Source organism: Rubrivivax gelatinosus (assembly GCF_004340905.1).
GTDB lineage: Bacteria > Pseudomonadota > Gammaproteobacteria > Burkholderiales > Burkholderiaceae_C > Rubrivivax > Rubrivivax gelatinosus.
The window spans coordinates 1-45,649 of record NZ_SLXD01000021.1 but is presented as its reverse complement, the minus strand read 5'-3'; the positions used below and the strand labels follow the sequence as shown (position 1 = coordinate 45,649).

Annotated in this window: 40 protein-coding genes and 1 riboswitch; of the genes, 22 read left to right on the top strand and 18 right to left on the bottom strand. The window is 72.4% G+C overall.

Annotation, left to right across the window (positions count from 1 at the left end):
• The first annotated feature begins 1 nt into the window (after nt 1).
• Together EV684_RS24710 and EV684_RS22830 are read left to right on the top strand one after the other, a co-directional pair.
• On the top strand, nt 2-97 hold the full coding sequence (locus tag EV684_RS24710; protein WP_132649649.1) for an IS3 family transposase: 96 nt from the start codon (nt 2-4) through the stop codon (nt 95-97).
• 542 nt (nt 98-639) lie between these two features.
• Nucleotides 640-1,143, top strand: coding sequence for an excalibur calcium-binding domain-containing protein (locus EV684_RS22830; protein WP_132649648.1), 504 nt, complete (start codon nt 640-642; stop codon nt 1,141-1,143).
• Between the two features lie 326 nt (nt 1,144-1,469).
• Here EV684_RS22830 and EV684_RS22825 read toward each other — a convergent pair whose 3' ends face one another.
• Nucleotides 1,470-3,830: a phosphocholine-specific phospholipase C gene (locus EV684_RS22825; RefSeq protein WP_132649647.1), complete on the bottom strand. Its 2,361-nt coding sequence runs from the start codon at nt 3,828-3,830 to the stop codon at nt 1,470-1,472.
• A 257-nt stretch (nt 3,831-4,087) separates the two neighbouring features.
• On the opposite strand from EV684_RS22825, the gene EV684_RS22820 reads away from it, so the two are divergent.
• From EV684_RS22820 to ccmI, 13 genes are all read left to right on the top strand, one after another.
• Complete coding sequence (locus EV684_RS22820; protein WP_132649646.1) at nt 4,088-5,071, top strand: DnaJ C-terminal domain-containing protein; 984 nt, start codon at nt 4,088-4,090, stop codon at nt 5,069-5,071.
• A complete protein-coding gene (locus EV684_RS22815) occupies nt 5,068-5,352 on the top strand; it encodes a chaperone modulator CbpM (RefSeq protein ID WP_132649645.1) in 285 nt (94 codons plus the stop codon). The genes EV684_RS22820 and EV684_RS22815 overlap by 4 nt, the downstream gene beginning before the upstream one ends.
• Before the next feature lie 67 nt (nt 5,353-5,419).
• Complete coding sequence (gene ccmA, locus EV684_RS22810; protein ID WP_165908574.1) at nt 5,420-6,109, top strand: cytochrome c biogenesis heme-transporting ATPase CcmA; 690 nt, start codon at nt 5,420-5,422, stop codon at nt 6,107-6,109.
• A 137-nt stretch (nt 6,110-6,246) separates the two neighbouring features.
• Complete coding sequence (locus EV684_RS22805; RefSeq protein WP_243651279.1) at nt 6,247-6,588, top strand: c-type cytochrome; 342 nt, start codon at nt 6,247-6,249, stop codon at nt 6,586-6,588.
• Between the two features lie 12 nt (nt 6,589-6,600).
• A complete protein-coding gene (locus EV684_RS22800) occupies nt 6,601-7,197 on the top strand; it encodes a NapC/NirT family cytochrome c (protein WP_132649643.1) in 597 nt (198 codons plus the stop codon).
• A gap of 92 nt (nt 7,198-7,289) precedes the next feature.
• The gene (gene ccmB, locus EV684_RS22795; RefSeq protein WP_132649642.1) at nt 7,290-7,958 is read left to right on the top strand and encodes a heme exporter protein CcmB; all 669 of its coding nucleotides are present in this window, start codon (nt 7,290-7,292) and stop codon (nt 7,956-7,958) included.
• A gap of 11 nt (nt 7,959-7,969) precedes the next feature.
• Nucleotides 7,970-8,713, top strand: coding sequence for a heme ABC transporter permease CcmC (ccmC, locus tag EV684_RS22790; RefSeq protein ID WP_132649641.1), 744 nt, complete (start codon nt 7,970-7,972; stop codon nt 8,711-8,713).
• A 10-nt stretch (nt 8,714-8,723) separates the two neighbouring features.
• Nucleotides 8,724-8,888: a heme exporter protein CcmD gene (gene ccmD, locus EV684_RS22785; RefSeq protein ID WP_132649640.1), complete on the top strand. Its 165-nt coding sequence runs from the start codon at nt 8,724-8,726 to the stop codon at nt 8,886-8,888.
• Entirely contained in the window at nt 8,885-9,346 is a 462-nt protein-coding gene (gene ccmE, locus EV684_RS22780) for a cytochrome c maturation protein CcmE (protein WP_132649639.1), read from the top strand. The genes ccmD and ccmE overlap by 4 nt, the downstream gene beginning before the upstream one ends.
• Complete coding sequence (locus EV684_RS22775) at nt 9,343-11,331, top strand: heme lyase CcmF/NrfE family subunit (RefSeq protein WP_132649638.1); 1,989 nt, start codon at nt 9,343-9,345, stop codon at nt 11,329-11,331. The genes ccmE and EV684_RS22775 overlap by 4 nt, the downstream gene beginning before the upstream one ends.
• Entirely contained in the window at nt 11,328-11,852 is a 525-nt protein-coding gene (locus EV684_RS22770; RefSeq protein WP_132649637.1) for a DsbE family thiol:disulfide interchange protein, read from the top strand. The genes EV684_RS22775 and EV684_RS22770 overlap by 4 nt, the downstream gene beginning before the upstream one ends.
• Nucleotides 11,845-12,318 carry a cytochrome c-type biogenesis protein gene (locus EV684_RS22765; RefSeq protein WP_132649636.1) on the top strand — a complete coding sequence of 158 codons (474 nt, stop codon included), beginning with the start codon at nt 11,845-11,847 and terminating at the stop codon, nt 12,316-12,318. Before EV684_RS22770 ends, EV684_RS22765 begins: the two co-directional genes overlap by 8 nt.
• The gene (gene ccmI, locus EV684_RS22760) at nt 12,290-13,507 is read left to right on the top strand and encodes a c-type cytochrome biogenesis protein CcmI (protein WP_132649635.1); all 1,218 of its coding nucleotides are present in this window, start codon (nt 12,290-12,292) and stop codon (nt 13,505-13,507) included. The genes EV684_RS22765 and ccmI overlap by 29 nt, the downstream gene beginning before the upstream one ends.
• A 63-nt stretch (nt 13,508-13,570) precedes the next feature.
• Here ccmI and EV684_RS22755 read toward each other — a convergent pair whose 3' ends face one another.
• The 4 genes from EV684_RS22755 to EV684_RS22740 form a co-directional block, all read right to left on the bottom strand.
• Entirely contained in the window at nt 13,571-14,512 is a 942-nt protein-coding gene (locus EV684_RS22755; protein ID WP_132649634.1) for an alpha/beta fold hydrolase, read from the bottom strand.
• An 82-nt stretch (nt 14,513-14,594) separates the two neighbouring features.
• Nucleotides 14,595-15,278, bottom strand: coding sequence for a mechanosensitive ion channel family protein (locus tag EV684_RS22750; RefSeq protein ID WP_132649633.1), 684 nt, complete (start codon nt 15,276-15,278; stop codon nt 14,595-14,597).
• 12 nt (nt 15,279-15,290) lie between these two features.
• Complete coding sequence (treS, locus tag EV684_RS22745; RefSeq protein WP_132649632.1) at nt 15,291-18,659, bottom strand: maltose alpha-D-glucosyltransferase; 3,369 nt, start codon at nt 18,657-18,659, stop codon at nt 15,291-15,293.
• Between the two features lie 108 nt (nt 18,660-18,767).
• Nucleotides 18,768-19,454 (bottom strand): extensin-like domain-containing protein, encoded by a 687-nt coding sequence (locus EV684_RS22740; RefSeq protein ID WP_132649631.1) that lies wholly within the window; start codon nt 19,452-19,454, stop codon nt 18,768-18,770.
• Between the two features lie 67 nt (nt 19,455-19,521).
• Between EV684_RS22740 and EV684_RS22735 the strand changes: the two genes are divergently transcribed.
• The gene (locus EV684_RS22735) at nt 19,522-20,136 is read left to right on the top strand and encodes an HAD-IA family hydrolase (protein WP_165908573.1); all 615 of its coding nucleotides are present in this window, start codon (nt 19,522-19,524) and stop codon (nt 20,134-20,136) included.
• 1 nt (nt 20,137) lies between these two features.
• Here the strand turns inward: EV684_RS22735 and EV684_RS22730 are convergent, their stop codons facing one another.
• From EV684_RS22730 to EV684_RS22695, 8 genes are all read right to left on the bottom strand, one after another.
• Nucleotides 20,138-21,502 carry a 4Fe-4S binding protein gene (locus tag EV684_RS22730; protein ID WP_132649652.1) on the bottom strand — a complete coding sequence of 455 codons (1,365 nt, stop codon included), beginning with the start codon at nt 21,500-21,502 and terminating at the stop codon, nt 20,138-20,140.
• A gap of 37 nt (nt 21,503-21,539) precedes the next feature.
• Nucleotides 21,540-22,352: an FTR1 family iron permease gene (locus EV684_RS22725; protein ID WP_132649629.1), complete on the bottom strand. Its 813-nt coding sequence runs from the start codon at nt 22,350-22,352 to the stop codon at nt 21,540-21,542.
• A 28-nt stretch (nt 22,353-22,380) separates the two neighbouring features.
• Entirely contained in the window at nt 22,381-22,722 is a 342-nt protein-coding gene (locus tag EV684_RS22720; protein ID WP_132649628.1) for a cupredoxin domain-containing protein, read from the bottom strand.
• A 5-nt stretch (nt 22,723-22,727) separates the two neighbouring features.
• The gene (locus EV684_RS22715; RefSeq protein WP_165908572.1) at nt 22,728-24,263 is read right to left on the bottom strand and encodes a carbohydrate porin; all 1,536 of its coding nucleotides are present in this window, start codon (nt 24,261-24,263) and stop codon (nt 22,728-22,730) included.
• A gap of 3 nt (nt 24,264-24,266) precedes the next feature.
• Entirely contained in the window at nt 24,267-24,824 is a 558-nt protein-coding gene (locus tag EV684_RS22710) for an iron transporter (RefSeq protein WP_132649627.1), read from the bottom strand.
• Nucleotides 24,825-25,123: 299 nt separating this feature from the next.
• Nucleotides 25,124-25,474 (bottom strand): hypothetical protein, encoded by a 351-nt coding sequence (locus EV684_RS22705; protein WP_132649626.1) that lies wholly within the window; start codon nt 25,472-25,474, stop codon nt 25,124-25,126.
• Nucleotides 25,475-25,621: 147 nt separating this feature from the next.
• On the bottom strand, nt 25,622-29,743 hold the full coding sequence (locus EV684_RS22700; protein WP_132649625.1) for a translocation/assembly module TamB domain-containing protein: 4,122 nt from the start codon (nt 29,741-29,743) through the stop codon (nt 25,622-25,624).
• 3 nt (nt 29,744-29,746) lie between these two features.
• Nucleotides 29,747-31,576, bottom strand: coding sequence for an autotransporter assembly complex protein TamA (locus EV684_RS22695; protein ID WP_165908571.1), 1,830 nt, complete (start codon nt 31,574-31,576; stop codon nt 29,747-29,749).
• Nucleotides 31,577-31,804: 228 nt separating this feature from the next.
• Between EV684_RS22695 and EV684_RS22690 the strand changes: the two genes are divergently transcribed.
• From EV684_RS22690 to EV684_RS22680, 3 genes are all read left to right on the top strand, one after another.
• Nucleotides 31,805-32,731, top strand: a complete 927-nt coding sequence (locus tag EV684_RS22690) for a mechanosensitive ion channel family protein (protein WP_132649624.1) — start codon at nt 31,805-31,807, stop codon at nt 32,729-32,731.
• Between the two features lie 12 nt (nt 32,732-32,743).
• Nucleotides 32,744-33,304, top strand: a complete 561-nt coding sequence (locus EV684_RS22685) for an NADPH-dependent FMN reductase (RefSeq protein WP_132649623.1) — start codon at nt 32,744-32,746, stop codon at nt 33,302-33,304.
• A 155-nt stretch (nt 33,305-33,459) separates the two neighbouring features.
• Nucleotides 33,460-33,546, top strand: a riboswitch (cyclic di-GMP riboswitch).
• Nucleotides 33,547-33,607: 61 nt separating this feature from the next.
• Entirely contained in the window at nt 33,608-36,592 is a 2,985-nt protein-coding gene (locus EV684_RS22680) for a S8 family serine peptidase (protein WP_207184670.1), read from the top strand.
• Between the two features lie 211 nt (nt 36,593-36,803).
• On the opposite strand, the gene treZ is transcribed toward EV684_RS22680, so the two are convergent.
• From treZ to EV684_RS22655, 5 genes are all read right to left on the bottom strand, one after another.
• Nucleotides 36,804-38,552, bottom strand: coding sequence for a malto-oligosyltrehalose trehalohydrolase (gene treZ, locus EV684_RS22675; protein WP_132649622.1), 1,749 nt, complete (start codon nt 38,550-38,552; stop codon nt 36,804-36,806).
• 11 nt (nt 38,553-38,563) lie between these two features.
• On the bottom strand, nt 38,564-40,057 hold the full coding sequence (gene malQ, locus EV684_RS22670) for a 4-alpha-glucanotransferase (RefSeq protein WP_132649621.1): 1,494 nt from the start codon (nt 40,055-40,057) through the stop codon (nt 38,564-38,566).
• Between the two features lie 11 nt (nt 40,058-40,068).
• Entirely contained in the window at nt 40,069-41,709 is a 1,641-nt protein-coding gene (locus tag EV684_RS22665; protein WP_132649620.1) for an alpha-D-glucose phosphate-specific phosphoglucomutase, read from the bottom strand.
• Between the two features lie 105 nt (nt 41,710-41,814).
• Nucleotides 41,815-42,030, bottom strand: a complete 216-nt coding sequence (locus EV684_RS22660; RefSeq protein ID WP_132649619.1) for a hypothetical protein — start codon at nt 42,028-42,030, stop codon at nt 41,815-41,817.
• Between the two features lie 13 nt (nt 42,031-42,043).
• Nucleotides 42,044-42,958, bottom strand: a complete 915-nt coding sequence (locus EV684_RS22655) for an SPFH domain-containing protein (protein WP_132649618.1) — start codon at nt 42,956-42,958, stop codon at nt 42,044-42,046.
• A gap of 241 nt (nt 42,959-43,199) precedes the next feature.
• On the opposite strand from EV684_RS22655, the gene EV684_RS22650 reads away from it, so the two are divergent.
• The 3 genes from EV684_RS22650 to EV684_RS22640 all read left to right on the top strand — a co-directional run bounded on the left by EV684_RS22650 (nt 43,200) and on the right by EV684_RS22640 (nt 45,394).
• Nucleotides 43,200-43,508, top strand: coding sequence for a hypothetical protein (locus EV684_RS22650; RefSeq protein WP_132649617.1), 309 nt, complete (start codon nt 43,200-43,202; stop codon nt 43,506-43,508).
• Nucleotides 43,509-43,632: 124 nt separating this feature from the next.
• Nucleotides 43,633-44,997: a dicarboxylate/amino acid:cation symporter gene (locus EV684_RS22645; protein WP_132649616.1), complete on the top strand. Its 1,365-nt coding sequence runs from the start codon at nt 43,633-43,635 to the stop codon at nt 44,995-44,997.
• 37 nt (nt 44,998-45,034) lie between these two features.
• The gene (locus EV684_RS22640) at nt 45,035-45,394 is read left to right on the top strand and encodes a hypothetical protein (protein WP_132649615.1); all 360 of its coding nucleotides are present in this window, start codon (nt 45,035-45,037) and stop codon (nt 45,392-45,394) included.
• Nucleotides 45,395-45,649 lie beyond the last annotated feature (255 nt).

Here is a 45,649-nt window from a genome sequence, read left to right as displayed (position 1 = left end):
GCTGCTCAGCTACATCCAGTTCTACAACCAGCAGCGGCTACATTCGTCGATCGGATACCTGTCGCCTGCAGGCTTCGAGCGGAGCCTTGTTTCATAATGGTGTGTCCACTTTTGAGAAACAAGATCCTCGCTAGGTTCGACCCAATCATCTATAGGGGCTTCCACCGAGTCAACGCGCGATGGCTCCGGTAAATCGTCTTCCAGCCGAGGCGTGCGCCGCGCGGCTGCGTCGGGACAGAGAACGGACTGCACATCTACAGGCGGCCTTGTTGTACGGCCTGGCCGTGCGGGCCAAGATACGCTCGGCAGGGATCCGTTCGCTCTTCGTCGTCGCCTGTGGCGCGGCATGGGATTAGTCGAGCTTGCCCGCCGCCGGTCTGACCTTGTGTGATGCATCTTCTGCCGCACGCCTGGCGGAGGTCGGTGAGTTCGGGGATGGCTCTGTCACCAGGCTGCGGCGATCGCGCCGCCGGGTTTGCCACTGGCGTGGTCGGGATCGACGCGCTGGCCCTTGGCGAGTACCGCCCAGAGGACATGACCACGACGGCCTTCCGCCAGCCCACGCGCGCGTAGACTTTGACCAACCGCTTGAGTTGGACGCGAAGCGCAGTTCGAACCCTATATGGACGGGTTTCTTCCATGAGCATGAACGTGCAAACCGGGCTCGCGAGCGCAGGGTGGATCGACAGGGTGCTCGGGTGCTGGGACGAGCGGAGCCGACAGCTTCGTGCGCGCGTCGCGTCGCCGTCGTTGCTTTGCATCGTCGTCGCTGCAGTGACGCTCGTCCTGGCCGCCGCCGGGGCCGACGCGGCGTCAATGAACAAGTGCGTTATCAACGGCACCGTCACCTACCAACAAGCGCGGTGTCCTTCGACGCAGCCGCGCAAGGACCCGACGCTCGAGGAACTGAACGCCGCGGAGAAGGCTCGCCGTGCGGCGGCGGCTTCTGCGGCGGCTGCCAGCCGCAGAGAGACGGCGCCCGTGCCGGCCGCCACGTCGTCCCGATTCAGTTGCGACGGCCGCACGCGGTGCACGCAGATGCGCTCGTGCGAGGAGGCGAAGTTCTTCCTCGACCACTGTCCCGGCGTGCAGATGGACGGCGACCACGACGGCATTCCCTGCGAGCAGCAGTGGTGCCACTGACGCGCCGAACGAGGCGCGCCGCAACCTGCAAGCGCCCCTCCACCGCACCGGAGCCGGTCGCCGGGGCGTGTCCCGCAGTGAAGTATTAGGAGGAGGGCGGGCGCAGCCCGCCCGGGGGACATGAACGGAGGGACACGCCCCGGTGGCCGGCTCTCGCGCCGATGCCGGCATGTCGCAGCAAGCGAAACCGGCAGCGCGCGAAACACGACCAGAACGAAGAGGGCCGCCCCGCCCAACCAGAGCAGCAGCGACCCAAGAACCTCAAATCAAGGCGCCGGAGCGACGAGACGCGAAAGCCCCGCAACCCCCGGCGCCCCAGCCACCGATCAGAAGCTGTCCACCAGCCCCATCCCCGGATCGCTGACCGAGTGCCGGCCGGTCTCCATGCGCCCCGCCAGGCGGCGCAGGAAGCTCGGGTCCTGGTCGCTGGTGACGATGAAGTCGTACCACCAGCCGGTGGCGTCCAGGTTCCAGTACAGGGCCTGCTCGCCGCGGCCGCTGAACTTCAGCTCCCAGGCCGTGCCGCTGCCGCCGGCGGCGCCGCCGGTGCCGGTGGCCGTCAGGCTGCCGTAGACCTTGTTGGAGCGCACGCGCAGCGTCACCGGGCCGGTGCCGTCGTTGCGCGCTTCCAGCCGCAGGCCGCCGTTGCGCGGGTCGTAGCTCAGCTGCACCTCGGGCGACGGCGCCACGCGCGGGCGCAGAGCCGTCAGGTCGCCCTTGAAGCGGCGGTGGAAGCCGTTCGGGCCCAGCACCCAGAAGTCGTAGCGGCCGGCGTTGTCGGTCTGCACGTTCCACACGTCGTCCAGCAGGCGGCGCGGCTGCACCATGTAGCGGTGCGGCACCGGGTACTGCTGGTCGCGGAAGGCCAGCAGCGCGGCCGCGTCCGTCGGGATCGGCTGGCGGCTCGGCATCGCGTCGAGCTTGAGCTTGTCGTAGACGTGGAACACCGCCGCGGCGCGGCCGCTGTTGCGGAAGACGAGGCGCAGCTTGCCCGTGCGCTCCTGCACCTGCGCCACCACGTTCAGCTCGTAGGGCAGGGCGCGCGACGGCCGGTACCCGGTGGCCTGCGCCGGCAGGCCGCGGCCGGCGGGCGGCGTGATCTGCGGCAGCGCCTGCTGCGCGGCGCGCAGCGCGTCGGCCTCGGCCTTGGTCTTGCGGCCGGCCAGCGTCGGCAGCGGCTCGCGGTTCGGGTTGGCGAAGTTGAAGGCGCTCGTCAGGTCGCCCAGCACCGCGCGGCGGAACGGGGCGATGTTCGGCTCCTTGACGCCGAAACGCGCTTCCAGGAAGCGGATCACCGAGGTGTGGTCGAAGGCCTGCGAGTTGACCCAGCCGCCGCGGCTCCACGGCGAGATCACGTACATCGGCACGCGCACGCCGGGGCCGTAGACGCGGCCGTCCTGGGCGCCGTAGTCGTAGTTGCTGCCGCCCGGCTTGGGCTGGCTCTTGGTGCCCGGGGGCGAGGGGTAGGTGTTGTATTCGTAGGCCAGCTCGGCGGCCGACAGCGTCGTCTTGCCGGCCAGGCTGCCGTCGGGCAGCGGCGCCGGCGCGGCCGGCGAGGGCAGGTGGTCGAAGTAGCCGTCGTTCTCGTCGAAGTTGACGAAGAGCACGGTCTTGCTCCAGACGTCGGGGTTGGCCGTCAGCGCGTCCAGCACCTGCTGGATGTACCAGGCGCCCTGCACCGGGCTGGACGGGCTGGGGTGCTCGGAGTAGGTGGCCGGCGCCACCACCCACGACACCTGCGGCAGCCGGCCGTTCAGGCAGTCCTCGCGGAAGGTCTTGAAGTAGCCGTCGACATCGCCGGCGGTGCCCGGCATCGTGTTGGCCACGCCCTTGTACAGCGGGTTGTGGGCGTCGTCGCTGGCCGGGTCGTAGGCCGGGTAGGGGCCGCCGCTGGTGCCTACCGGCTTGCCCGAGGCCTGGTTGGCGGCGCGGTACTGCTTGAAGCCGACCAGCGAGTTGTCGCCGTAGTTGTCGGGCATGTTCTCGTAGACGATCCAGCTCACGCCGGCGGCCTGCAGGCGCTCGGGGTAGGTCTTCCACTCGTAGCCCACGCTGCCGTCGTCGCTGGGGCTGAAGCCGTCCCACTCGTTGTTCAGCGAGGCCACGCCGGTGCCGCTGGGGCCGTTGGTGCCGGTCCACAGGAACATGCGGTTCGAGTTGGTGCCGGTGTGCATCGAGCAGTGGTAGCCGTCGCAGACCGTGAAGGCGTTGGCCAGCGCGTACTGGAAGGGCATCTCGGCCTCTTCGTAGTACGACATCGAGGCCGTCTTCTTCACCGCCGGCCAGTAGCCGTAGCGCCCGTCCAGCCAGGCCAGCTGGCCGTCGACCCAGCTGTGCGGCGTGCCCGAGACACGCTGCGCGTTGCCCTGGGTCCAGTCCAGGTGGTAGGGCGTCACGGGGTTGCCGCTGGCGTCCAGCTGCTCCCAGACGCTGCGGCCGCCGGGCTGCGGCACCGTGAAGCGGTCGCCGAAACCGCGCGTGCCCTTCAGCATGCCGAAGTAGTGGTCGAACGAGCGGTTCTCCTGCATCAGGATGACCACGTGCTTCACGTCCCGGATCGTGCCGGTCTCGTTGTACGCGGGGATGGCCAGCGCCTTGCGGATGCTGGGCGGGAACGCGCTCAGGGTGGCCGCAGCGATGCCCGATTGGGCTGCGCCCTGGATGAACTTGCGACGGGAGGTGGTCACGTTGGTGAACTCCTGGTTTTTGGATGAAACGCTGCCCGGCACGCGGCCGCGGCAACGGGTTTTCGTCGGCCCCGGCTCGGGCGGCCGGGGCGTGTGCATCCTTGGCGGCGCGGGTGACAGCGGCGTGTCCGGCAGATGCCGGCGGCCGCGGCGCGGGGCCCGTTCCTGGGGCTTGATTCCGGCGGCGTTCTGTGCGGCTGCGGCCTCTTGAATCGGCCGCCTGCCGCCGCCATCTACCCGGTCGGAGGCATCACACGGTGGAGTTCAAGGACTATTACCAGGTGCTGGGCGTGGCCCGTGACGCGACGCAGGACGCGGTCAAGAAGGCCTATCGCAAGCTCGCGCGGCAGTTCCACCCGGACGTCAGCAAGGCGCCCGACGCGTCGGCGCGCATGAGCGAGGTCAACGAGGCCTACGCCGTGCTGTCCGACCCCGAACGCCGCGCCGCCTACGACAAGGTCGGCCGCGGCCACCAGGCCGGCGAACGCTTCACGCCGCCGCCCGACTGGGACGCCGGCTTCGAGTTCCAGGGCCGCGCCCCGGGCGGCGCCAGCGAGTTCGGCGGCGACTTCAGCGACTTCTTCGAGCAGCTCTTCGGCCGCGCCGGCATGCCGCGTGGCGCCGCCCGGCATGGCCGCGGCGGCGCGATGCGCGGCGAGGACCACCACGCCAAGATCGTGCTCGAGCTGGAAGCCGCGCTGCGCGGCGGCGTGCACCGCGTCTCGCTGCGCCAGCCGCAGCTCGGGCCCGACGGTCACGTCGTGCTGGCCGAACGCACGCTGGAGGTGACGCTGCCGCCCGGCGTGCGCCCGGGCCGGCTGGTGCGCCTGGCCGGGCAGGGCGGGCCGGGCCAGCCGCCGGGCGACCTGTTCCTGGAAGTGGTGCTGCACGAGCACCCGCGCTGGCGCGTCGACGGTGCCGACCTCGTCGGCGAGCTGCCGGTCGCGCCCTGGGAGGCGGCGCTGGGCGGCGTGCTGCCGGTGGCGCTGCCCGACGGCAGCACGCTGCAGGTGCGGGTGCCGGCCGGCGCCCAGGCCGGCCAGCGGCTCACGCTGCGCGGCCGCGGCCTGCCGGGCACGCCGCCGGGCGACCTGGATCTCGTCGTGCGCGTCGTGCTGCCCAGCGCGCTGGAGCCGCGGGCGCGCGCGCTGTACGAACGCATGGCGCAGGAGCTGCCGGACTTCGACGCGCGCAAGGTCGCCGCCGCCGAAGCCCAACGCCGTGGTGGAGACGAGCGATGAGCGAGAAGACGCTGCGCCTGCTCGACGAGGCGCTGCTCACCCTGGACGAACTCTGCCGCGCCGCCCCGGTGGCGCCGGGCTGGGTGGCCGAACGCATCGAGGCCGGCTTCGTGCGGCCGGCCGGCGGCGGCCGCGGCGACTGGCGTTTCGACGCCGTCGCGCTGCGCCGCGTGCGCCGCATGGCGCTGCTGGAGCGCGAGTTCGACGCCGTGCCCGAGCTGGCCGCGCTGGTGGCCGACCTGGAAGACGAGATCGCCCGGCTGCGCCGCCGGATGCGGTGAAGGCGCGACACGGCGCGTGACAGAATCGCGCGCCGCCGGCGCTCGCCGGCAACCGCTGATCACCGCCGTGGCCGACACCCCCCCCACCACCTCGCCGGGCTCCGGCCTCGAAGGGCGCGCGCTCGCCTGCCGGCGTGGGCGCCGGCTGCTGTTCGAAGGCGTCGACATCCAGTTGAAGCCCGGCAGCATCACCTGGCTGCGTGGCACCAACGGCAGCGGCAAGACCAGCCTGATGCGCATCCTCGCCGGCCTGTCGACGCCCGAAGCCGGCGAGCTGCTGTGGAACGGCCGCCCGGTGCGCGAAGCCGGCGCCGCCGCGCGCGAGGCGGTGCTCTACATCGGCCACGCCAACGCGATCAAGGACGACCTGACGCTGGGCGAGTCGCTGGCTTTCCTGGGCCGCCTGGGCGGCGTGGCCGACGCCGGCGAGCGCGCCGCCGCGGCGCTGGAGCAGGCGGGTCTGGCCGACCGCCGTGCGGCCGCGGTGCGCACGCTGTCGCAAGGCCAGCGCCGCCGCGGCGCGCTGGCGCGCCTGGCGCTGGACGAACGTGCTCGCACCTGGATCCTGGACGAACCCTATGACGCGCTGGACGCCCAGAGCACCGCGCGGCTGTCGGCACTGCTGCTGGCGCACGCCGCGCGTGGCGGTGCTGTGCTCTTGACCAGCCACCAGGTCGTCGAGCTCGCCGGTGCGGTGGAATACGACCTGGAAACACGACGCGCCCGCAACGCTCGCCGCGGCCGCGTAACGATCTGACAAACATCAAGAAAGCCGCGAAGATCGCGGCACGGCCGGTGCGGCACGGTTAAGGTCTGGACTCGGTCCAGATCGGCCGCCGCGGCGCCCGCCGCGCCACCGCCACAGCGGGTCCGAGACCTTTGCCGAGACGAACCGTGACCGCCTTCTCCCGCTTCCTGCGCCGCGCCGCGGCCCTCGTGCTGATCGCCGCTGTCGCCGCCCCGGCCTTCGCGCTCGACGAAGGCGCCGCCGAGGCCATGGTCCGGCGCAACAACTGCCTGAAGTGCCACGGCGTCGACAAGGACAAGGACGGCCCTTCGTTCCAGAAGACGGCCAAGAAGTACCGCGGCAAGGCCGGCGCCGTCGGCCGTGTGGTCGAGCACCTGACGAGCGGCGAGAAAGCCAAGTTCCCCGACGGCCACGAAGAGGATCACAAGATCGTGCGCGCCGAACGCGCCGATCTGGAGAACCTCGCGCAGTGGATCCTGTCGCGCTGAGGAAGGCCGCTCTTGGCGCTGGATTCCGGTCGACGTCGTTCCCGCTGGCCCTGGGCCGTGCTGCTGCTGGGCATCGTGCTCGGCGCGCTCGGGCTTGCCGGTTCGTCAGTGGCGCTGGACCGCGTCGAGACGCAGGCCTTCTGCACCTCCTGCCACACGATGCAGACGCCGGCGGCGGAGATGAAGTTCTCGCTGCACCACGCCAACCGCAGCGGCGTCGCCGCCCAGTGCGCCGACTGCCACGTGCCGCCCGGCACCGTGGCGCGTGTCTGGCGCCACCTGCAGGCGTCGCGCGAGCTCTGGCACGAGTGGCGGGGCACGATCGCCACGCCCGAGATGTACGAGATGCAGCGCCTGGAGATGGCGCAACGCGAGTGGGCGCGGCTGGAGGCCAACGGCTCGGCCGAGTGCCGCGTCTGCCATTCGTTCGAGGCGATGGCGCCCGACGTGCAGAAGAAGAGCGCCTACGCCCGCCACCAGCGCGCGCAGGCCGAAGGCAAGAGCTGCATCGCCTGCCACAAGGGTGTCGCGCACGAGCTGCCGCGCGAGTGGGTCGACCCCGACGAGGAGGCCTCGTCGCGCCCCGCCGACACGGCTGCGGCGGGGTGACCCCGCGTTTTCCCGGTGACCCAACGCCTCCTTACAATCGCCCGTCCTCAGCGCATGAGCCTCATGGCCCGTCTTCCCCGTCGATCCCGAGCATGAGTTCCGTGTTGCTGGCCACCACGCAGCGTGACCTGCTGCTTGCCGGGCGTCGGCGCATCGAGGCGCTGCTGCCGCTGGGCTTCTTCATCGTCGCCGCGGCGCTGTTCCCGATCGGCGTCGGCCCCGAGCCGCAGACCTTGCGCCAGATCGGCCCCGGCGTCGTCTGGGTCTGCGCGCTGCTGGCGGCGATGCTGTCGGTGACGCAGATGTTCGCCTCCGACCACCAGGACGGTTCGCTCGAGCAGATGCTGCTGGCGCCGCAGCCGCTGGTGATGCTGGTCACCGGCAAGGTGCTGGCGCACTGGCTGACGACGGGGCTGCCGCTGGTCGTCGCCGCGCCGCTGATCGGCCTGCTCTTCGACATGAACGGCCCGGCCATCGCCGCGCTGACGGCCACGCTGCTCGTCGGCACGCCGGTGCTGAGCCTGCTGGGCGCGGTGGGTGCCGCGCTGACGCTGGGCCTGCGCAGCGGCGCCGCGCTCGTCTTCCTGCTCGTGCTGCCGCTGACGGTGCCGACGCTGATCTTCGGCACCGGCGCTGTCGGTGCGGTCGAAAGCGGCCTGTCGCCGTCGGCCCATTTCTCCCTGCTCGGCGCGGTGCTGATCCTCACCGCACTCGGCGCGCCGCCGGCCACCGCCGCGGCGCTGCGCATCTCGCTCGACTGATCCCTCGGACCATGACCCAACGCCTGCGCTGGTCGACCTTTTCCGCGCCTTCGCGCTTCTATTCGATGGCCGGCCGCCTCGTGCCCTGGTGCTGGGCGGTGACGGTGCTGTTCGCCATCGCCGGCCTGTACGTCGGTTTCGGCATCGCGCCCACCGACTTCCAGCAGGGCGACGCCTACCGGATCATCTTCATCCACGTGCCGGCGGCCTGGATGTCGATGGTGATCTACCTCGTGATGGCCTTCTTCGCCGCCGTCGGCTGGGCGATGAACGCGCGCATGGCGTCGATGTACGCCCGGGCGCTGGCGCCCACCGGCGCGATGTTCACCTTCCTCGCGCTGTGGACCGGCGCGCTGTGGGGCAAGCCGACCTGGGGCACCTGGTGGGTCTGGGACGCGCGCCTGACCTCCGAGTTCATCCTGCTGCTGCTGTATTTCGGCTACATCGCGCTCACCGAAGCCATCGACGACGCGCGCCGCGCGGCCAACGCCGGGGCGCTGCTGGCCATCGTCGGCGCGGTCAATGTGCCGATCATCTATTTCTCGGTGAAGTGGTGGAACACGCTGCACCAGGGCGCCACCATCAGCATGACCGCCGCGCCGAAGATGGCCTCGACCATGCTGACGGCCATGCTGCTGATGACGGTGGCCTGCTGGGCCTACAGTTTCGCCGTCGTGTTCACGCGCGCCCGCGCCATCGTGCTGGAGCAGGAGTCGGACACCGATTGGGTCCGCTCGCTGACCGGCGCTCGTTGAGGGACCTCTGATGTACTGGAACTCCTGGGACGAATTCCTCGCCATGGGCGGCTACGGCCTCTATGTCTGGGGCTCCTACGGCGTGATGCTGGCCGTGATGCTGGCCGAGTCGCACCTGGCCGAGCGCCGCCGGCGCCAGGCCTTCGCGGCCGCGCGTGACGGGGGCGAACAATGAAGCCGCGCCACAAACGCGCCGCGATCGCGCTGGGCGTGCTGGCCGCCGTCGGCGCCGCCGCGGCGCTGGTGCTCAACGCCTTCAACAGCAACCTCGTGTTCTTCTACACGCCGACCCAGGTCGCGACCAAGGAAGCGCCCGAGGGCCGCACCTTCCGCATCGGCGGCATGGTGCGCGAAGGCAGCGTCGTGCGCGACGGCGTGATGGTGCGTTTCGTCGTCACCGACACCGCCCAGGACGTGCCGGTGCGCTTCGAAGGCGTGCTGCCCGACCTGTTCAAGGAAGGCAAGGGTGTCGTCGCCCAGGGCCAGCTCGGCGCCGACGGCGTGTTCACCGCGCGCGAGGTGCTCGCCAAGCACGACGAGAACTACATGCCGCCCGAGGCCGCCGACGCCGTGCAGCGCGCGGAGAAGATGAAACACAGCGCCGACACGCTGGCCACCGGAGACGCCAAGTGATCCCCGAACTCGGCCATCTGCTGCTGTTCTTCGCGCTCGCCGTCTCGCTGGTGCTGGGCGTGCTGCCGATCGCCGGCGCCCACAAGGGCCGCGGCGACTGGATGGCGCTGGCGCGCCCGCTGTCGGGCTGGCTGGCGCTGCTGGTCTTCGCCGCCTACGTGCTGCTGACGGTGTCGTTCCTGCGCCATGACTTCTCGGTCGCCTACGTCGCGCAGAACTCCAACTCGGCGCTGCCGGTGATCTACCAGATCGCCGCGGTCTGGGGCGGCCACGAAGGTTCGCTGCTGCTGTGGGTGCTGATGCTGGTCGGCTGGACGGTGGCCGTGGCGCTGTTCAGCCGCTCGCTGCCGCTGGCCTTCGTCGCGCGCATCCTGGGCGTGATGGGCCTGGTGGCCGCGGGCTTCCTGCTGTTCATGCTGCTGACCAGCAACCCCTTCGACCGCCTGATCCCGGCGGTGGCCGACGGCCGCGACCTGAACCCGCTGCTGCAGGACCCGGGCATGATCTTCCACCCGCCGGCGCTGTACATGGGCTACGTCGGCTTCTCGGTGGCCTTCGCCTTCGCGATCGCGGCCCTGCTGGGCGGCAACCTCGACGCCGGCTGGGCGCGCTGGACGCGGCCCTGGACGACCTGGGCCTGGATCTTCCTCACCTTCGGCATCGCGCTGGGCTCCTGGTGGGCCTACAACGAGCTCGGCTGGGGCGGCTGGTGGTTCTGGGATCCGGTCGAGAACGCCTCGTTCATGCCCTGGCTGGTGGGCACGGCGCTGATCCACTCGCTGGCGGTGACCGAGAAGCGCGGCGGCTTCAAGGTCTGGACGGTGTGGCTGGCGATCGCGGCGTTCTCGCTGTCGCTGCTGGGCACCTTCCTCGTGCGCTCGGGCGTGCTGTCCTCGGTGCACGCCTTCGCCACCGACCCGCGCCGGGGCCTGTTCATCCTCGTCTTCCTGGTGCTGGTGATCGGCACGTCGCTGGCGCTGTTCGCCTGGCGCGCGCCCAAGGTCGGCCTGGGCCAGCGTTTCGGGCTGCTCTCGCGCGAGTCGCTGCTGCTGGTCAACAACATGGTGCTGACGGTGGCCACCGGCGCGGTGCTGCTGGGCACGCTGTACCCGCTGTTCCTGGACGCGCTGGGCATGGGCAAGATCTCGGTCGGCCCGCCGTACTTCGACACCGTCTTCGGCCTGCTGATGGCGCCGCTGGTGCTGGTGCTGGGCTTCGGCCCGCTGACACGCTGGAAGCGCGACGAACTGGGCCCGCTGCTGCGCCGCATGGTGCTGCCGGCGGCGCTCACGCTGGGCGCCGCACTGGCCACCGGCTGGGCCGCGGGCCGCATCTCGGCGGCCACCACGGGCGGCCTGGCGATGGCCTACTGGATCCTGTTCTCGACGCTGGTCGACCTGCGCCATCGGCTGTGGCCGGCCGGCGCCCAGGCGGGGCAGCTGCTGCACCGTGCGCGCCTGATCCCGCGCGCCGTGGTCGGCATGATGCTGGCCCACCTGGGGGTCGGCGTCTTCGCCTTCGGCGTCGCGATGGTCAACACCTACGAGACCGAACGCGACGTGAAGATGGCCCCCGGCGACACCACCTCGATGGGCGGCTACACCTTCACGATGAAGGAAGTGCGCGAGGTCCAGGGGCCGAACTTCGTCGCCGCCGAGGGCCTCATCGAGATCACGCGCGACGGCCAGCCGGTGGGCACGCTGGCGCCGCAGAAGCGCATCTACCTCGTGCAGCAGATGCCGATGACCGAGGCCGCCGTGCACGGCAACCTCTGGCGCGACCTGTACGTGTCGATGGGTGAACAGATCGAAGGCGGCGCCTGGGTCGTGCGCGTGCACTACAAGCCCTTCGTTTCCTGGATCTGGGGCGGCTGCCTGCTGATGATGGCCGGCGGCCTGCTCGCCGCGGCCGACCGCCGCTACCGCGTGCGCCAGGCCGCCCCGGCCGGCGCGGCGCGTTCCGCTTCCGTCGAGAGCCACGCATGAACCGTTTCCTCTGGCCGCTGGTGGCCTTCCTGGTGCTGGTCGGCTTCCTCGCCGTCGGCCTGGGCCTGAACCCGCGCGAGGTGCCGTCGCCGCTGATCGACAAGCCGGCACCCGAGTTCCGCACGACGCTGCTGCACGAGCCCGAGCGCAGCCTCGGCAAGCAGGATCTCGTCGGCAAGGTCTGGATCCTCAACGTCTGGGCTTCGTGGTGCGTCGCCTGCCGCGAGGAGCACCCGGTGCTCGTCGAGTGGACGAAGAAGGCCGGCGTGCCGGTCTACGGCCTGAACTACAAGGACGAGCCGGGCGCCGCCAAGCAGTGGCTGCAGCGCCTGGGCGACCCGTACACGGCGTCCTTCGTCGACCGCGACGGCCGCATCGGCATCGACTTCGGCGTCTACGGCGTGCCCGAGACCTTCGTCGTCGACAAGAGCGGGGTCATCCGCTACAAGCACATCGGCCCGGTGACGCCCGAAGCGCTGCGCGACACGATCGAACCGCTGGTGAGGAAACTCAATGGCTGAGCGCTTCACCGCCTGGGCGCGGCGTCTCGCGCTCGTGCTGGCCTGCAGCGCCGGCCTGGCGGCCCAGGCCGCCGAGGCGCCGCCGGTGGCCGAGGACCCGGTCGTCGAGGCACGCATGATCAAGCTCGCCGAGGAGCTGCGCTGCCTGGTCTGCCAGAACGAGACCATCGCCGCCTCGCACGCCGACCTCGCCGTGGACCTGCGCCAGCAGATGCGCGAGATGCTTCACAAGGGCATGAGCGAGGACGACATCCGCGGCTACATGACCGAGCGCTACGGCGACTTCGTTCTCTACAAGCCGCCGTTCAAGCCCGAGACCGCGCTGCTGTGGGTCGGCCCGCCGGTGCTGCTGGCACTGGCGCTGGCGGCCCTGTTCATCACCTTGCGCCGGCGCCAGCGTGCCGCGCCCGAGGCCTTCGATCCCGACACCCCCGACGATGATGACGAACCCCGCCTCCCTCGATGAGCTCAAGCGCCAGCTCGCCGAGCTGGACGAACTGAGCCGCCAGGGAGTGCTGACCGGCGATGCCGCGCGCAGCGCCCGCGAAGACCTGGAACGCCGCATCGTCGCCGCCGTCACCGCGCAGGGCGCGGCCGGCTCCGGTGCTGCCGCCGCTGCCCCCGAGCCGGTGCCGCGCGTGCCGCGAAAGCTCGCGCTGGCGATTGCCGCCTTCGTGCTCGTCGCCGGTGCCGCCGGCTACGCGGTGCATGGCGACTGGCCGGGCTGGAAGGTCGGCCCGCCCGACCCGGCGCTGCGCGAGCAGACCGCCGCGGCGCAGGACGGTGCGCCCAGCCAGCAGCAGATCGAGGGCCTGGTCGGCGTGCTCGAGGAGCGGCTGAAGCAGGAGCCCGGCGATACGCAGGCCTGGCAGATGCTCGGCCGCACCTACGCCGCGCTGGGCCGCGCCGACGAGGCGCTGAAGGCCTATCGCAAGGTGAGCGAACTCAAGCCCGGCGACGCCCAGGCGCTGGCCGACCTGGCCGACGCCATCGGCATGGCCAACAACCGTTCGCTGGACGGCGAACCCGAGAAGCTGATCGCCCAGGCGCTGAAGGCCGATCCGGACAACGTCAAGGCGCTGGCGCTGGGCGGCACGATCGCCTTCAACCGCGAGCAGTATCCGAAGGCGGTCCAGCTGTGGGAGCGGGCGATCCGCAACGCCGGCCCGACGGGCGAGTTCGCCCAGCAGCTGCAAGGCGCGGTCGACGAAGCGCGCAAGCGCGGCGGCATGCCGTCGGCCCCGCCGGTGGCCCAGGCCGCGCCGCAGGCGCCGGCCGTGCCGGCCAGTGCCGGCGCCGCGGCCGCCGCGGGTGCCGTGATCACCGGCCGCGTCGAGCTGGCGCCGGCGCTGCGCGAGCGCATCGCCCCGGGCGACACGGTCTTCGTCTTCGCACGCCCGGCCGAGGGTTCGCGCATGCCGCTGGCCATCGTCAAGCGCACGGCCGCCGAGCTGCCGTTCGAGTTCACGCTCGACGACAGCCAGGCGATGACGCAGGAGATGCGGCTGTCGATGCAGAAGAACGTCATCGTCGGCGTGCGCGTCAGCAAGACCGGCGACGCGATGCCCAAGGCCGGCGACCTGCAGGGCACGAGCCAGCCGGTGGCCGTCGGCAGCCGGGGCCTGCGCCTGGTCATCGACGAGACCGTCAAATGACGAAGGCCCGCCGGTGGCGGGCCTCGTGAACGAGGAAGGCCCGCTCCGGCGGGCCTTCGTGCGTCAGACCGTCTCGAGCACCGGCCGCGGCGCGGCCGGCGTCGGCGCGGCGAGGAAGTTGTCGAGCTCGTTGAAGAACGGGCGCGGCACTTCGAAGTACGGCATCGCGCCGGTCGGGTAGACCGAGAAGCGCCAGTTCGGCTTGCCGGCGACGATGGACATCGCGCGGTAGTCGGTGAAGTCGCCGAGCACGCCGTGGCTGGCCCAGACCGGCTGCGCGATCGACTCGTAGACACGCTGGATGTCGGCGCTGAACAGATTGCCGGCCAGGAAGGCCAGCGGCGCGAAGCGGGCGCCGGGCTGGCGCGCGGTGGCCACGCAATAGGCCCACAGCGTTTCGTCGATGCGCTTGCTGCCCCAGGTGCGTTCGAGGAAGTAGCGCACGACGCCGGGGCGCGTCAGCAGCCGGTACAGCGGGTCGGACCAGAGCTTCGCCGTCAGCAGCCGGTGCAGCCAGGGCTTGCCCAGCGTGCTGCCGTCGGGCCCGCGCAGCGTGCGCGTGCCGCTGAAGCCGGTGGGGCTGACGAGCGCGACGCGGCCGAAGGCCTGCGGTGCTTCGAGCGCGGCGCGGGCGACGAACTCGCAGCCCAGCGACACGCCGAGCACGTCGACCGGGCCGGGGCCGCAGCGTTCGCGGATCGGCCCGAGCATCGCCAGCACGGCGTCGGTCATCAACTTCGGGGTGTAGTCGCGGTCGCTGCGCTCGCTGCTGCCGAAACCCGGCAGGTCGAGCGCGAAGACCGTGCGGCCCTGGGCCGCGTGCTCGAAGATCGGGCGCACGTCGGCCGCCGAGCCGGCGGCGTTGACGCTGTGCACCAGCAGCAGCGGGCGGCCGCGGCCGGCGACGTAGTAGCCGAGGTCACCCAGCGTCCGGTGCTCGCCGGCCAGGGCCGGCGGCAGCGGGGTGTGCGGGGCGGCGGAGGGGGGCGAGGTGTGCTTGTCCATGGCCTCATCGTCGCCCGAAGCGCGGTCTCGCGCGGTCGGTCCGGCGCGCAGCCCCGTGTAGGACAGGGGCTCGCGTGAATCCTCAACGCCCGCGGGGGTCGTCGCGGCGCGGGAACCAGTGTTCGATCAGCGCCGCGGCGCGGTCGCGCCCGCCGATGCCGAAGGCCAGCGCGAGCGCGAACACGATGCCGGTCAGCAGGATCAGGAAGGTCTGCTGCACCAGGCCGCCGCCGATGTCCAGGTGGTCGATGGCGATCAGCAGCACGAAGGTGACGATCGCGTACTGGACGATGCGCGCCAGGATCTCGGCGTCGCCGATGCCCGAGGCGCGGCACCAGGCCAGCACCGACTGGCCGACGAACCGCGCGAAGTACAGGCCGAAGACCAGCACCAGCAGCGCCACCAGCAGCCGCGGCAGGAACAACAGCACGCGCGACAGCAGCTCGGTGACCTGCGACAGCCCGAGGCCGTTGAACGCCACCACCAGCGCGCCCAGCAGCACGAGCCAGAAGACGATCAGCGCGAACAGGTCGCTGGTCGTCTTGTCGGTGCCGCCCTGCTGCAGGAAACCGTCGAAGCCGGCACGTTCGGTCAGCACGTGGAAGTTCAGCGCCTTCAGCGCCCGCCCGGTGGCGTAGCGCGCGGCCTTGGCGAGCAGCCAGCCGGCCACCGCGATGGCCAGCGCGATGCCCAGCCGCGGCAGGAAGGCGCCCGCCTGCGCGAGCAGCGTGCGCAGCGGATCGAAGGCGAGGTCCAGGGTGTCCATGGGAATCTCCGTCTACGGGCCGAGCCGGCGGGCGAGCGTCGCCAGCGCGGCCAGCGGGGCGGTGGCGCCGGCGGGGCGGCGCCGCAGTTCGTCGTGCAGTTCGTGCAGCGCGGCCTCGATCTCGAACAGCGCGAGCGTCGAGGCCGGGCCTTCGATGGCGTCGCGGCCGGCGACGAGCCCCAGCGCCAGCGCCCGTTCGGCATAGGTCTGCACGAAGGTGCGGCGCAGTTCGTCGGCCCAGGCGTCGGCCAGCGCCTCGCGGCGCCGGTTCTCGGCCTCGGTGTGGGCGCCACGCTGCAGCGCCGCGACACGCACCTGGTCCAGCGAGTGCAGCAGCCCGGCAGCGTCGCGCAGCGGCGACTGGCGCGCCCGGCGCTCGGCCGCGGGCAGCGTGGCGTCGCCTTCGAAATCGGCGAGCACGAAGTCCTCGTGCACCAGCAGCACCTCCTGCAGCCGCAGCGCGCCGTGGATGCGGATCTTGGGCCCGCCGGCGCCATGGGCGGCGCAGGCCGACAGCGTGTCGCGCAGCGCCGGTTCGGCGGCGGCCAGGCGGCGCGCCAGCGCCTGCTGGGCCGAGGGCAGGCGCGGCGCCGCGTCGGCCAGCAGCGCCAGCGTGGTGTGCGCGAGCTGCGTGGCCGTGGCGGCCCAGCGGCGCAGGTCCTCGGGCTGCAGCAGCTCGGGGTCGAAGGCCGGGTCATCGCGGCGTTGCGACAGCGCCTCGTGCAGCGCGGCGACACGTTCGGCCAGCGCGCGCACGCGCGCCAGCAGCCCGCCTTCGGCCGCGCCGACGGACTCGGCCGGCGCCGGCGCGGCACGTTCGAGATGGCGCGTGAGCTGCATCAGCGCGAAGTCCCAGGCGTTGCCCTGGTGCACCACCCAGGGCTGCAGCACCGCCAGCGTCGACACCGTGCCGTCGGCCGCGACGTGCTCGACATGGCCCACCGGCACGACGGCGTGCTCGAAATGCGCCACCTCGCGCAGCTGGCGGCCCATCTCGACCTCGACGTTGATGCCCGGCCGCAGCCGGCGCAGCAGCTTGACGAACAGGCGGTCGCCGAGCTGCAGCGTCGTGTTGCGGCCCTGGGGCACGGCGCGCACCGGCAGCGTGTCGAGCTCGGCGGTGATGGTGTCGGCGTCGAAGCCGCGCAGCGCGACGAAACGGATCTGGCCGCCGCCGGACGCCGGCAGGCTGCGCCCGGCGGCGACCGCGGCCACCAGCGCGCGGCAGAAGGCCTCGTCGCCGCCGGCGTCGCCCAGCAGGCCGACGCGCGCCTGCATGCGTGCCTTGGCCAGCGCCGCGGGCCCGAGCTGGCCGAGCCGGCCCTGGTCGGCCTCGTCGTCCTCCCAGGCCACGGCCAGCGGCGAGAACCAGCGTGCGTCCTCGTGCGGGCCGCCGCGGGTGTCGACCAGCGCCAGCAGCCATTCGCGCCCGTCCTGGGCCAGCGTCGCGTGCTCGGCGATGCGCGCCTGCGCCGGCGGCTCGCCGGCGTCGAACCAGCGCTGGCGCGCCAGATGCGGCGGCAGCAGCTCGTCTTCCAGCTGCGCCAGCGTCTTGCCGGCCATCGCGATGCGCCAGGGCACGACACGGTCGCGGAAGAAGCTGTTCCAGCCGTCGAACATCACCAGCACCGGCAGGTGCTCGACCGGGCGGCGGTCGGCGTGCCAGTCGGGCGGCGCGGCGTCGGTGGCCAGGCGGAACCAGAAGAAGCCGTGGCCGGCCAGCGTCAGCAGGTAGGGCAGCTCGCCGATCGGCGGGAAGGCGGTGTGCGCGCCCATCTCGACCGGCACGCGGCCCTTGTAGCGCGCCAGGTCCAGCTCCACCGGCTGCGGCGCGCCACCGAGGTTGGCGACGCAGAGCACGACCTCGTCGCCCAGTTCACGCAGGTAGGCCAGCACCTTGCGGTTGCCCGGGTGCAGCATGCGGATGCGGCCGCGGCCGAAGACCTGGGTCGAACGCCGGATCGCCAGCATGCGCCGCGTCCAGTTCAGCAAGGACGAGGCGTCGCGGCTCTGGGCCTCGACGTTGACGGCCTCGAAGCCGTAGACCGGATCCTGGATCGGCGGCAGGTACAGGCGCTGCGGGTCGGCGCGCGAGAAGCCGCCGTTGCGGTCGCTGGTCCACTGCATCGGCGTGCGCACGCCGTCGCGGTCGCCGAGGAAGATGTTGTCGCCCATGCCGATCTCGTCGCCGTAGTACAGCACCGGCGAGCCCGGCATCGACAGCAGCAGGCTGTTCATCAGCTTGATGCGCTCGGCGTCGTTCTCCAGCAGCGGCGCCAGGCGCCGGCGGATGCCCAGGTTCAGGCGCGCACGCGGGTCGGCGGCGTACATCGAGTACATGTAGTCGCGCTCGCGGCTGGTGACCATCTCCAGCGTCAGCTCGTCGTGGTTGCGCAGGAAGATGGCCCACTGGCACTGCGGCGAGATGTCCGGCGTCTGCTGCAGGATCTCGACGACGGGGTGGCGATCCTCCTGCGCGATGGCCATGTACATGCGCGGCATCAGCGGGAAGTGGTAGGCCATGTGGCATTCGTCGTCGTCGCCGAAGTACTCGCGCACGTCCTCGGGCCACATGTTGGCCTCGGCCAGCAGCAGCTTGCCGGGGTACTTGGCGTCCAGGCGGTGGCGGATCTCCTTGATGACTTCGTGCGTCTCGCGCAGGTTCTCGTTGCTCGTGCCTTCGCGTTCGATGAGGTAGGGGATGGCGTCGAGGCGGAAGCCGTCGACGCCCTGCTCGAGCCAGAACTCCATGATCCCGAACACCGCCTCGCGCACCGCGGGGTTGTCGAAGTTCAGGTCGGGCTGGTGGCTGAAGAAGCGGTGCCAGAAGTACTGGCCGGCGACTTCGTCGTAGGTCCAGTTGGACTTCTCGGTGTCGGTGAAGATGATGCGCGTGCCGGCGTAGCGCGTCGGGTCGTCGCTCCAGACGTAGAAGTCGCGCTCGGGCGAGCCCCGCGGCGCGCGGCGTGCACGCTGGAACCACGGGTGCTGGTCCGAGGTGTGGTTGACGACGAGTTCGGTGATCACACGCAGCCCGCGTGCATGGGCCTCGGCCACCAGCCGGGCGACGTCGGCGGCCGTGCCGTAGGCCGGGTTCACGGCCATGAAGTCGGCGACGTCGTAGCCGTCGTCGCGCTGCGGCGAGGGGTAGAAAGGCAGCAGCCAGATCGTGTTGACGCCGAGGTCGCGCACGTAGTCCAGCTTGGCGATCAGCCCGGGGAAGTCGCCGATGCCGTCGCCGTCGCTGTCGGCGAAGGCCTTGATGTGCAGTTCGTAGATGACCGCGTCCTTGAACCACAGCGGATCCAGCGCCGGAGCGGCGGTGTCGGCAGGCGGCTGGGTCTGGGAGGCGGGGATGGCGCTGAGGTCTTCGCCCTTCATGGTCCTCTTGGCGGGTACGACATCGGGCCTGGTGGCACGGCCCGCCGCCGACCGTAACCGATCGGCGCAGCGCGGGCGAAATCCTCCGGCGGGGGAGGGGGCTTAGCCTCAGCGGCAGAGGCGGTAGGGGCCGCGGTCCAGGTGCAGATGGTCGGCATGGGCGTGGTTGTAGTCCGGGCCGAACACGCCGTCGAAGAAGCCGCAGGCGCCGGCGTGCAGCTCGTGCAGGAAGGCGGCCTCGGCGCCGCCGGCCGTCCAGTGGGCCAGGACACGCACGCGGCGGCCGTCGGCCAGCACGACACCGGCGAGGTCCAGCGCGTCGGCGCGTGCATGCCGGCTCCAGGCGCCGGCCTCGCGACCGTAGACGCGGCGGCAGGCATAACTGCCGAAGTGCTCCAGCCGCCGCACCGGCACGCCGAAGTGGCGTTGCGCCGCCGGCTGCAGCACGTGACGCTCCCACAGCGCCAGCGAGGCGGCGGCGCGGCAGGACAGCAGCGTCGGCGCCAGCACCGTGCCCGCGGTGCGGCGCAGCAGCACGGCGTCGTCGAAGCCGCAGCCTTCGGGGCCCGCGCGCGGCGACTGGGCCTTGGCGTCGAACCCGGCCGCGGCGACGAAGGCTCGGCAGGCGCCGGGCTCCTGCTCCAGCCGCGACAGCTTGTGCCGCGTGAGCCAGCCCGGCGCCTCTTCCAGCGCCAGCGGCGCCCAGGGGTTGTGCTGGTCGGGGATCGACCACAGCCGCCCGTGCGACAGCGCGAGCGCCAGCAGTGCGGCCAGGACGAGGACGGACCAACGCATGGCCGTCGGACGCCGGCCGCGGCGCCGGGTTCCGCAGCCCCCCGCGCGGCAGCGGGACAATCGGACCATGCCTTGCGTCCCCCAAGCCTTGTTGTTCGACGTCGGCGGCGTGCTGATCGACGTCGATTTCGCCCGCGTGCTGAGCGCCTGGGCGCCGTTGTCGGCGCTGCCCCCCGACGAACTGCGGCGGCGTTTCGCGGCCGACGAACCGTATCGCCGCCACGAACGAGGCGAACTCGTGTCCGAGGCCTACTTCGCGCATCTCGCCGACACGCTGCAGCTGGCGGCGACCCCGGCGCAGGTCGAAGCCGGCTGGAACACGATCTTCGGCCCGGAGATCGTCGCGACGCGGCGGCTGCTCCAGCAGGCGTCGCGGCGGCTGCCCTGTCACCTGTTCTCCAACACCAACGCCAGCCACGCGCGCGAGTGGCTGCGGCGTTATCCGGAGCTGGTGGCCAGCGTCGAGCGCATCTTCCTGTCGCACGAGATGGGCTTGCGCAAGCCCGAGCCGGCGGCTTTCGCCTACGTCTGCGACTCGCTGGGGCTGGCGCCGCAGGGCGTGCTGTTCTTCGACGACCTGGCGGAGAACGTCGCCGCGGCGCGCGAGGCCGGCCTGCAGGCGGTCGTGGCGGGCTCGCCGGGCGACGTCGAGGCGGCGCTGCTCGCCGCCCGGCTGATCTGACTCACCAGCCCCAGAAGATCATCGTCCAGCTCGCGGTGGCCAGCGCCAGCGGCAGCGTGTAGAGCGCGGTCGCCGCCAGACGAGTGGCCGTCGGGGGGCTGCCGCGCGCCACAAGCCGCCAGCCCAGCCACAGCGACCACAGCGCCGCGCCGCCCAGCAGCAGCGCACGTGCGGACCCGACGCCCGGCGGAACCCAGCCTTCGGCGCGCAGCTGCGTCAGCGTCGTCATCGACAGCCCGAGGAACAGCCCGGCGCCGGCGATCGGCACCAGCCCCATCGCCAGCGACGCCCAGTCGATGCCCCCGGCCAGCCGCGCCGAGGCACGCAGCGCGGCCCAGCCGAGCACGCCGGTGACGAGCGCGTAGACGCCGATGTAGCCGCAGACCAGCAGCCCGTCGAGCCAGGTGAAGGCATCGTTGACCTCGGGGTAGTGCGTCAGCAGCCACCACGGCGCGTTGTCCTGCAGCAGGAGGAAGGCGTCGCGCTCGATCAGCCAGGTGGCCGCGGCCTGGCGGGCGGTGGTGAACCAGGGGCTCACGCTCCACTGGAAGGCACCGACGGCCACGCCCAGCGTGCCGAAGACGAGCAGCAGCGCCAGTGCGAAGTCGCGGCGCGAGGGCTTGGCGGCCAGCACCTCCTGGCTCGGCGAACGCGCGGCCAGTTCGATCGCGTCGCGGTGGCCGCTGCAGCGTCCGCAGGCGTGGCAGTCGGAGGCGCCGGTCATGTGGCGAAGGTCCACCAGCGGCGCGCAGTCCACGCGCGGCGGCGGGCCCGGGTAGGTTTTCCAGGCCGCTTCGTCGACGCGGTAATGGAACGGCGCGATCTTGGCCAGCAGCGCGAAGACGCCGCTGACGGGGCAGAGGTAGCGGCACCAGACGCGTTTTTCGCGGCCCCAGACGAAACCGACGCCGGCGGCCAGCAGCGTCGAGCCGCCGAGGATCAGCAGCGCCGGTGCGGCGTACTGGTAGACGCTGACCAGCTGACCGTAGACCGTCGTGCAGACGAAGGCCACCACCGGCCAGCCGCTCCAGCGCACCCAGCGCGGGATCGTGCGCCCCAGGCCGTGGCGGCTGGCGAACTCGGTCACCGCGCCTTCGGGGCAGAACACACCGCACCAGACGCGGCCGAAGAGCACGGTGCTGAGGATCACGCCCGGCCACCACAGGCCCCAGAAGGCGAACTGCGCCGCCAGCGTCAGGTTGGAGACGATGCTCGCGCCGGTGGGGGGCAGCGGCAGGAACACCGGCACCACCACCAGCGCGGCGTAGAACACGACGACGAACCACTGGACGGCGAGCACCCAGCGGCGGTGGCGGCGCAGCGCGTCGCCGATGCGCGCCAGCCGCGTCCTGCGCGGCCGGGCCATGAAGCGGATCGGGACGGCGGCCGTCATCGCGCCGGGCTCAGGCGGTGCGCGGCGCCGCGCCGCGGCGCAGAGCCCAGATCGTCGCGCTCCAGAACACGAGGTAGCCGATCAGCACCGTGGCCGACGGGCGGGCGCGGTAACCCAGGAAGTCGGCGAGCACGCGGCCGATGCCGCGGCCGTCGTCCAGCAGGCCGGAGCTGTCCCAGACCGGGTCGATGAGCGGCGGGATCCAGTCCATGCCGATCATGCGGTCCAGGCCACCGGCCAGCAGCGCGGCGGCGATCAGCAGCAGCAGCACTTCGCTGATCCCGAACAGCACGCGGTAGCTGAGGAACCGTGCGCCGCGTGCGATCAGCCACGCGGTGGCGGCGGCGAGCACGAAACCCGCGGCGGCGGCAACGGCGTTGGCGGCGAGTGCCGAACCGCCCGACTCCAGTCCCAGGCCGTAGAGGAAGACCACGGTCTCGGCACCTTCGCGTGCGACGGCGAAGGCGGTCACGAGGCCGACCCCCAGCGCACCGGAGGCCTGGCCGGCCTGGCGCTCCAGTTCGCGCTTCATGCCGCGGCCGTGGCGGCGCATCCACAGCACCATCTGCACGATCAGCGCGGCGGCGGTGAAGACCATCACGACCTGGAACACCTCCAGCGCCTGGCCTTCAAGTTCGCTCTGCACCGCGAAGGTCGCGGCGCCCAGCGCGGCGGCCAGCAGCAGGCCGCCGGCGGCGCCCAGCCACAGGCCGCGGCGCAGCGGCGCGGGGTCGGGCTGGCGCGAGATCCAGGCCAGCAGCACGCCGATGACGAGCATCGCCTCGAGGCTTTCGCGCCAGACGACGATCAGGGCATTCAACATGAGAACGATTCTCGCTCCTGCTGGAGCGTCATTTCGCGACGATGGTCATGCCTGGCTGGTCCAGGTGGAACTCGTCGATGAAGTGGTAGCTGCCGGGGCGCAGCGGGTGGATGACGACGAAGGAGTTGGCGCCGGGGCCGAGCACCTTCTCGACCCGCAGGTCCAGGTTCTCGAACTCCGACGGGCCGGGGCCTTCATTGCGGATCGTCAGCTTGATCTTCACGCCCGCCGGCACTTCCAGGCGCGCCGGATCGATGCGGCCGTTCTTGATGACGACGGGGTAGGTGGCCAGGCCCTGGGCGGCCGCGGCACCCGCCCCGAGGGCGAGCACCGCGGCCAGGGCCGCACGGCGCGAGACGCGGGCGGCCACGGCGATCAGAACCCGAGCGTGGCGCGCAGGCCGAAGGCCTTGACGTCGCCGGCGCCGTCGTCGCCGCCCGGACGCGAGATCCACTGGAAGTCCGGCGTCAGCGCGATCTGATCGTTGACGTGGTAGCGGTAGTAGATCTCCGCGACCCGTTCGCTGCCGCTGGCGGCATAGCCGAACACCGTGCCGTCGGCACTGGCGCGACGGTAGTCGTCGCTGGTGCGCAGCAGGCCGGCGGCCAGGCCCAGGCCGTCGGCGGCGCGGCCCCAGACGTTGCCGGAGAGCTCGGCGCCCAGCGTCAGCGCGCGGCCGAAGGCGGCCGTGCCCGAGCGGCGGTGGCCGTAGCGGCCGAACAGCGTCAGGTCGTCGGTCACGCGCTGGTCGACCGACAGGCCCCAGCCGGTGTGCGCGTCCTCGTTGCCGTCCAGGTCGCTTGCGCGGCCGTTGCGCCAGCCGTAGACGCGGTAGTTGCCGGGCAGGCCGTCGAAGAAGCGCGTCGAGTACTCCAGCTGGCCGATGACGAAGGGCTTGCCCAGCGACCCCGAGAAGTTGGTCGCCGGCCCCGAGCCGAACACCGCCAGCGAGGCGCTCCAGATGCCGGCCTTGTCCTGCTCGTTGACGTAGGCCGCGCGCACGCCCGGCGTGAAGCCGTAGGCGTCGACACCGGCGTCGCCGCCCGAGTCGAGCATCGGGTTGTGGACGAAGGCGTTGTTCAGGAAGAGCGCGGTCTCGTCGTCGGCGGCGGCGTTCTGGTCGAAGAACACGAAGGGGTCGATCTTGCCGACCGTGAACTCCAGGCGCTGGCGCGAGTACGCCTTGTAGCCGTCGAAGGGCAGCGGCACGTTCAGCTGGTACCAGGCCTGCGCGAGCACCGCGAAGGAGGAGTCGGGGTCGTTGACGCCGGCGACCTGGAAGGTCGAGGAGTTGGTCGTGCTCGTGTAGGTCGGGCGCAGGCCGACGCCGTCGCCCTGGCCGAAACGCAGCTGGGCGTAGATCGTGCCCTCGGCCTGTCCGATCTCGCCGCCGGGCAGCGTGACGGCGATGTCGCCGCGGTAGTTCAGGCGCGACTCGCGATCGCCCGACTCCGTGCCGGCGCCGTTGACCTGCTGTGCCACGGCGACCAGGCCGCCTTCGACCGTGATGCCCTCCAGGGCCTCGATCTGGCGCGTCTGCTTCTGCATCGACAGCGTCTGCGTCTCGACCGCCTTCAGGCGCGTGACGAGCTCGGGCTCGTTCTCGCTCAGGCGTTCGCTCAGCAGCGCCTTGTCGGTGGCGGTCTGGGCTTCCTCCAGCGCCTTGACGCGGGCCTCGATCGGGGCGGCCTTGGGCGCGGTGGCGGAGAGTTCGGTGACCTTCTTCTCGAGCTCCTGGTTGCGCTGCTCGAGCTGGCCGAAGCGTGTGGCCAGTTCACGCAGCTGGGCCTTGAGCTGCTCGATCTCGCTGCCGGCTGCCTGGGCACCGCCGGCCAGGCCGGCCAGCGTCAGTGCGGCAACGAGCCGGGCGTTGCGCAACGCGAACCCGTGTCTCGGGGGCAGGCTGGACATGGTTCAGTACCCGCCCTTCTTGCCGATGCCGGCGTAGGTGAAGTCCCATTCGACGCTGAAGGTCTTGAACCACGGGCGCACGCCGGTCTCGCGGTCGGTGTGGCGGCCGTAATGGGGCGACAGCGGGTTCTCCTTCGCGTTGGGCGGGTAGATCGTGTACTTGACCTTGTACTTGCCCGGGCCCTGCAGCTTGACGTTGTCGCCGTAGTGCGGGCCGTCGCTGGCCACCATGGCCATCATGTCGCCGGTGATCGGTGCGCCCGAGCCGCCGACCTTGGTGATCTCGTACTTGATGTGAAGGAACGGCACCCAGAAGCCTTCGGGGTAGCCGTTGGGGTTGTTCGACAGCGCGTGGATGTCGGCCTCGATGTGCACGTCCGACTCCGACGCCTTGCGCATGTGGCCCTCGGGCTCCATGTCGATCGGCTGCAGGTAGACCGCGGCGATCTCCATGCCGGCCAGGTTCTGCGGCGTGCCGATCGGATATTCGAGCGCGTAGGCGGAGGTGGTGAAGCAGGCGGCGGCGACGGCCAGGGCGGCGCCCCAGTGGCTGGGTTTCATCGAAAATCCTCGGTTCGTGTTGTAGATACGAGTGAGTCGCAAAAGCATTTCGATCGTGGAATGATCGCGACGGGCTGTCAACACGAGCCGTTTGGCTCAAGTCAAGGATGTGTCGGGCAGACGCCCCGACAGCGCTGGGTGATGGCGGCGGGCAGGGGGGGCGAGCCGGTGCCCGGAGGCTGGCGGGCCGCGCCGGGCGGGCCGGCCAGGGGGGCGACGGGGCCGTGCGGAGACGGCCGCTGCCCCAGGGGGCCGATGCGGTTCGGCCTGCAGCCGAGCCGAACGGCCCAGGGCCGGTGTCAGCGGCAGGCGGCGATCATCTGGTCGGCAGGGGTGCAGCCGTTGGCATTGGAGCCCGGGTTGGATAGTTCACCGCTGGACTGGTTGACCGTCAGGCTGTAGTTGCAGCCCGCCCCGGCGCCGGCGCCCCACGGATTGCCGGAGCTGTTGAAGGTGCAGGTCTTGCCGACGACACGCAGCACGATCTTGTCGCGTCCGGGGTTGAAGCCGGTCGCGCTGGTCGAGGTGATGCTGGTGCCGCCGGGCGACTGCAACTCGGTCACCGAGGTGATCGACAAGGAATCCGCGAACGCCGGGGCGCCGAAGGCCAATGCCGCGAGAACCAGCGCAGGTTGGAGACGGGTCTTCATGGGAAGCTCCTTGTGAAGGGGAAACGGGCGACACGGCCGCAGTCCCGCGGCCGCAGGTCGTTGTGTTCCCCGTCACTGGGGCTGTCAATTCCCTCTGAAGGAGGACATCGTGTGCCGTTCGGGGCGAGAAGCCTCGAGGCCGCCCGCTCAGTTCCAGCGCCAGCTCCAGATGACGTCGAAGGCGCTTTCGTCGCCCGTCTGCGCACGCACCGTGAAGCGCCGTGCGACGCGGTAGATCAGCTGCCAGGAGCCGGCGGTCGCGTTGACGCCGCGTTCGTAGCCGACGTAGAGCCGGTCGCTGAGCTGCTTGCCGATGGTCACGACGGTGTCGCGGGCGTCGCCTTCGCCGCTCTGCGAGACCGACAGCTCGTCCAGCCCCAGACGCTGCAGCAGCCCGGTCGACGGCCCGCCGCCTTCGCCGGCCAGCAGCGCCAGCGCGGCCTGCTGCAGGATCGCCGTGTCGGCGCGCCCCAGGCCTTCGGAGGCGCGCCCGGTGACCAGCCAGGAGAGCTTGTCCAGTTCGCTCATGTCGGGCTCGCTGTACAGGCGCACGCGCGGGTCGGCGGTGCTGCCCTGGATCGTGACGCCCACCCGCACGTCCAGGTCTGGCCGCACCGCGAGGATGTCCAGGCGCGGCGCCGCGACCTCGCCGCTGAAGCGCACCAGGCCCCGTTCGATGACCAGGTTCTGGCCATAGGCCTGGTAGCGCCCGCCGACGGTGCGCACCAGGCCGTTGATCGCCAGCCGGCCTTCGGGGGTGGACACGCGCAGCGTGCCGGTCAGCCCGGTGTCGATGCCGCGGCCCTTGAGCCGCAGGTCGTTGCCCAGCGCCAGCTCCAGCGCCACGCGGCTGTTCTTCATCAGCGCAGACGGTTCGCGTGCGCTCGACGCCGCCACCGGCCGCCGGCCCGGCGTCGGCGGACGGTTCTCGACGACGACGTCGGCGTCCAGTGACGGTGCCTCGCTCTGCGAGATGTCGATGCGGCCGCGGTCGACGGCGAACTTGCCGTCCACCACCAGCGACTCGGCACGCAGCCCCACCGTCGCCCGGCCGCTGACCGCGACGCGCCGGTCCACGCGTGTCAGCGCCTCGAAACGTTCGGCCACCAGCGCCAGGTCCGCTGCGGGCTGGGCGCCCAGGCGTGCCGTGCCGTCGATGGCCAGCGTGCCGTCGCCACCGCGAAAACGCAGCCGTTCCAGACGCAGCTCGTCACCGCGCAGCGTGACGAGCAGCGAGCCCTGGTCCAGGTCCACGCCCTGCAGCAGGTTGCCCAGCTCCAGCTGCGAGCCTTCGATGCGGCCGCCGAACTGCGGTGCTGCGGCCGTGCCGCCGACCTGCGCCGTGGTGAACAGCGAGCCGCCCAGGCGCCAGCCGGCCGGCAGCCAGGCGCTCCAGACGTCGATGTCGGGAATGCGCATCTCGACGACACCCTCGGCCGGCGCCTGCGGCGCGGGCCAGGCCAGTGCCGGGTCGGTGCGCACGGTCTGCGAGCCGGCCATCACGCCGATCTGCGTGCCGACCACGGCCTGCGTCGTCTCCCAGCGGCCGTCGTGGGCCGACAGCGCGAAGCGCAGGCCGGTGAAGCCGAAGGCGATCGGCAGGTTGCCACGCACGACGCTCAAGTCGCCTTCGGTGCGTTCGAACACGGCGTCGGCGTCGAAACGCTCGGTACGCCGCAGCTCGATGCGGCCGGCGATCTTCAGGTCGCCGCTCCAGCCGGCGTCGGGCTGGGCGCGCTGCAGCCAGGGCGCGAGCGCCAGCGGCTCGAGCTGCGCGGCCAGGTGCAGGCGCGCCGGCGCGCCCTCGCGGGGCGGCGCCTGCCAGGAAGCCTCGTTCCAGCGCAGTGCCGTGCCCAGCAGCAGCAGCCGGCCCGGCGCCAGGCGGGCCTGGCGCGGCGCGCCGCCGGGGGCGAAGTCGGCGCCGAACTCCAGCTCGCGGGCCTGCACCCAGGGCGTGGCACCGGGCGCGCCGGCCAGCAGTTCGCTGACCTTGGCGCGCCAGGCGCCGCCGCCGGCGCGTGCCGGCACCCAGGCGCCGCCGGCGCGCAGCACCAGCGTGCTCGGGCCGGTGGCGGGCGACGCGGCGGTGTCGGTCCAGGCCGGCGGTCTCAGTGGTGTCTGCGCCTGCAGCACGAGGCGATGGCTGCCCAGCGTGCCGTCGACCGTGGCGTCCACGCGGTCCAGGCGCTGTTCGCCGCGTGCCAGGCCCTGGGCCTGCAGCGCGATTTGGAGCGGCGCGTCGCGGCCGTCGGTGGCGAAGGTCCAGCGTGCATCGGCACGCTGCAGCGAGAACGAGGCCGACCGCAGCCCGGCGGCGCCGAGCGTGCCTTCGCTGCGCAGCGACGGCCAGCGGCCTTCGGCGCGGGCGTCCAGCGTCAGCGTGCCGGCCGACGGCCACCAAGCGGTGGCGCCCGGCAGCAGTGCCGCCAGCGGCGCCAGCGCCCCGGGCGCGGGGCCGTCGACGATCAGACGCACGCTGTCGCGGGCCGCGCCGCGCCAGGCCAGCGTCGCGCGGTTGCCGCCGGCGGCCAGCTCGGCGTCGAGGCGGGTGCTGCCGGCAGCGGCCTTCAGCGTCGCGCCCGCCTGCAGCGGCACGCCGGCGAGCACGCTGTCGCGCAGCTCGGTGCGCGCGCTGCCGGCCAGCGCGGCCAGCAGCTCGGGCAGCGGTCGATCGAAGGCGGCCTGCGGCAGCGACAGATCGGCGTTCCAGTCGCCGCTAAGCGCATGCGGGCCGCGTCGCCACGGCGAGCCGTCGGCGCCTCGCCACCAGGCCGATGGGTCGAAGCGCCGCAGCTGGCCTTCGCTGCGCAATCGCCACGCGGCGGCGGCGTCGCGTGTCAGCGTCGCGCCGGCCTCCAGCCGGGCTTCGCCGGCGGCGAGGCTGAAGCGTTCGAGGCCGGCGTCGAGGCTGCCGTCGGCCGCACGGCGCAGGCGCGCGGCGAGCTCCAGCCGCACCGGCCTGCCGCTGGCGGCGTCCAGGCGGCCCGAGAGGTCGGCGCCGGCGCGGGCGTCGAGCGCGCCGGATGCGACGCCCGAGCCCGGCAGCGGCAGGCCCCGCAGCTCCAGCGTCAGCGGCCCGCCCGCGCTCATCGGCGGCAGGCGGCGGTCGAGTTCGGCCGGCCGCAGGCCTTCGAGCGCCAGCGCCAGCGTCAGCGTGTCGCCGGCCCAGCGCCCGCTGCCCTGCAGCCGGCCCGCCGGACGATCTCCGGTCAGGCGGGCGTCGAATGCCTGCAGCTCGAGGCTGCGCGGCGTGTCGATGCGGCCGGCGACCCGTGCCACCAGCGCCTCCAGCGGCAGCCGGCCGGCGTCCCAGGCGCCGGGCAGGGTGTTGCGCAGCTCGATGTCGGCCCGGGCCGGCACGTCGCTGCCCTGGCTGTCGACGACGACACGCCCCTCCAGCCGCGTCGTCGGCAGCACCGCGGCGATCTGCGCCAGGTCCAGCGCGCGTGTCGTCGCCTGCAGCGACTCCAGCGGCCAGGGCGCGAACGGCGCGACACGTGCCTGGGCGTCCAGGCGCACGTCGCCGTCGCCGCGCAGCGTGGCGTCGAGCTGCAGCCGGGCGACGTTGCCCGAGGCGCCCAGCGTCGCGCGCCAGGGCTGGGCGGCGCCGTCCTCGGCGGCGGCCTGCAGCTGCAGCTGCACCCGGCGTTCGCCGTCGGTCTGCACCTCGCCGCTCGCGCGGGCTTGGCCGCCGGGCCAGGCGAGCTCGAGCCGGCCCAGGCGGTGCAGCGCTCCGCCGTCGGCGCCCAGCGCCAGGTCCGCGCGCAGGGCGCGCAGCGCCGGCGCATCGCCGATCTGGACGGTGTCGACGGCCAGCGCGCGGATCTCCAGCGCCATCGGCAGGCGCAGGTCTTCGGGCGGCATGCGCCGCGGCGGCGTCTGCGGCGTCGTGGCCGGCGTGCCCGGCGTCCACTCGACACGCCGGGCCGTCGGCGCGTCGAGCACGATGCCGACCCAGGCACCCGGGTGCGGACGCCAGCGCCAGTCCAGCCCGCGCCAGGCGAGTTCGTCGATCTGCAGCCGTGCGCCGTCGGCGCCTTGCCAGCGCAGCGAACGTGCCGAGAACGCGGCGCCCACCGGGCGGCCCTGCGGTTCGGTGATCTCCAGGCCGGGCACACGCGCCAGCAGCCAGCGCCAGCCGGCCTCGGTGCTCCAGATCCAGGCGAGCGCCGCGCCAGCGGCCAGAAGCACCGCCACGGCGGCGGCCAGGGCCCAGGCGAGGCGGCGCGGGCGGCGCGGCGGCGTGGCGGGGGAGGGGCTCGTGTCCATGGATCAGAAGGTCACGCCGACGCTCAGGTGCAGGCGCACGTTGCCGGTCTCCTGGCCGCGCGCGACGTCGATGCTGAGCGGCCCGATCGGGCTGCGGTAGCGCAGGCCGACGCCGTAGCCCAGCGCCGGCTCGTAGTCCTGCCAGCGCTCGGCGGCACGGCCCGCATCGACGAAGACCGCGCCCCAGAGCTGCGGCATGCGCGCCAGGATCGGGCGCGCGATCTCGACGCTGGCCGTGGCGAGCACCTTGCCGCCGTAGACGATGTCGTCCTCGGTCGGCGCCAGCGATCGGTACTCGTAGCCGCGCACCGAGCTGTCGCCGCCGGCGCGAAAGAGCAGCGAGTCCGGCGGCGTGACGTCGTCGCGTGCGAAGACCTCGCCGGCTTCGACCCGCAGCGAGCCGTACCAGCGTCCGAACGGGCGGTAGGCGGCCAGGCGGCCGTAGGCGCGCACGAAGGGCCCGGTGCCGCCCGGGTCGGAGCGCGCGCGGCCGCCGCCGACCTGGCCCGAGAACACCCAGCCCTCGGTGGGCAGCAGCATGTTGTCGACGCGCCGCCAGATGCCCTGGTAGTGCAGGCTGAGCGCGTCGGAGTCGGTGCTCGTGCCGTCGTCGAGTTCACGCAGCGAGCGTTCGGCCTCGACGTAGACCAGGCGGTCGATGCGCGGCGTCTCCTGGGCACGGCCCAGCCGCAGCCGCAGCGACGAGACCACGTCGGTGGAGGACTCGATGCGCTCCGCCGCTCCGCCGACCAAGTTGCGGTACAGCCCCGGCAGCGTGTGGGTGCTGAGTTCGCCGGTCCACGAGCGCCGCACGCGGCCGAGCTCGAAGGCGTTGCGCGCCGTCAGCGCCTGGCCGAAGACACGCCGGTGCACGTGCTCCACGGTGCCGCGCGGGCCGACCTCGGCGCTGATGCCCAGACCGAAGGTCGCCTCCTGGCGCTCGCGCTCGGCCAGGCGGATGGTGATCGTCGCGCGTTCGGGATCGGCGGCGCGCGCGTCGAGCTGCACCGAGGCGGTGGTGAACAGGCCCGAGCGCTGCAGCCTCTCCTGCACGTCGAGCAGCAGCTTCTCGGTGGCCGGCGTGCCGGGGTCGAAGTCGGCGATGTTGCGCACCGTGGCCTCGTCGTGCATCTTCAGCCCGCGGATGCGCAGCGTGCCGGTGCGAAACAGCGGCCCGCTGTCGGCCACCAGCTCCAGGTCCACGCGGTGCGCGGTGGCGTCCACGCGCGCCAGCGTCGAGGTCCAGTCGGCGCGGGCGTAACCCAGCGCGCGCAGGCGGGCGATCGCCGCGGCCTTGGCCGCGGCCCACTCGGCGTTGCGGAAGGGCTCGCCGGGCTCGAGCGACCAGCCTTCGCGCAGCGCCGCGTCGCCGTCGACCGCGTCGGCGTCGCCGCGCTGCCGGGCCTCGGCCAGCGGCCCCTGGATCTCGATCTTCAGCGCCCGCACCCGGGCGCGCCGGCCGGGGTCGACACGCAGCTCGACGACCGGCGGCTCGCCGGCGAACTGCTGCACCACGATCTCGGGCGTGAAGAAGCCTTCGGTCTCGACCAGCGAACGCACCTGGTCGGGCGCCGCGGCGACGAGGCGGTCGAGCTCGCGGGGCGGCAGCGTGCGGCCGTTGGCCAGCGCCGGCAGGCGGGCCAGGTCGAGCTGGCGTTCGAGCAGCTCGCGCACCGTGTCCGGGGCCTCGACGCGCAGCGTCAGCACCGGGGCCGAGGCGGCCGTCTCGGGGGGCGCGGCGCCGTCGGTGGCGGCCGCTGGCGGCTCCCGGTTCACGGCGGCGCAGCCGCAGAGCGAGAGGCAGGCCAGCCAGCCGGCGCACAGCCGGCGCATCAGGCGCGGCTCCGGGGGCGTGCGGGTTGGCAGGCGGGGGGCGCCGGGCGGGACAACGAGGGCATCACGCAATGCTTTCATCGACCGGGGCCGGCTGGCAAGTGCGTCGCCTGCAGGCGCGGGACTTGCCGTTGCCAGCCGCCCGCCCGTGTGGTGGGGGTTTTGGGCTTGCCCGTAGAGTGCCCCGCATGCCCGCTCACCGGCGGGCGCTGCCTGGAGGATGAGACTTTGGATCTATCGTGGACCACGGCGCTGACCGACCCGGACTTCGGACGCTGGAGCGAGCCGCTGCGTTCGGGTCTGCGCATCGTGCTGATCGTGATCGCCGCCTGGGTGCTGGCCAAGGTGCTGCAGCGCCTGGTGCGCGCGATGAACGTGCGCTTCAGCCAGCGCCTCGAAGGCGACGCGGTGCGCCGTGCCGAGACCATCAACCGCGTCGCGCGCTACCTGATCGGCATCGTCGTCGGCGCGCTGGCGGTGATGACGGTGCTGGCCGAGGTCGGCATCTCGCTGGCGCCGGTGCTCGGCGCGGCCGGCGTCGTCGGCATCGCGGTCGGTTTCGGGGCGCAGTCGCTGGTCAAGGACTACTTCACCGGCTTCTTCATCCTCTTCGAGGACCAGATCCGCACCGGCGACGTCGTCGAGGTTGCCGGCATCGGCGGCCTGGTCGAAGACATCACGCTGCGCCACGTGCGCCTGCGCGACTACGACGGCAACGTGCACTACGTGCCCAACAGCCTGATCACGACGGTGACCAACCGCGGGCGGCAGTTCGCGTTCTCGGTCGTCGACCTGCGCATCGCCTACCGCGAGAACCTCGACGAGGTCTACGCCGTCGTGCGCGAGGTCGCCGAGGATCTGCGCGCCGACGAGCGTTTCGCGCCGCGCATCCTGCAGGAGATCGAGATCGCCGGCGTCGAGCGCTGGGACGAGAGCGCGGTCACGGTGCGGGCGCGTTTCAAGGTCGCGCCGCTGGCACAGTGGGACGTGCGGCGCGAGTTCCTGCGTCGTCTCAAGCGCGCCTTCGATGAGCGCGGCATCGAGATCCCGTACCCGCACCTGACGGTTTACGCCGGTGCCGACAAGGACGGCCGCGCTCCGGCGCTGCCGCTGGGCATCCGCCGCCAGCGGGTGCCCGACGCCGCCAACGCCTGAAGGAGCCTGCCCGTGCCCGCAGCCCAACGCATCGGCGTCGTCGTCGGCAGCCTGCGACGCGACTCGTTCAACCGCCGCCTGGCGCAGGCACTCGCGTCGATGGCGCCCGACGGCTGGGCGCTGGAGATCGTCGAGATCCGCGAGCTGCCGCTCTACGACCAGGACGACGACGGCTCGCCGGCCGAGCCGGTGCGGCGCTTCAAGGAGCGCATCGCCGGCTGCCGCGGGGTCATCTTCGTCACCCCCGAGTACAACCGTTCGATCCCGGGCGTGCTGAAGAACGCGCTCGACCACGGCTCCCGGCCCTATGGCCGGGGCGTCTGGAGCGGCAAGCCCGCCGGCGTGCTCGGCATCTCGCCGGGCGCCCTCGGCACCGCGCTGGCGCAGCAGCACCTGCGCTCGGTGCTGGCCAGCCTGGCGATGCCCACGCTGGCCCAGCCCGAGGTCTACCTTCAGGCCCGGGACGGCTTTTTCGCCGCCGACGGCGGCATCGCCGACGACGCGACGCGGCGCCTCGTGCAGGGCTGGCTCGACGCCTTCGTCGCCTGGGTCCAACAGCAGGCCGACGCCTGAAGCGGCACGCGGCGCCCGCCGCGATCGCCGGAAGTGCGCCGTATTTCGCGCTCTTTTGTCGCGACTGTTACCAACCGCTTCCCGTTGCGACGTCGCCCGGGGACACTCGGGGCGTCGGCCGGGCGTTTGTTCGGCCGCGAGCCGGCCGCCGCAAGGCGGCCGATGGGCAAACCCGGCGAAAGCCGGGGACGCAAAGCTTCCGGGCTACGGGCGGCGACGCCTAGGCCAGCGGGGCCGCCGCCACGGGCCGTCGCCCGGGCGTCCGGCCGTGGTTTGTGTCCCGAACGAGAAGAGTCGCGGCCGATGCATGCCACCCATTTCCTTCGCGCCGCGGTGCTGACGCTGGCCGCGACGTCCGGCGGCGCCTGGGCTCAGACCCAGGACGTCGGGCGCATCGTCGTGCGCTACAAGAACGGCACGACGGGCGGGCTGTCGGCCCAGGCCGTGGCCGCGACGATGTCGCAGCGCGCCACCCTGATGGCCCGGCGTGCCGGCGTGCGGCTGAAGACGCTGCGCACGGCGGGCACGCGCGCCGCCGTCTACGAGACGCGCGTCGCCGTCGACGCCCAGGGGCTGCGCGCGCTGGCGCTGAAGATGGCGCAGGACCCGGCGGTGCTGTCGGCCGAACCCGACGTGCGCGTGGCCGCGAGCACGAACGACCCTTACTTCGCGATGCAATGGGCGCTGGGCACGCCCTCGGCCAAGGCCGGTGCGGGCAACTTCGCGGCCGCGTGGCCGTACTCCACCGGCGCCGACACCGTCGTCGCCGTCCTGGACACCGGCATGACCGCGCACCCGGACCTCGAGTCGCGCCAGTTCGCCGGCCACGATTTCGTCTCCGACACCACCATCGCCGCCGACGGCGGCGGCCGCGACGCCGATCCCACCGACCCGGGTGACGCCTGCGCCAGCCGCGGCAGCGTCAGCAGCTGGCACGGCACCGCCGTGGCGTCGCAGATCGCGGCCATCGCCGACAACGGCTACGGCATCGCCGGTGCCGCGCCGGGCGCCCGCATCCAGCAGGTGAGGGTGCTGGGCAAGTGCGGCGGCTGGCTCTCGGACACCGCCGACGCCATCGCCTGGCTGGCCGGGCGCAGCTTCGGCGGCATCCCGGCGCCGTCGGTGCGGCCCCAGGTCATCAACCTGAGCCTGGGCGGCAGCACCAGCTGCCCCGGCTACATGCAGGAGGCGATCACGCTCGCCAACGCGGCCGGCATCGTCGTCGTCGCCGCGGCCGGCAACGAAGGCGCCTCGACGATCAGCGCGCCGGCCAACTGCAGCGGCGTCATCGCCGTCGGCGCCGGCACCGCCACCGGCGACCTGGCGAGCTACTCCAACTACTCGTCGCAGGTGGCGATCACCGCGCCGGGCGGCGGCTCCTGCCGCCAGGCCACGGCCGGCTGCGACACGACCGCGACGATGGCCTCGGGGGTCAACGGCAGCAACAGCTTCGCCGGCTATGCCCCGGCGCGTTATTTCAGCGGCACCTCGGCGGCGACGCCGCACGTCGCGGCGGCCGCTGCGTTGCTGCTGGCCTACTCGCCGTCGCTGACGCCGGCGCAGGTGCGCTCGGCGCTGCTGTCGGGCGTGCGGCCGTTCCCGTCGGGCAGCTTCTGCCGTACCGCCGGGCGCTGCGGCGCAGGCCTGCTCGACGCTGCCGGCGCGCTGTGGACGCTGGCGGCGCCGCTGGTGACGATCGCCCCGGTTTCGGGCGTGACGAGTGCCAGCTCGGGCTCCACGCCGGCCGACCTCGTGCCGCGCGGCGGCGCGGTGTCGCTGCGCGCCTCGGCCTCGACCGAAGGCAGCTACCGCTTCGCCTGGAAGCAGACCAGCGGCAGCAGCGTCTCGCAACTGACCGGCACCGATGCCGACACGCTGGGCTTCACCGCACCGGCGACGCCCGGGTTGCTGACGTTCTCGGCCAGCCTGACCGACGCGGCCGGCCTGGTGGCGCGCAACACCGTCACGCTGCGCGTCAACAGCGCGCCCGAGGCGCTGACGGGGCCGCTGGCCGCGGGCTACGCCGGCGTCGCCTACCAGGCCGCCCTCGCCGCGCGCGACGGTGATGGCGACACGCTGGCCTACGCGCTGCTGTCGGGCCCCGACGGTCTGACCCTGACGGCCGGCGGAGCGCTCGCCTGGGCCACGCCGGTCGAGGGCGAACACACGCTGAAGATCGGCGCCCGCGACCCCTATGGCCAGCAGACCGTCAGCGATCTCGTGCTGACGATCGGCGCTGCACCGCAGGCCCCCACCGTGCCCGGGGGCAGCTTCACGGCTCGCGCACGCACCGCCTTCAAGGGTGCCACCGGCGTCACCGGTCCCAGCGGCCTGGCGATGCGCTACGCGCTCGCGGGCCAGCCGCGCGGCATGACGATCTCCAGCGCCGGCCTGCTGTCCTGGCCCTCGCCGGTGGCCGGGCGCTACACCATCACGGTGACGGCCTCCAACCTCGGCGGCAGCGGCGCCGGCAGCTATGTGCTGACGGTCGGTGCGGCCAACCGTGCGCCGACGCTGGCCGCGCGCAGCTACGCGGCCACGGCACGCGTGGCCTGGAGCGCGCAGCTGCAGGCCAGCGACGCCGACCGCGACACCCTGAGCTACGCGCTGGCCGGCGCGGTGCCGTCGGGCTTCACGCTCGGCAGCACCGGCGCGATGTCCTGGGCTTCGCCGCGCGGCGGCCGCTTCACGATCCCGGTGCGTGTCAGCGATGGCTGGGGCGGCGCCACGACGGTGAAGATGACGCTGGCCGTGACCGACCCGAACCACGCGCCGACCGTCACCGTGCGCAGCTACGCCGCGGTCGCCGGCGCGGCCTGGACCGGCCAGGTGCTGGCGGCCGACGCCGACGGCGACACGCTGAGCTACACGCTGGGTGCCGGCGCGCCCGCGGGCCTGACGGTCGACGCCAACGGCCTGATGAGCTGGGCCCAGCCGCTGCGCGGCAGCTACAACCTGGCGCTGCGTGTGGCCGACACCGTCGACGCCGCCGCCAACGTGACGCTGACGCTGCTGGTGACCACCGACAACATGGCGCCGTCGGTGGCCGTGGCGCGCTACACCGCGCGCGCCGGCGTCGCCTGGTCGGGCCGGGTGCAGGCCAGCGATCCCGACGGCGACAAGCTGGTCTACAAGCTCTCCGGCACGCTGCCGCGCGGGCTGGGCATCGACTCGGGCGGGCTGATGCGCTGGAGCCGGCCGGTGCGCGGCACCTACGTGTTCAGGGCCGTCGTCACCGACAGCAAGGGCGCGGCGCAGTTCGTGCCGCTGACGCTGGTCGTCAGCTGAGCGGCCGCGGCCGGCGTGCACGCGTGCGATCAGCTCGTGCTGGCCCTCGCGCAGGCGGTCCAGGCCGAAGCTGCGGCGCAGCGCGAGTTCGATGCGGCGGGCGGGCGCAGGGCGTCGTGGCGTGGCGGGCATGGACGGCGGCGCCGTCGGCAAGCGGCGTTCCCCGCCGGCCCGCGCGCCGTTTCGAGGCGCTGCTCGACCTCCGCCGGCGTCAGCCGGGCGCGCGCCAGACGACGGCCGAGAAGCCGGGCAGGCGGCCCGGCGGGCGTGACGGCACGGTGCACAGCACCTCGTCCCAGCCCCCGGGCGCCGCCACGTCCTGCTCGTCGGGCCCCAGGTTCAGCCAGGTCAGCGTGCGCGGCGCGGCCAGGCGCACGAGCTTCGCCGCCGCGTCGCCGTCGACCTGCACCACGCCGCGTTCACGCGGGCCCAGATCGCCGGCACGCTTCAGGTCGATCAGCCTGCGGTAACGCTCCAGCATGAAACGGCCCTGGGCTGTCGCGGCGCGGTCCCAGCGCAGCTTGGAAGCGAGGAAGGTCGAGCGGGCATGCGGGTCCGGCGGGTCGAAACCCGGCACGAAGCCGTTCTCGGCCCGGCGCCCGGCGCGCACGCCGCGCACGACCCGGCGTTCGCCGAAGTCCTCGAAGAACAGGAAGGGCGTGGTCTCGCCCCATTCCTCGCCCATGAACAGCATCGGGACGAAGGGGCTGGCGAACATCGCCACCGCGGCCAGCAGCGCGCGCTCGGGGCCGAGCAGCGCCGCCAGGCGCTCGCCGCCGGGGCGGTTGCCGACCTGGTCGTGGTTCTGCACGTGCACGACGTGTTCGTGCGGCAGCGTCGTCGCCGGGTCGCTGCCGGTGAAGTGGCGGCGAAAGCGGTCCAGCCGCGTGCCGTCGAGCACCCAGCCGCTTGCCAGCGCCCTGACCACGTCCTCGAAGCGGCCGAAGTTCGCGTAGTGGCGCCAGCGCTCGCCGCTGAGCCAGGCCACCAGCGCGTGGTTCAGGTCGTCGTTCCACTGCGTGTCGCAGCCCAGGCCGTCGGCGGCGGTGACTCGCGCGTTGTTGCGCAGGTGTTCGGCGATGGTCAGCACGGTGCGGTGCTGGCGCCGGCCGATCTCGCGCGCCAGCTCGCTCAGCTCGCGCACGATGGGCACCGGGCTGTTGTCGTGGATCTCCGAGGCCGCGTCCAGCCGCACGCCGTCGAAGCCGACGTCCTCGACCCAGAAACGCAGGTTCTCGGCGAAGTACTCGCGCACGCCGTAGGCGTACTCGCCGTCGAAGTTGATCGCCGCGCCCCAGGGCGTGGCGGCGGCGCGCGTGTAAGGCGCGAACTGACCCGTGTAGTTGCCTTCGGGGCCGAAGTGGTTGTAGACGACGTCCAGCAGCACCGCGATGCCCAGCGTGTGCGCCTGCTCGATGAAGCGCTTCAACTCGGCCCAGGCGCCGTAGGCCGCGTGCAGCGCGAACGGCTGCACGCCGTCGTAGCCCCAGTTGCGTTCGCCGGGGAAGGCCGCTAGCGGCATCAGCTCGACGGCGTTGACGCCCAGCGCGGCGAGATGGCCCAGGCGCTGCGTCGCGGCGGCCAGCGAGCCCTCGGGCGTGAACGTGCCGACGTGCAGCTCGTAGATCACCGCGTCGTCGATCTCGACGCCGCGCCAGCCGGGGCTGGCCGCCGGTGCGATGTCGACGACCTCGGACGGCCCGTGCACGCCCTCGGGCTGGCGGCGCGAGGCCGGGTCGGGCCAGGCGGCGCCGTCGACCTCGACGCGGTAGCGGGTGCCCGCCGGCAGCGCCTCGGTGGCCGCGCTCCAGTAGCCCAGCGCGTCGCCGGACAGCACCAGCGGCGTGCGGCCGTCGTCGAAGACGATGCGCAGCGCCAGCTTTTCCGGCGCGAAGACGCGGAAGGCCGATCGGCCGTCGGCCAGCCGGTGGTGACCCAGGCGGCCGAGCGGCGGGAACACCGGGCGCGCCCTCAGAGCCTGTCGTAGAGCTGCGCCATGCGGTGCAGCCGTGTCGCAGCCTCCGGCGGCACCTCGTTCCAGCTGAAACGCCAGGCCCAGTTGCCGCTGCCGGTGCCGGGGAAGTTCATCCGGTGGCGGCCGTCCAGTCCCATCACGTCCTGCATCGGGTAGATCGCGGTGTCGGCGACGCTGGCGCAGGCGCAGCGGATCAGGTCCCAGTGCGGCGTGTGGCCGTCGGTCGCGAGGTACTCGCGCAGGTGGTTGCGCGAGGCCTCGCTGGCGCTGGCGTACCAGCCGAGGGTGGTGTCGTTGTCGTGCGTGCCGCTGTAGACGACGGTGTCGGGCTCGTAGCGGTGCGGCAGGAAACGGTGCTCGGCGTTGATGTCCTCGCCCCAGGCGAACTGCAGGATGCGCATGCCTGGGAAGGCGAAACGTTTGCGCAGCGCGTCGACATCGGGCGTGATGACGCCCAGGTCCTCGGCGATGACCGGCAGTTCGCCCAGCGCCGCGGCGATGGCCTCGAACAGCGCCTCGCCCGGCGCCGGCACCCAGCGGCCGTTGACCGCCGTCGGCTCGCTCGCCGGGATCTCCCAGTACGCCGCGAAGCCGCGGAAGTGGTCGATGCGCAGCAGGTCGACGAGCTCGAAGCTGCGTCTGATGCGCTGGATCCACCAGGCGAAACCTTCGGCGGCGTGCGCCTCCCAGCGGTACAGCGGGTTGCCCCAGCGCTGGCCGGTGGCCGAAAAACCGTCGGGCGGCACGCCGGCGATGACGCTGGGTTCGCCGCGTGCATCGAGGATGAACAGCTCCGGCCGTGCCCAGACCTCGGCGCTGTGGTGGGCGATGAAGATCGGCGCGTCGCCGACGATCTGCACGCCGCGCGTGTGGGCGTAGGCGCGCAGTCGCTCCCACTGGCGGAAGAAGCGCCACTGGCAAAAGGTCCAGAAGTCCACGCGTTCGGCGTGCTGCCTGCGCGCCGTGGCCAGGGCCTTTTTCTCGCGCTTCGCCAGCGGCGCCGGCCAGTCGCTCCAGCGGCCCGGATGGGCTTCGGCCAGCGCCATGAACAGCGCGTAGTCCTCGAGCCAGTCGGCGTTGGCGGCCTTGAACGCGGCCAGGTCGGCGCGCTCGGCGGCGCTCGCCGAGGCGGCGAAACGGCCCGCGGCGCGCGCCAGCCGGTCCATGCGGAAGGGCACGACGGCGTCGAAGTTCACCTGGCGGTCCTCGGCACCGGGCGGCGGCGCGAGTTCGTCGGGCTCCAGCCAGCCGTGCTGCGCGAGGTCGTCGAGGTCGACGAGCAGCACGTTGCCCGCAAAGGCCGAGCTGCTCATGTACGGCGAGTTGCCCGGGCCGATGCCGCCCAGCGGCAGGATCTGCCAGAGCTTCTGGCCGCCGACGGCCAGCCAGTCGATGAAGTGGTAGGCGCCGGCGCCGAAGTCGCCCGAGCCGTGCGGGCCGGGCAGGGAAGTGGGATGCAGCAGCACGCCGCTGCGACGGGGAAAACGCATGGAGACGGGTCTCAGGTGATGACGTCCGGCGCTTCGCGGCCGGTCCACGCCGGGATGCCCGCGATGTCGCGGGCCAGGGTGATCAGCGGCGCCAGCGCCGTTTGCGGGTCGAGCCCGTGGCGTGCCGGGTCGGGTTCGAACCGTTCGATGTAGACACGCAGCGTCGCGCCGCTGGTGCCGGTGCCCGACAGCCGGTAGACGATGCGCGAGCCGTCGTGGAAACCGATGCGCAGGCCCTGGTGCTTCGAGACGCTGCCGTCGACGGGGTCGGTGTACGCGAAGTCGTCGGCCAGCACGATGCGCCGGCCGGCAATGGATTCGCCCGGCATGTGCGGCAGGCGGCTGAGCAGGTGTTCCATCAGGCCTTGCGCCGCCTCGGTCTCGACGTCCTCGTAATCGTGGCGTGTGTAGTAGTGGCGGCCGTAGGTGGCCCAGTGCGACTCGGCGATCTCGCGCACGCTCTGGCCGCGCGTGGCCAGGATGCTCAGCCACAGCAGCACCGCCCAGACGCCGTCCTTCTCGCGCACGTGGTCGCTGCCGGTGCCGGCGCTTTCTTCGCCGCACAGCGTGATGCGGCCGGCGTCGAGCAGGTTGCCGAAGAACTTCCAGCCGGTGGGCGTCTCGTAGCAGGGGATGCCCAGCGCCTGGGCGACGCGGTCGACGGCGGCGCTGGTGGGCATCGAGCGTGCGACGCCGGCCAGGCCCTGGGCATAGGCCGGGGCGCAGCGCGCGTTGGCCGCGAGCATCGCCAGCGAGTCCGACGGGGACACGAAGATGCCGCGGCCGATGATCAGGTTGCGGTCGCCGTCGCCGTCGGAGGCGGCACCGAGATCGGGCGCGTCGGGGCCCATCATCTCGTCGTACAGCGCCCGGGCGTGCACGAGGTTGGGGTCGGGGTGGTGGCCGCCGAAGTCGGGCAGAGGCGTGCCGTTGAGCACCGTGCCGGCCGGCGCCCCGAGCTCACGTTCGAAGATCGCGTGCGCATAGGGCCCGGTGACGGCGTGCATCGCGTCAAAGCGCAGCCGGAAACCGCGGGCGAACAGCGCGCGCAGCGCGTCGAAGTCGAACAGGCGCTGCATCAGCGCCAGGTAGTCGGCCACCGGGTCGACCACCTCGACGGCCAGCGAGCCCAGCGCGCGTGTTCCCGGGGTGTCGAGGTCGAGGTCGGGCGTGTCGACCGTCAGGTATTCGGTGATGGCCAGCGTGCGGGCGTGGATCGCGTCGGTGACGCGCTCGGGCGCCGGGCCGCCGTTGGCGGCGTTGAACTTGATGCCGAAGTCGCCGTCGGGGCCGCCGGGGTTGTGGCTGGCCGAGAGGATCAGCCCGCCGAAGGCCTGGTGGGCGCGGATCACGCAGGACGCTGCCGGCGTCGACAGGATCCCGCCGGCACCGACGAGGACACGCGCGAAGCCGTTGGCCGCGGCCATGCGGATCACGGTCTGGATGGCTTCCCGGTTGTGGAAGCGGCCGTCGCCGCCGACGACCAGCGTCAGCCCGCCGAAGCCGGCCTCGGGGCGCACGGCATCGAACACCGACTGCACGAAGTTCTCGACGTAGTGCGGGCGGGAGAACTCGGCGACCTTCTTGCGCAGGCCGCTGGTGCCGGGCTTCATGCCGGCGATCGGGGTCGTGGTGACACGCGTGACGATCATGGACGGGCGGGGTTGGCGGGCGACAGCGGCAAGCGTAACCCGCCGCGGCGCCTGCGCCACGCCACGAGGGGCGTCGCGGCCCCGTTCCGGTGGGGGGGTGACGCTTCAGGGGGGGGCGTCGGCGCTGCTGCCGCCGGCCCGGCGGGCTCGTGTCAGGCGGGACACGGCCGCGTCACCGAGGCGCAGGCGCAGCGCCTCGCGCAGCAGGACCTCGACCTCGGCATTGACGCTGCGCAGGTCGGCGGCGGCCAGGCGCTCGACCTCGGCCCACAGCAGCGGGTCGATGCGCAGCGCGAAGGCCTTCTTGCCGGGGCTGGCCACGGCCGAGCGCCGTTCAGGCGTAAAGGGTGCCGGTGTTGACCACCGGCGTCGCGTCGCGGTCGGCACAGAGCACGACGAGCAGGTTGCTCACCATCGCCGCCTTGCGCTCGTCGTCGAGTTCGACCAGGCCACGCTGCTGCAGCCCCTGCAGCGCCAGCTCCACCATGCCGACGGCGCCCTGGACGATCTTGGCGCGCGCCGCGACGACGGCCTCGGCCTGCTGGCGGCGCAGCATCGTGCCGGCGATCTCGGGCGCGTAGGCCAGGTGGGTCAGCTTGGCGTCGACGACGACGATCCCGGCCTGGGCGAAGCGCGCCTGCAGCTCGGCGCGCAGCCCGGCGCTGACCTCGTCGGTCGACGAGCGCAGCGTCACCTCGGGCGCGGCGGCCGTGCCCTCGGCCTCGAGGTTGTCGTAGGCGTAGCGCGAGGCCAGGTGGCGCACCGCGGCCTCGGCCTGGGTCAGCACGTAGGCCTCGTAGTCCTCGACCTCGAACAGCGCCCGCGCCGTGTCCTCGACGCGCCAGAGCACCGCGGCGGCGATCTCGATCGGGTTGCCGCGCAGGTCGTTGACCTTGAGCTTGTCGCTGTTGAAGTTGTGCGCCCGCACCGAGATCTTGCGCTTGCTCGTGAACGGGTTGGCCCAGCGCAGCCCGGCCTCGCGGTCGGTGCCGCAGTAGCGGCCGAAGAACAGCAGCAGCGCCGCCTGGTTGGGCTGCAGCACGTAGAGCCCGCCCCAGACCAGCAGGCCGCCGGGCAGCAGCAGCACGGTGAGCAGCAGGTGCGTCGCCAGGCCCAGTGCCGGCTGCGGGCGCAGCATCGTGACGAGGGCCGCGATGCTGGCCGCGACCATCAGCAGCCCCAGTGCGACGAACGGCCAGCCGTTGTGCGAGCGCGCGGGGCGTTCGTGGACGGTGTTCTCGAGGCTCATCCTGGCGCTCCGGCTGATGTCAAAGTGATATCACTCTAGGGCGGCTTGGCGCTCGGCGTCAAGCGCAGGCCTGGGGCCGTGGCGTCTTCGCGGCCCGGCGGGCCGGTCGGGACGGCCCCGAGAGGCCTGTGGCAGGACTTGAATGCGAACTGCGGGCCTTGTCGCCCGTTCTTGCATCGATCGGAGCCGGCCGCGGCGGGCCATCCTTGCGTCAGTTTCTCGCCACCCGGCCGACCTCCCGATGACCGCTCTCGCCGCCCGCCGCCTCTACGTCCTCGACCTCGCCCGCCGCCTCGGCGACATGGACACCGGGGCACTCCTGCTGCATCCGCTGGAGTACCGCGTGGTCGCGCGCCGGCTCAAGCAGGCCCTGGCCGGCCTGCCCGAGGTGCTGCTCGTCGGCGCCGGCCCCGACGAACTCGCCGCGATCATCCCGCTGCTCGAGGCGCGCCACTTCGACGAACACGGCGTGCTGCGCGGCCCGCTGGCCGAGGCCTGCCGCCTGGAGGCCGAGTCCCTGCTGCGGCGCCTGGGCTGCGGCCGCCGCTGACATCCGGGCGCAGCGCCGCCGCACCCGACTCCTGCGCGCCGTCACGCGCTGCCATGGGTTTTCCCGAATCGGGATTGCCCTAATGTCACAATTGCATTTCCGCGCGAGTTGTCGATGCGGGGAGATGTCAGTGAATTCGAGCAGCGCTAATCGACCTTTTTATCGTTCCCTGTACGTACAAGTACTTATTGCAATTGCTTTTGGCGTCGCATTAGGCCACTTCTGGCCCGAGACGGGCGCCGCGATGAAGCCGCTGGGCGACGGCTTCATCAAGCTGATCAAGATGATCATCGCCCCGATCATCTTCTGCACCGTCGTCGTCGGCATCGCCGGCATGGAAGACATGAAGCAGGTCGGCAGGACCGGCGGCCTGGCCCTGCTGTACTTCGAGATCGTCAGCTCGATCGCGCTCGTCATCGGCCTGGTGATCATCAACGTCGTGCAGCCCGGCGTCGGCATGCACGTCGACCCGGCGACGCTCAACGGCGCCGCGGTCGCCGCCTACACCGGCCCCGGCAAGATGGAGGGCACGGTCGACTTCCTGCTGCATGTCATTCCGACCACCGTCGTCGACGCGTTCGCCAAGGGCGAGATCCTGCAGGTGCTGTTCTTCTCGGTGCTGTTCGGTTTCGCGTTGCACCGTTTCGGCGGCCGCGGCTCGATGGTGTTCGAGTTCATCGAGAAGACCAGCCACGTGCTGTTCGGCATCGTCGGCTTCATCATGAAGGTGGCGCCGATCGGTGCGTTCGGCGCGATGGCGTTCACGATCGGCAAGTACGGCGTCGGCACGCTGGTGTCGCTGGGCGCGCTGATGGCCACCTTCTACGCCACCTGCCTGCTGTTCATCTTCGTCGTGCTCGGCGCGATCGCGCGGGCGCACGGCTTCTCGGTCTGGAAGTTCTGCCGCTACATCAAGGAAGAACTGCTGATCGTGCTGGGCACCTCGTCGTCGGAGTCGGTGCTGCCGCGCATGATGGCCAAGCTGGAGAACCTGGGGGCGCGCAAGTCGGTCGTCGGCCTGGTGATCCCGACGGGTTATTCGTTCAACCTCGACGGCACCTCGATCTACCTGACGATGGCCGCGGTCTTCATCGCCCAGGCCACCGACACGCCGATGACGCTGACCCAGCAGCTCACCTTGCTGCTGGTGCTGCTGCTGACCTCCAAGGGCGCCGCCGGGGTCACCGGCAGCGGCTTCATCGTGCTCGCGGCGACGCTGTCGGCCGTGGGCCACGTGCCGGTGGCGGGCCTGGCGCTGATCCTGGGCATCGACCGCTTCATGTCCGAGGCGCGCGCGCTGACCAACCTGATCGGCAACGGCGTCGCGACGCTGGTGGTCGCCAAGTGGACCGGCGGCCTGGACGGCGAGCGCATGCGCCGCCAGCTCGACGGCGAGACCCAGGCCCAGGCGCAGGAGCCCGAGGCGGTGCTCGACGCCGTCGACGAGCAGATGGCCGTGCCGCCGGCGGTGCAGCCGGTGCAGCGCTGACGCGCCGGCCGGCCGCGCTACAGTGGCGCGGCCGGCCATGAAAACGTCTTGCCACCTCGTCGCCGCCGCCGTGCTCGTGGGCACTGCCGCCGGCGTGCCCGCGCAGACGCTGCTGACGCCCGGCTACCGCGTGACGATCGAGCCGCGCTGCCCTGAAGGCGAGGTCGGGTGCGCCGAGGTCGGCTACCGCGGCGTCAGCCGCCGCAGCGGCCGGGCCATCCGGCTCGAAGGGCACACGCTGCACACGCGCTGCGCCGACGGCGTCACCCCCTGCCGTTTCCTCGGCTGGGAGTTCCGCAACCGCGACACCGTCTACCGGGTGCTGGAGTCCGGCGAGCTGCGCGTGACGCGAGGCGAACAGGTGCTGGTGCAGGAACAGGGCGTGTGGTGCCCCTGAGGCCGCCGGCGTCTGCGTCTGCGTCTGCGTCTGCGTCTGCGTCTGCGTCTGCACGGCCGAGGTCGCGGTCGCCGGACGCGCGCCCTCAGCCGGCCTCGGCGGGACTGTCGGCCTCGGGCTGCGGCTGCGGCGTCTGAGCCGCCGAGACCGGCTCCAGCCGGCCCCGCGGCGGAATGACCAGCGTCGTGTACTCGGCGTACTTCGCCTCGGGCAGGTCGCGCAGGGCCAGGCGCTCGATGCGCGGCTTCTCGATCG

What these genes read in the sequence shown, in the direction of transcription:
- malQ (WP_132649621.1), bottom strand. Translation starts at nt 40,057, where the DNA reads ATGCGTTTTCCCCGTCGCAGCGGCGTGCTGCTGCATCCCACTTCCCTG.
- EV684_RS22755 (WP_132649634.1), bottom strand. Translation starts at nt 14,512, where the DNA reads ATGGACAAGCACACCTCGCCCCCCTCCGCCGCCCCGCACACCCCGCTG.
- EV684_RS22705 (WP_132649626.1), bottom strand. Translation starts at nt 25,474, where the DNA reads ATGAAGACCCGTCTCCAACCTGCGCTGGTTCTCGCGGCATTGGCCTTC.
- treS (WP_132649632.1), bottom strand. Translation starts at nt 18,659, where the DNA reads ATGAAGGGCGAAGACCTCAGCGCCATCCCCGCCTCCCAGACCCAGCCG.
- EV684_RS22645 (WP_132649616.1), top strand. Translation starts at nt 43,633, where the DNA reads ATGTCAGTGAATTCGAGCAGCGCTAATCGACCTTTTTATCGTTCCCTG.
- ccmE (WP_132649639.1), top strand. Translation starts at nt 8,885, where the DNA reads ATGAAGCCGCGCCACAAACGCGCCGCGATCGCGCTGGGCGTGCTGGCC.
- EV684_RS22765 (WP_132649636.1), top strand. Translation starts at nt 11,845, where the DNA reads ATGGCTGAGCGCTTCACCGCCTGGGCGCGGCGTCTCGCGCTCGTGCTG.
- EV684_RS22715 (WP_165908572.1), bottom strand. Translation starts at nt 24,263, where the DNA reads ATGTCCAGCCTGCCCCCGAGACACGGGTTCGCGTTGCGCAACGCCCGG.
- ccmB (WP_132649642.1), top strand. Translation starts at nt 7,290, where the DNA reads ATGAGTTCCGTGTTGCTGGCCACCACGCAGCGTGACCTGCTGCTTGCC.
- EV684_RS22770 (WP_132649637.1), top strand. Translation starts at nt 11,328, where the DNA reads ATGAACCGTTTCCTCTGGCCGCTGGTGGCCTTCCTGGTGCTGGTCGGC.
- EV684_RS22710 (WP_132649627.1), bottom strand. Translation starts at nt 24,824, where the DNA reads ATGAAACCCAGCCACTGGGGCGCCGCCCTGGCCGTCGCCGCCGCCTGC.
- ccmD (WP_132649640.1), top strand. Translation starts at nt 8,724, where the DNA reads ATGTACTGGAACTCCTGGGACGAATTCCTCGCCATGGGCGGCTACGGC.
- EV684_RS22735 (WP_165908573.1), top strand. Translation starts at nt 19,522, where the DNA reads ATGCCTTGCGTCCCCCAAGCCTTGTTGTTCGACGTCGGCGGCGTGCTG.
- EV684_RS22830 (WP_132649648.1), top strand. Translation starts at nt 640, where the DNA reads ATGAGCATGAACGTGCAAACCGGGCTCGCGAGCGCAGGGTGGATCGAC.
- EV684_RS22680 (WP_207184670.1), top strand. Translation starts at nt 33,608, where the DNA reads ATGCATGCCACCCATTTCCTTCGCGCCGCGGTGCTGACGCTGGCCGCG.
- EV684_RS22655 (WP_132649618.1), bottom strand. Translation starts at nt 42,958, where the DNA reads ATGAGCCTCGAGAACACCGTCCACGAACGCCCCGCGCGCTCGCACAAC.
- ccmI (WP_132649635.1), top strand. Translation starts at nt 12,290, where the DNA reads ATGATGACGAACCCCGCCTCCCTCGATGAGCTCAAGCGCCAGCTCGCC.
- EV684_RS22750 (WP_132649633.1), bottom strand. Translation starts at nt 15,278, where the DNA reads ATGGACACCCTGGACCTCGCCTTCGATCCGCTGCGCACGCTGCTCGCG.
- EV684_RS22665 (WP_132649620.1), bottom strand. Translation starts at nt 41,709, where the DNA reads ATGATCGTCACGCGTGTCACCACGACCCCGATCGCCGGCATGAAGCCC.
- ccmC (WP_132649641.1), top strand. Translation starts at nt 7,970, where the DNA reads ATGACCCAACGCCTGCGCTGGTCGACCTTTTCCGCGCCTTCGCGCTTC.
- EV684_RS22730 (WP_132649652.1), bottom strand. Translation starts at nt 21,502, where the DNA reads ATGGCCCGGCCGCGCAGGACGCGGCTGGCGCGCATCGGCGACGCGCTG.
- EV684_RS22700 (WP_132649625.1), bottom strand. Translation starts at nt 29,743, where the DNA reads ATGGACACGAGCCCCTCCCCCGCCACGCCGCCGCGCCGCCCGCGCCGC.
- EV684_RS22695 (WP_165908571.1), bottom strand. Translation starts at nt 31,576, where the DNA reads ATGCGCCGGCTGTGCGCCGGCTGGCTGGCCTGCCTCTCGCTCTGCGGC.
- EV684_RS22725 (WP_132649629.1), bottom strand. Translation starts at nt 22,352, where the DNA reads ATGTTGAATGCCCTGATCGTCGTCTGGCGCGAAAGCCTCGAGGCGATG.
- EV684_RS22650 (WP_132649617.1), top strand. Translation starts at nt 43,200, where the DNA reads ATGACCGCTCTCGCCGCCCGCCGCCTCTACGTCCTCGACCTCGCCCGC.
- EV684_RS22740 (WP_132649631.1), bottom strand. Translation starts at nt 19,454, where the DNA reads ATGCGTTGGTCCGTCCTCGTCCTGGCCGCACTGCTGGCGCTCGCGCTG.
- EV684_RS22815 (WP_132649645.1), top strand. Translation starts at nt 5,068, where the DNA reads ATGAGCGAGAAGACGCTGCGCCTGCTCGACGAGGCGCTGCTCACCCTG.
- EV684_RS22640 (WP_132649615.1), top strand. Translation starts at nt 45,035, where the DNA reads ATGAAAACGTCTTGCCACCTCGTCGCCGCCGCCGTGCTCGTGGGCACT.